This is a genomic window from Enterobacter sp. UNJFSC 003 (genome assembly GCF_036903355.1).
In the GTDB taxonomy this organism is placed as follows: Bacteria; Pseudomonadota; Gammaproteobacteria; order Enterobacterales; family Enterobacteriaceae; genus Enterobacter.
Window position 1 is genome coordinate 1 of the sequence record NZ_JBAKHK010000014.1, and the last position, 57,671, is coordinate 57,671.

The following is a 57,671-nucleotide window of genomic DNA, read 5'->3' on the forward strand; positions in this document are numbered from 1 at the left end:
TCCGTAGCTCAGCTGGATAGAGTACTCGGCTACGAACCGAGCGGTCGGAGGTTCGAATCCTCCCGGATGCACCATCTCTCCTTGTCATTCCCTTCGATGTTTAGTTCTTAATCACTCTCATTGTTATCACTTCGCAATCAGCGACAAAAATCCCCATTTACGATAAAGTAATGCTTTGTTAATCGGTTAGCGAGAGCTCGATGTACGCACAGTATGACGGTTTGATCTTCGATATGGATGGCACCCTTCTGGATACCGAACCCACGCACCGTAAAGCCTGGACTGATGTCCTGGGGCGTTACGGCATGCGCTTCGATCTTCAGGCGATGATTGCCCTCAACGGATCCCCAACCTGGCGTATTGCACAGGCCGTGATTGAACTGAATCAGGCCGATCTCGACCCTCACCAGCTCGCGCGCGAAAAAACCGACGCAGTAAAAGCTATGCTGTTGGACACCGTGCGTCCTTTGCCGTTAATCGATGTGGTAAAAGAGTGGCACGGACGTCGCCCTATGTCGGTCGGGACGGGCAGTGAAAGCGCTATTGCGGAAGCATTGCTCAGCCATCTTGGCCTGCGTCATTATTTTTCTGCCGTTGTTGCCGCCGATCATGTTAAAAACCACAAGCCTGCACCGGATACCTTCCTGCGATGCGCAGAATTAATGGGTGTGCCTGCGGCAAAATGCGTGGTATTTGAAGATGCTGATTTCGGTATTCAGGCGGCGCATGATGCCGGAATGGCGGCGGTGGATGTTCGTTTACTGTGAGTGACGCGCTGTCACTTGCCTCATTATTCGCCAGCAGTTTTTTAAGCGCCACGCTGTTACCGGGCAATTCGGAAGTGGTGCTGGTGGCGATGCTGTTGTCCGACGTGAGTCAACCCTGGTTGCTGGTGTTAATAGCAACAATGGGTAATAGCCTTGGGGGGCTGACTAACGTTATTCTTGGGCGTTTCTTTCCGCTGCGTGAAAAATCGCGCTGGCAGGAAAAGGCAGTCGGCTGGCTAAAACGCTATGGCGCTGCCACGCTGTTATTAAGCTGGATGCCTGTAATAGGTGATTTACTGTGTATGCTGGCGGGATGGATGCGCATCTCCTGGGGACCGGTGCTCTTTTTTTTGTGCCTTGGCAAGGCGTTGCGCTATGTTCTCGTGGCATGGGTAACGCTGCAGGGTATGACGTGGTGGCACTAATTGGTGGAATGAATACGCGACCTTCAATCGTCAACCATTACAATTATGCTGAGTGACAATTTTTTGACAGGCGGGAGGTCAAATTGATCCCGGACGTATCACAGGCGCTGGCCTGGCTGGAAAACCACCCTCAGGCACTGAAGGGTATTCAGCGTGGCCTTGAGCGTGAAACGCTGCGCGTAAACGCGGATGGCAGCTTAGCGACAACGGGTCACCCCGAGGCGTTAGGCTCGGCGCTGACACATAAATGGATCACAACCGATTTCGCCGAAGCGCTGCTGGAGTTTATCACTCCGGTAGAAGGTGATATTGATCGTATGCTGACAATTTTACGCGACGTTCATCGCTTTACCGCCCGTAATCTGGGCGATGAGCGTATGTGGCCGCTCAGCATGCCGTGCTATATCGAGCAAGGACAGGATATTGAACTTGCGCAATACGGCACCTCGAATATTGGTCGTCTGAAAACGTTGTACCGTGAGGGGCTGAAAAACCGCTACGGCGCACTGATGCAGACGATCTCAGGCGTTCACTACAATTTCTCTTTGCCAATGGCGTTCTGGCAGGCGAAGTGCGGTGAAACGGATAAAGAAGCGATCTCTGCGGGCTATTTCCGCCTGATCCGCAATTATTACCGTTTCGGCTGGGTCATTCCTTATCTGTTTGGTGCGTCTCCTGCGATCTGCTCATCGTTCCTGCAGGGGAAACCCACCACGCTGCCGTTCGAGAAGACCGACTGCGGAATGTATTACCTGCCGTACGCGACTTCTTTGCGCCTGAGCGATCTTGGCTATACCAATAAATCGCAAAGCAATCTCGGTATTACGTTTAACGATTTGCATGAATATGTGGCAGGATTGAAGCGAGCGATCAAAACCCCGTCGGAAGAGTACGAGAAAATCGGCCTCGAAAAAGACGGTAAGCGCCTGCAAATCAACAGCAATGTATTGCAGATTGAGAACGAACTGTACGCGCCAATTCGACCGAAACGCGTCACCCGCAGCGGTGAAACGCCTTCAGATGCGCTGCAGCGCGGCGGCATTGAGTACATTGAGGTGCGCTCTCTGGACATCAACCCGTTCTCACCGATTGGTGTTGATGAACAGCAGGTTCGCTTCCTGGACCTGTTTATGGTCTGGTGCGTACTGGCCGACGCGCCGGAAATGAGTTCTGACGAACTGCTCTGCACCCGCACCAACTGGAATCGCGTGATTCTGGAAGGGCGCAAGCCGGGTCTGACGCTGGGTATCGGCTGTGAAACGGCGCAATTCCCGCTGGCAAAAGTGGGTAAAGATCTATTCCGCGACCTGAAGCGCGTTGCCCAGACAATGGACGGCGTTTACGGCGGTGAAGCCTATCAAAACGTGTGCGACCAGCTGGTTGAGTCTTTTGATAATCCGGAGCTGACGTTCTCTGCCCGTATTTTGCGTTCTATGATTGATCAAGGGATTGGCGGCACAGGGCGATCGCTTGCTGCGGAATACCGTGACATGCTGAAGGAAGAGCCATTAGACGTGCTGAGCGAAGCGGATTTTGTGGCGGAACGTGAGGCGTCCGTTGTGCGTCAGAAAGAGATCGAAGCGGCGGATACTGAGTCGTTTGAGATGTTTCTGGCGAAGCAGGGTTAAGCAGAAAAGAAAAAGGCCACATCGCTGTGGCCAAAATATACATCTCTGAATTCAGGGATGATGATAACAAATGCGCGTCTTTCATATACTCAGACGCGCATTCTGTAGAAGAGTTCAGTTTATTTTAAAAAAAATCACTATCGGAGGTGACGTATGCCGTTATTAGATAGCTTTACTGTCGACCATACCCGTATGGAAGCACCTGCAGTCCGCGTGGCGAAGACCATGCACACCCCGCACGGCGACACGATCACCGTATTCGATCTGCGCTTCTGCGTGCCGAACAAAGAAGTGATGCCGGAAAAAGGTATTCACACCCTTGAACACCTGTTTGCCGGTTTCATGCGTGACCACCTGAACGGCAACGGCGTTGAAATCATCGACATCTCCCCGATGGGCTGCCGTACCGGTTTCTACATGAGCCTGATTGGCGTGCCTGACGAGAAACGCGTCGCGGATGCGTGGAAAGCGGCGATGGAAGACGTGCTGAAGGTGAAAGAGCAGAACCAGATCCCTGAGCTGAACGTTTACCAGTGCGGGACGTACCAGATGCACTCTTTGGAAGAAGCGCAGGACATCGCGCGTCACATCATCGAACGTGACGTTCGCGTGAACAGCAACGAAGAGCTGGCCCTGCCAAAAGAAAAACTGCAGGAATTGCACATCTAGTGCACCTTTTCCCTCTCCCACAAGGAGAGGGTTATCTCACCCCATGACCACAACCGCAACGTTCTCCTTTACCCACCGCCCACTCGTTCCGTTTGCGCATGACTAGCGTCATGTCATGGTGAAGGCGAGCCGCGGCACCAGCACGACTGCGCGCAGCTGTTGCACAGCCTAAGCGGGGTGGTGAGGGTGGATAGCGCGTTTGGCTGTTGCGTCGTGCCGCCCGTGCAGGTCTTCCCGCGCCTGGGTAAACACCTGAATGGTGACATCCTCCGGAATGCGGTTCTCTTCAATCAGCTGGCGAACAAAGTTGAAGTCAGTCTGCGAGGCGGACGGGAAGGCGACCTCGATCTCTTTAAACCCACAGCTCAGCATCAGCACCCAGAACCGCAGCTTGCGCGTGCTGTCCATCGGCTCGGCCAGCGCCTGATTGCCGTCGCGCAGATCGGTAGAGAGCTAACGTGGCGCGTGCGTGATACGTTGCTCCGGCCAGCAACGGTCGGGCAAAGAGAGGGGGATAGGGCTGGTATTTGTCGGCGGGTGTGTTCAGCATGATGCGCTCCTGTTATCTTTTCACTATCGTGAAGAGATTTCAGGAGCGCTGCTGTATCGGAACTGACAATCGCTGTCGCGTTTTGGACAACGTGGGCTAGTGCGCGCCGCCGCCGCCGCTACCGGCGCCAAACGGTGGTTTGGCAAACCACACCAGCCCCAGCAGAACAATAAAGATCCCCGCCGATATCCAGAAAATCTCGTTTGCCGAGATAATCAGGCCCTGATTGGTGATCTGCTGGGCGATCCAGCCTGACGCCTGCTGCTCCGTCATCCCCATGCCCTCAAGCTGGCTATACATCTGTTGAGCATTAGGGTTGAACGGGGTAACCGCTTCGGTCAATTGCGCGTGGTGCAACGACTCGCGGTTGGTCCACAGCGTCGTGGTAATGGACGTCCCAATCGAGCCCGCCAGCGTTCGGGTGAAGTTCGACAGGCTCGATGCCGCCGCCATTCGCTCAGGCGGCAAGCCGGAAAGCGTGATGGTGGTCAGTGGCATAAAGAAGCACGCCACGGCAAAGCCCTGAATAAACTGCGGCCATGCGGAAGCGCCAAAGTCCATTCCCGGTTCGAACGTATACGCACGCCAGTAGAAGCAGACCGCGTACATAATGAAGCTGAACGTCACCAGCCTGCGCATGTCGAGCTTGTGGGCGAACCGGCCGATGATCGGCGACAGCAGGACGGGTATCAACCCCACCGGTGCGGAGGCAAGGCCTGCCCAGGTTGCGGTATAGCCGTATACCTCCTGCAATAGCTGCGGCAGCAGAACGATCGCGCCGAAGTAGAGCATGTAGGCGAGGCTGATACACAAGCAGCCGATGGTGAAGTTTCGCGACTTAAACAGCGACAGGTCGACTATCGGGTTGTCGTCCGTCAGCTCCCAGACGATCAGGAAGCTAATGGCGACCACGGCGACTACCGTCAGGACGATGATTTCCGTAGAGGCAAACCAGTCGAGCTCTTTACCACGGTCGAGCATGATCTGCAGGCTACCAATGCCGACAACCAGTAACGCCAGCCCGATGCCGTCAATGCGCCGCTGTTCGGTACGCGTTTCGCGACCGCGCAGGGACTGCAGCGTCATCAGTACCACCAGCGCACCAATGGGAACGTTGATAAAGAAGATCCAGCCCCAGTGGTAGTTATCGCTGATATACCCGCCCAGAATCGGCCCACAAATCGGCGCAACAATCACTGTCATCGACCACAGCGCCAGCGCGATGGAGCGTTTTGCCGGCGGGTAGTTGTTCAGCAGTAAGCTCTGCGATAGCGGAATCAGCGGCCCGGCCACAATCCCCTGAATGACGCGGAAGAAAATCAGCATCGTCAGGCTGTTGGACATGCCGCACGCCCAGGAGGCGAGAACGAACAAGACCGTTGACCACAGGAACAGCTTCACTTCACCAACGCGCTTCGCCAGCCAGCCGGTGATCGGAATGGAGATGGCGTTCGCCACCCCGAACGAGGTAATGACCCAGGTCCCCTGGCTCAGCGATGAGCCAAGGTTCCCGGCGATCGTGGGGATCGCCACGTTTGCGATGGTGGAGTCCAGCACCTGCATGAATGTCGCCAGAGAGAGCGCAATGGTCATAATGACCAGCTGCGCGCCTTCCAGCGGTTTTTGCGGCTTTTGCTGTTGCATAACGCTCACCTTCGGATTAACCAGCGTTTGCCTTCACGATGTCATCGATCAGCTTGTTGACCGGATCGAGGCTAATTTCACGGGCGTTACTTTCATAAGCCGGGGTGCTTCGTACCTGGCTTGCCAGGATCTGGCCATCGCGGTTGGCGGTATCCACCGTCACCAGCGTCGACAGACCAATACGCAGCGGATGATCCGCCAGCTGTTTGGCATCCAGCTCGATACGTACCGGCAGGCGCTGAACCACTTTAATCCAGTTACCGGTGGCATTCTGGGCTGGCAGCAGCGAGAAGGCGCTGCCGGTCCCCATATCCAGACCGACGACTTTACCGGTGTATTTCACGTCGTCACCGTAGATGTCGCTGACAATTGTCGCGGACTGGCCGATACGCATATGGGCAAGCTGCGTCTCTTTGAAGTTCGCGTCCACCCACAGGTTGTTGGCCGGAACCACCGCCATCAGCGGCGTGGTGGTACCAATCTGCGCGCCTGGCTGCACGGAGCGACGAGAGACATAGCCGGTCATTGGGCTGACAATTTTGGTACGCTGCAGGGCAAGCCATGCGTTACGCACTTCGGTTGCCGCCTGTTTCACCGCAGGCTGATTTTCCAGACTGGTGCCGAGCACCATTGCCTGGTTGGCGTTGTACTGTTGAATCGCCACATCCAGCTGCGCCTGTGCGCTGGCAACGGCATCGCGAGCATGCTGCAGCTCTTCGCGGCCAATCAGGTTAGCGGTGCCGAGAGGAACGCGACGATTCAAGTCGCTCTGCGCCTGCGCCAGTGCGGTTTTTTGCACATCGATGCTGGCCTGGAGCTGTTTGCTGTTAATCATCAGCTGGCGTGTTTGACGGACGCTGGAGGCCAGCTCCGTCTGTGCTTTTTCAAACGCCTGCTGGGCGTCGGTCGGATCGAGTGTGACCAGCACATCCCCTTTTTGCACAAAGTCGGTATTGTCAGCCCAGACTTTCGTCACGCTGCCCGACACCTGCGCCATAATCTGTACCTGGTTCCCTGCCACGTATGCATCGTCTGTCTCTTCAACATGACGCAATACTAAAAACCAATAGATCCCATATGCCACGGCAATAATAATAAAGAGCAAGGTCAGCACAAGAAGGGCACTCTTACGTTTACCTTTCTTGTTAGCCGGTTGCTGCGGGTTGGTGTTCTCCGCATTTGCGCTCATTGTTGTTCTCCACGATCTTCTTATTTTCACATCGGCTGAGCCGACCTGTTGTCAGAAAGGCCAGCAGTGTGACGTGCTGGCCTGTCGGTTTTCTTTTTTAAATCTGGATTATCGAGCGTGTCGTCGCGTTAGCGCAGCGCCTCAAGAATGACGCCGTCTTCATCCATCTGATCCAGACGGGTGAGTAGCTTGCGAGTGATGTGCTCAAGCTGGTCGCGTTCGGCGGTACTCAGAACAGACCAGAGTTGGTGCAGGCAGTTGTGCTGAGGCGGTAGCACTTCGCGCAGGAATTCGTGACCTTTTTCGGTCAGTTGCAGATGCAGACAACGGCGATCGTTGTCGCTTTCACGGCGCTCAATCCAGCCGCGTTTTTCGAGCTCATCCGCAATACGGGTCGCATTTGTACGGGACGATCCCAGTGCGCAGCTCAGTTCAGATGGCTGAATGCTGTGGTTTTCCTGAGACTCCAGCGTAATTAACGCCATAAACAACGTCTCGTTAATCCCTTGAGCTTTCAGCATCTTATTACGGTTATCCAGCAGTTTACCCTGCATGTGCATGCACAGGCGGGTCAGCAGGATTTCCTGATACGGGAACTCCTCATGACGACTGGCGCGGAATTTAAGCATTTGTTCAATGGGCGTAAACGAACTATCCATTTTGGGCATAACCTCATTAATTACAGCCGATATAGTAACGATAGTGACAAATGATGTAAATGAATTATTTGTGCGGTTATATTCGCCAAATGAATGTCACCATCAGAAAGCGCCGGGTAAGTCCGTGACCCGGTGAGCACATTAAAGGTTGGGGTGATACCCCGGAAGCGAGGATGTGAGGACGGGGGTCTGAACTATTCATGCCGGTAGTAAATATGTCACCCACATTAAAATTTCTGGGATAAATGATTACGTTTACATTAACAGACTGCAGGGCCCCTTAATACCCTAAGAGGCCCAAAGCAATGTAAAACTTAGTGAATCGCCTCCTGGCGATGATAACCGCGCCACCATACAACCAGGTTCAGTACAGCGACGATTGCCCCAATCGTACACACGCCTGACCAGCCCGCATGCTGCCATGCCGAGGCTGAAATTAAAGACCCTGCCGCGCCGCCGATGAAGTAGCTGGTCATGTACCCGGCCGTGAGGCGATTACGCGCCTCTGGCGCGACGCGGTAGATGACGGTCTGATTGGTGATATGCACGCCCTGTACGGTGAGGTCGAGGACCAAAATCCCCACGATCAGCGCCAGTACCGAGACGTGTCCATACCAGATGGCGGCCCAGGAGAGCAGAAGTAAAATCAATCCGGCGGAGGTGGTCAGGTGAGACTTGCCTTTATCGGCCAGCCCGCCTACCGGACGCGCGCCCAGAGCACCTGCCGCACCGGCGAGACCAAACAGACCAATCACCCCTTCGGAATAGTTAAAGGGCGGTGACGCCAGCAGAAAGGCCATCGACGTCCATAAAATGCTGAAGTTGGCGAAGGTGAAACATCCCAGCAGCGCGCGGGTGCGCAGCAGTTTATCCTGAGTAAAGAGGCTGAAGACGGAGGCCAGCAGCTGCGGGTAGTTCAGGTGGTTCTCCTGCTTCACTTTCGGCAGGCCCCGCCACAGCGCCAGCGCCATGATTACCATCAGCACGCTCGCCACCCAGTAAACGGTACGCCAGCCGCCCAGGCTTGCCAGCAGACCCGCAACGGTTCGCGCCAGCAAAATCCCCAGCAGCAGGCCGCTCATGATCGTGCCGACCACTTTCCCACGTTTTTCCGGCGAGGCCAGCGTCGCGGCCAGCGGTACCAAAATTTGCGCCACGACGGAGAACAGTCCCGTCAGCGCGGTGCCGATAATCATCATTGTCAGCGACTGGCTGCTGGCGGTGATCAGCATCCCGCCTGCCGCCAACAGCGTCATGGAGACAATCAGCATCCGCCGCTCAAACATATCGCCTAGCGGAACCAGGAACAGCAGGCCCGCGGCATAGCCAAGCTGTGCCGCAGTAACAATAAAGCCAGCCGAGCTGGCGGAAAGGTTGAACGCGCGGGCGATGGTTTCGAGCAGAGGTTGCGCGTAATAGTTGCTGGCGACAGCCAGACCCGTTGCCACGGACATTAAAAGGATAAGTGCGGGGCTAAGCGCTTGAGTTGTTTTAGTCATTAGATTCAGGAATCGTGAGTTAAGTGATTATTTTTCCAGAAACCATAATAACCAATGATTGTGAACGTGGGGGGATTGTTGGGTGATGGATTGTGCGGTTTAGATTCCCTCTCCCCGTGGGAGAGGGAAGGATCGTTTTACTTCTGCGCGTCCAGCGCGGCTTTCACCCAGCCATCGAACTGCTGCTGGTGGGCTTTAATCCAGCCGTCGACGTGGCCTTTCACGTCAGCTTCAGAGGATTTGCCCTCGTGCATCATGGCGTTCTGCGCATTGATATCCGCCAGCGGCAGCTTCATGACCGAGAACAGCTTCGCGGCTGCCGGGTTTTTCTCCGCCCAGGCTTTGTTCGCAACGATATGCATGGTGTTCACCGGGAAGCCGTAGTTCATGCCGTTCGGCAGTTTGGTGTCGATATCTTTCTGCTCGCCCGGCAGGGAGGAGAACGGTACCTGCAGCCATACCACGTCTTTACCCGCCTTCAGCACGTCGCTGACCCAGTACGGCGTCCAGGTGTAGTAAATAACCGGTTTGCCTTCTTTAAAGCGGGCAATGGTATCGGCCATCATGGCGGAATAGTTACCGTGACTCACGTCGACCGTTTTCGCCAGATCGAAGGCTTTGTTCTGGTGGTTAATTACCGCTTCACAGCCCCAGCCCGGCGAACAGCCCATCATGTCGGCTTTGCCGTCACCGTTGGTGTCGAACAGTTTGGCGATCTTCGGATCTTTCAGCTGTTCAATATTGGTGATGTGATACTTATCGGCGGTTTTCTTGTCGATCAGATAACCCTGGGCCGCACCGGTCACGAAGGTGCCCTGACGGTAGAATTTCTTATCACCGCCCGCGGCGGCATACATATCGTCATGCAGCGGCTGCCAGTTAACCGCGGTAAAGGTGGCATCGCCGGAGGCAATCGAGGTGTAGCCAACGTTGTAATCCACTTCGCTGGCGGTATTGACCGTATAGCCCAGTTTTTCCAGCGCACGGCTGACAATCTGCGTCTGGAAAGACTCTTCTGAAATGGTGCTCTGAACCGGTTGCACGGTAATGCCTTTGCCCGGCAGGTCGGCCGCATAGGTGCCGGTGGAGACAAGGGTGGCAAACGCTGTGGCAAAAAGTACGCGATGTCGCATCGTTGTTCCTTATTTTACAAATGGGCGGGTAATTAACCCGACAGGGCCGGTGGTATACCAGCGACGGTTGCCGCGACTGCGTGAATCACGACCGACAGCCTGCGTCAGGCGGTCAAGAATAATGGCGAGGATCACAATGCCGACGCCTCCGACGGTTGCCAGTCCCATATCGAGACGGCCAATACCGCGCAGGACCATCTGCCCAAGACCGCCCACGGCAATCATTGAGGCGATGACCACCATCGAGAGGGCCAGCATCAGCGTCTGGTTAACGCCAGCCATGATGGTTGGCATCGCCAGCGGAAGCTGAACTTTAAACAACATCTGACGCGGGCTGGCGCCGAACGAGCGTGATGCTTCAATAAGATCCGCTGGCACCTGGTTAATACCGAGGATGGTCAGACGAATAATAGGCGGCAGGGCGAAGATAATGGTCACCACTACGCCCGGCACGTTGCCGATGCCGAACAGCATCACGATAGGCACCAGATACACGAACGCCGGCGTGGTCTGCATTGCATCCAGCAGCGGACGAATAATCTTCGCCGCCCGCGGGCTGCGCGCCAGCCAAATCCCCATTGGTAAGCCAATCACCACGCAGAAGAGCAGGGCGGTGAGCACCAGCGCCAGCGTGATCATCGCCTGCGACCAGGCGCCAATCGCACCGATGATAATCAGCGAAATCAGGGTAGCGATCCCCATGCCTGCGCTACCAAATTGCCAGGCAATCAGGGAAAACAGAATGATGGCGACGGGCGCTGGCATGCCCAGCATCAGCTGCTGGAAGCCGTTCAGGATGTAATCCACCGGCACGCGGATGCCCTGGAAGAGTGGACGGAAGTGCGTGACCACCCAGTCGATCCCTTCCGTAACCCAGCGGTCCAGCGGGATCAGCGTTTTGTGGAACGGATCCATGATATTGAAATGCTCGGGTGCAGGTGCTGGCGCGCTGTTCAGCCAGTCTGCGGTTCCACCGCCATCGGCTGGCGCGGCGGATGTTCCCCACGCATCGGCGGATTGTGCAGCGCTATCCGCTGCGTCAGTGGGCGTACCCCACGGGTTAGATTGATCAGCCATTGTGTGCCCCCTCGCGATCTAAAGCCTGCAGCAACATGCGTTTTGAAATGATGCCGACGTACTGTTGTTCTTCACCGACGACGGGTACGGCACAGGGTGCCTGCCCCACGTGGGAGAGCAATTCGCTGAGCGGCGTTTCGGCGTCCACGGCAAGCGGTGCGTCGATTAACGCCGCATCGATTCCCTGATTTTCGCTTAGCGCGGTTTTTAGGGAGTCGATGGAGACAATGCCAACAAATTTATTACCGCGTTCGACCAGATAACCGTATTCACGGTCTTCATCCTGAAGCAGCTTAAGCGCGGAGCGCGGGCCGAAACCTGGCGTTTTACGAATAATACCGTTGGGAGATCGGCGGGCAATATCTTTGGCGCTAAAGACCTGGCTAATATCCACGCCGCGGAAAAACGTACGGACATAATCATTTGCCGGGTTATTCAGAATTTCATCCGGCGTGCCGACCTGCACGACTTCACCGTTTTGCATAATGGCAATACGGTCGCCAATACGCATGGCTTCATCCAGATCGTGGGAAATAAAGACCACGGTACGCTGATGTTTTGCCTGTAATTTTACCAGTTCATCCTGCATCTCGGTGCGAATTAAGGGATCGAGCGCAGAGAAGGCTTCATCCATTAATAATATGTCTGGATTAATGGCTAATGCGCGGGCTAATCCCACACGCTGACGCATACCGCCGGAAAGTTCATCCGGATAACCGTGAGCGTAATTCTCCAGGCCGACCTGACGCAGTGCATCCAGCGCTTTTTCCTTGCGCTCATCGGCACCCACGCCCGCTAACTCCATACCAAAAGCGGTATTATCGAGTACCGTCATATGCGGCATGAGCGCGAATGACTGAAACACCATCGCAATCTTCTTTCTGCGCACCTCGCGAAGCTCTGCGTCTGATATTCTGGCGATATCGACGCCATCAATCAGGACCTGCCCGCGGGTGGGTTCAATCAGGCGATTGAGAAGGCGAACCATAGTGGATTTACCCGAGCCGGATAACCCCATGATGACAAAAATCTCGCCTTCTTCAATGGCCAGACTGGCGTCTTTAACGCCAAGCGATAGCCCAGTTTTTTCCAGAATTTGCTCTTTCGAAAGGCCTTTCTCAATATATTTGAATGCGCGCTGTGGATGCTCGCCAAATACTTTATAAAGATTCTTCACTTCTAATTTAATTGCCATGCAATAGAGAGTGTCCTGTTATTTGTTTATGTCGATATCATTACCATGGTAAATAGTTAACTGGCATTACCCTAACATACTGAGAATCTGAGACAACCCTGCCGCCGCGGGTTACAGGCGTTTTGCCATAAGCGAAACGGCTGAATTTCCCATGAATAAAGGGCTGAGCACGATTTGAATTTTTGTGATTTTTTTGCTGCTGCATCGGAGAATTTCGCCTGAATCGGAGTTATTCAGGCGAATATGACGTGGAAATTACAGTGTAGTTGTCCTGACAATATTATGGAGGAATTAATGGAATTTATATTAAATTAATGAACGTTAATATGTTCATTAAAAGTTCCAATCTTCATCCTCAGTCTCCACTGCTTTGCCCATCACATAGGACGAGCCAGACCCGGAGAAGAAATCATGGTTTTCGTCTGCGTTGGGCGACAGCGCCGCCAGGATCGCCGGGTTCACTTCCGCCATTTCTGGTGGAAACAGCGCCTCGTAGCCCAGGTTCATCAGCGCTTTGTTGGCGTTATAGCAGAGGAAGGCTTTCACGTCCTCCTCCCAGCCGGTTCCGGCGTAAAGCTCTTCGGTATAGCTCAGCTCGTTGTCGTACAGATCCATTAACACATCGAGAGCAAACCCTTTTAGCTCCGCACGCTTGGCGTCGCTCACGGTCTCCAGCCCTTTCTGGTATTTATAGCCAATGTAATACCCGTGAACCGCTTCATCACGAATGATCAGGCGAATCAAATCCGCGGTGTTGGTGAGCTTGCCGCGGCTTGACCAGTACATTGGCAGCCAGAAGCCGGAATAGAAGAGGAAGGATTCCAGGAACACGCTGGCGATTTTTTTCTTTAGCGGTTCATCGGCCCGGTAATACGCCAACACCAGGTTTGCCTTACGCTGCAATGACGCGCTCTCTTCACTCCAGGCGTAAGCCGCGTCCACGTCTTTGGTCTGACAAAGCGTAGAGAAAATCGAGCTATAGGAGCGGGCATGAACCGCCTCCATAAAGCTGATGTTCGACATCACCGCCTCTTCATGCGGCGTCAGCGAATCGGCCATCAGCGCAGGCGCGCCGACGCTATTTTGAATAGTGTCCAGCAGCGTCAGGCCGGTAAACACGCGGATAGTCAGCTGCTGTTCGGCCTGGCTGAGCGTTTGCCATGCCGGAATATCGTTAGAAAGCGGCACCTTTTCTGGCAGCCAGAAGTTGCTGGTGAGGCGGTTCCACACCTCCAGATCTTTATCGTCCTGAATCTTGTTCCAGTTAACGGCACTCACGCGTGACAGTTTCATCCTTTCTCCTTACAGCGCGCAGGACACGCAGCCTTCAATTTCGGTGCCTTCCAGCGCAAGCTGGCGCAGGCGAATGTAGTACAGCGTCTTGATGCCTTTCTTCCAGGCGTAGATTTGCGCCTTGTTAATATCCCGCGTGGTCGCGGTGTCCGGGAAGAACAGCGTCAGCGACAGCCCCTGATCCACGTGCCGGGTCGCCTCGGCATAGGTATCTATTATTTTTTCCGGGCCGATCTCGTACGCGTCCTGATACAACGCCAGATTTTCATTGGTCATAAACGGGGCAGGGTAGTAAACGCGCCCGGTTTTACCTTCCTTGCGGATCTCTATTTTCGACACAATCGGATGAATGCTCGACGTGGCGTGGTTGATGTAGGAGATGGATCCGGTCGGCGGCACCGCCTGCAGGTTCTGGTTATAGATGCCGTGTTGCATCACGTCGTCGCGCAGATGACGCCACATTTCGCGCGTAGGCAGGACGATCCCGGCCCGGGCAAACAGCTGGCGCACTTTCTGCGTTTTTGGCTGCCAGTCGTCTTCCAGATACTGCCGGAAATACTCCCCGCTGGCGTAGCGCGATTGTTCAAAGCCGGCGAAGCGCTGGCTGCGCTCGCGCGCCAGCATCATCGACGTATGCACGGCATGCCAGGTGATGGTGTAGAAATAGAGATTGGTAAAATCCAGCCCTTCCGGGCTGCCATAAGCGATGCCTTCTCGCGCCAGATAGCCGTGCAGGTTCATCTGCCCGAGGCCGATGGCGTGCGACGCGGCATTACCCGCCTCAATGGACGGCACGCTGCGGATGTGACTCATGTCCGAGACCGCCGTCAGCCCGCGAATGGCGGTGTCGACCGTGCGGCCAAAATCCGGCGAGTCCATGGTATGGGCAATATTCAGCGAGCCGAGGTTGCAGGAGATATCTTTGCCGATATCCGCATAGTCGAGGTTTTCGTCAAAGGTGGAGGCGCTGTTGACCTGCAGGATCTCCGAGCACAGGTTGCTCATATTAATCCGCCCAGCAATGGGGTTGGCGCGATTCACCGTGTCTTCGTACATGATGTACGGGTAGCCGGACTCAAACTGAATTTCAGCCAGCGTCTGGAAGAAGTCGCGGGCGTTAATGTACGTCTTGCGAATACGATCGTCGGCCACCAGGTCGTCATACAGCTCGCTGATAGCCACATCTCCGAATGCTTTGCCGTAGATACGCTCAATATCGTAAGGCGAGAATAGCGCCATGTCGGCATTCTGTTTGGCGAGGGCAAAGGTGATGTCCGGGATAACCACCCCTAAAGACAGGGTTTTGATGCGGATTTTTTCATCGGCATTTTCGCGTTTGGTGTCCAGAAAACGCAGAATATCCGGATGATGCGCGTGCAGATAAACGGCGCCAGCGCCCTGGCGCGCGCCAAGCTGATTCGCATAAGAGAAGGCATCTTCCAGCATTTTCATTACCGGAATCACCCCGGAGGACTGGTTCTCAATGCGTTTAATCGGCGCACCCGCTTCGCGCAGGTTGGAGAGCAGAAACGCCACGCCCCCGCCGCGCTTAGACAGCTGCAGCGCCGAGTTTACCGCGCGGCCAATCGACTCCATGTTGTCTTCAATACGCAGCAGGAAGCAGGAGACCAGCTCCCCGCGCTGGGCTTTTCCGCAGTTGAGGAAGGTCGGCGTGGCGGGCTGAAAGCGTCCTGACAGGATCTCATCGGCTAGCCGTTCGGCCAGCGCCTCATCGCCTTGTGCAAGCGTAAGTGCCACCATTACGGTGCGATCTTCAAAGCTCTCCAGATAGCGTTTGCCGTCGAAAGTTTTGAGGGTGTAGCTGGTATAATACTTCCACGCCCCGAGGAAGGTTTGAAAACGAAAGCCGCGCGCGTGGGCCTGCTCAAACAGCTTCACCACGAAGGCGCGATCGTAGCGGCTCAATACGCGCTCTTCGTAGTAGCCTTCCTTGACGAGATAGTCGAGACGCGCGTTTTGGCTGGCAAACGTCACGCTGTTCGGACGAACGTGTGCCGCAAAAAAGGCGTCCACCGCATCATGATCTTTGCCAAACTGGATGCGTCCCTCGCGGTCATAGAGGTTGAGCATTGCATTTAATGCGTGGTAATCAGGCGTCGCCTGAATCACACGTTCTGCGGTTGTCGTTGCCAAAATTTGTTTACTCCTTTACGCACGTTCTCTACGTCCTGCTGTGTCCCCATCAGCTCAAACCGATAGAGATAGGGCACGCCGCATTTTTGAGAGATAACATCCCCGGCGCGGCCAAAGGCATCGCCAAAGTTACGATTGCCTGCGGCAATAACGCCACGGATAAGCTGTCGGTTGTGGGGATCGTTAAGAAAGCGGATAACCTGACGAGGTACCGCGCCGGCCGTTCCACCCCCGCCATAGCTGGGCACCACCAGAATGTAAGGGGCGTCTACCTGAATACGCTCTCGCTCGTTAAGCGGGATGCGCACCGCAGGCAGCCCGACGCGCTCGATAAATCGATGCGTGTTTTCCGAGCTGCTGGAGAAGTAGACCAGCCCACTCATGCACTGGCGGCCTGAGCGGCAATGCGGTTAATCATGTCCGGACGAAAGCCAGACCAGCTGGTTTCCCCAGCGACCACCACCGGCAGCTGGCGGAAACCTTGCGCACGCAGGGTGTTGGCAGCGTCAGGAACCAGATCGATATTGACCATTTCAAACGCCACGCCGCGGCTCTCCATCGCCCGTTTAGTCGCGTGGCACTGAACACAATCGTTACGAGTGTAAATAATAATGCTCATGATTCGTATTTCCATTTAGAATGAGGGAGCGGCGCGAGTTATCGCGTCAGGTTGTGTGTCTCTTGCTAAAGGGAATACTAGATGTAGTTGAGATAAGTTTCAACCATACAAGATATGGGAATTTCAGATAAATATTGCCCTGGTGATGAGCTTAGCAGGGCAGGGCAAGCTATACGGGTTTCTCAGGCGTTCGGACAAAAAAAGCCCCGGTGCCAGAGGCTCCCGGGGCCGCTATGCGGAACTTACTTACGCAGGCTCAGCAGTGCGCCAACAAAAATACCGACGGCGGCTACTGTCCCGAGCGCGCAGAGCGGTTTCTCGCGGACGAAGGTATTCGCACAGCTGACCGCGTCGCAGGCCGCTTGCGTCGCACGTGACCGTCCGTGCATCCGGGCACGCGTTTCACGCAGCAGAGACTGAGCCTTACGTTTTGCGGCATCTGCTTCGTCCTTGGCATCTGAACCCCAGGACTTCAGCACTTCCTCCAGCGTGTCCGCTAATTGGCTGACATCATTACGAATATCCTGAGCGTCGTCGTTAATTTCGTTTCGGTTCGGTCTGTTAAACATACGATCCTCCATAATTTGTGTTCCCGTTTAGTTTAGTTCAGAAATTTAATATCTGAAGCGAGTCACGCCTTATCGGGCAGTTTATGGAATATTCTGAAAGCCCTGCTAATGCTGAATACTGTAAGGTTGCCGGGCAGTAATGATAATGAGGAAGAGATATGTATTTACGACCCGATGAGGTGGCGCGCGTTCTTGAAAAAGCGGGATTCACCATGGATGAGGTAACATCAAAAGCTTACGGATATCGCCGTGGCGAGAATTATGTTTACGTTAACCGTGAAGCAAGAATGGGGCGCACAGCTCTCATTATTCACCCGACGCTCAAAGACAGAAGCCAGTCATTTGCTGAGCCTGCCTCGGATATTAAAACCTGCGATCATTATCAGCAATTTCCGCTCTATTTAGGCGGCGAGAGGCATGAGCATTATGGTATTCCGCACGGTTTCAGTTCGCGCATGGCGCTGGAGCGGTTTCTGACGGGACTGTTTGGCGACGTTCAGTAAGTCTGCGACTGGCATTGGCCAGTCGCCTCACATCACGCCTTAGCCTGGCTGTACTGGCTAACTTTGAACAGGCGACGACAGTAGTCGAGAAAATAGCCGTACGCCGCGCCCATCAACATAGAAATCACGATATTTGAGCTTACCGCTGCGGCGATTTGATGCCAGTCCGCGCCCACGACCAGCAAAATGGCAACGTATACCGGAGACTGGAACGTTACATACGCCAGAACGTCTGCCAGGTTTTTCGCCCAGCCTGACGGGCTAATGCGGCGAGCACTTCGCATGACGGCATCACGGTATAATCCGTAAGGCCACGCAATAATAATGTTAACCGGGATCGCCACAAGACGAGAAGAAAGTGACTGCTCGAAGGACATTCCGGAGAGGAATATTTCAATCAGCATGTTCACGACGGAACAGTAGACAACCATCGCGAAAGTATCCGCTACCGCATGGCGCAAGCGAGATTGCGGTGAGAACATGTCTGAACTCCTTAAGAAGAACACAATAGTATCGTTTTGACCCGTGGCAATTAGTGCTTTAGGTTGGTTTATTTTACGCGTATAGCGTATATCTCTACCTTTGAAGTGACAACTAGTGATTAATTTTTATTTGTTGCCATTTTATCCACAAAGTGCTCTAAAGTTGCCTGTTTTTTGTTCGGTGCGTTATTTTCTGTCTCGGTTGGTTATTTGTTTATAAAAATCAAAGGATTACATTTAATGTGGTGACGAGTGAATGGCCCAGCATCCCGCAGCAGGGCGTTCTTTGATTTGGATTAAAATTGACCATTTATATTGGTGTGATGATTTGGTCGAGAGAAATTAGGCGTTCATAATTAAATTAAATATTTTAAAACATTTGCGATATTGGTAAGTCGACCCGATGGGTGGATATTGCGGAAGAAATGAATTACTCTGTAAGTTGATTTTCTATTTTTCCATAAAAAAGGTTTTCAATTAAATGTCTTTAACCTTACAGAATCTGAATAATATCCGTACTCTGCGTGCCATGTCGCGTGAATTATCCCTGGACGTTCTGGAAGAAATGCTGGAAAAAGTCAGGATCGTTGCCGAAGAAAAACGAAGCGAACAGGCTGAAGTCGAGCAACAGCGTGCAGAACAGCAGGATAAAATTAATGCGCTGCTGGAACGGATGAAGGCTGATGGTATTTCCCCAAGCGATCTGCTGGGTGCCGATTTGGTCCAGGCGGGTCAACCAGCGAAAAAACGTAAAGCGCGTGAAGCGAAATATCGTTTTATTGACGTGAATGGCGAAGAGAAAACATGGACCGGTCAGGGGCGTACGCCAAAAGCGATCGCTGCTGCGCTGGCAAGCGGTAAATCACTGGATGATTTTCTGATCTAATCCGTAAGCCGGGCGGAAGTTCCGCCCGGTTGCTCCCTTAGCAGACGCCAAAGTCACCGTCTTCAGTGTACAGCGTCACGTCTGCGGCATTCAGCGTAAATTTCTCACCCTTTTCATTGCTGGCCTGCACAGCCACAATGCTGTCATCTTTTACTTCAAGCACCTTCAGTTTCGGGCCGCCCTGACGCGGTTGCACAAAATCGCCGACAGAAAACATAGTACCTCCTCATCGTTTTAATGATCTTCAACATAGCCCACGTATGGCGAAGCGTACAGGGTATTCAAGCGATTACTGCTTATGAAGTACGTCGATTCCACGGCATCATGTTGAGCAGGCGTGCCATTCCGCAAAAGCCCGTCACACCGGCGAACACCAGCCCGGCACCCACGAAACCGCTAAGCAGGAAAAAGCCGCTGGAGACCGCATAGCCCAGTACAACACCGAGCAGAATCAACAGTCCGGCAGTGATTTGCACCTGGCGCATCAGCGGGAGCGGCTGGGATGTATCTTCAACGGTCGGCAATCCTGCCTGTTTCCAGCCCTGAATGCCCCCTTCGACAACGTACGCCTGCGCTGGAGAGGCTGCCAGCGCCAGACGGTCAGCATTGCCCGATGTGCGTGCGCCAGACTGGCAGTGAAAAATCACCGTTTCACCCGGCCCCGCGTTAAGCCCTGCGGGTAACGTATTCAGCGGCACGCACTGCGCCACAGCAATATGCTCGCGGGCATATTCGTCGACATCTCGGATATCGATCAGTTTTGCGCCTTCAGCGACGAGCGCATGTGCTTTTTGTGGGGAAATAAGCGGGAGAGACATGGTGTTTCCTTACCGGCATATGAAAAGGATCGGCATCGTGCAAGAAGTAGAACATTTATTGACGGTCTTAAGCCAGTGTAAAGAGGGTAAAGGCAGGTAAAAGAAGAAGAGGAAGGCGTCAGTCGCCGATAAACTGACTATGCTTAGAGATGTTCTCTTTTTTTGTTTTCAATTGGTTAGCTTGCACGGAGTTCTTATGGGTTTTTGGCGTATCGTTATTACTATCCTTCTACCGCCGCTGGGCGTGCTGCTCGGCAAAGGGTTGGGCTGGGCATTTATTCTGAATATCCTTCTCACATTACTGGGCTACATTCCTGGACTCATTCACGCGTTCTGGGTTCAATCCAAAAATTAAGCTCGCCAGAGTAAATCACTGTAGATCCCGGTCAGTACGCCCTCTGGGCCAAACTGTTGTTTGATCCAGCGCGTGACCTGGCCGGTCGCCGCATGCTGTGTGGCCAGCAGCATGCGCGAGTCCTGTCGCGGATTATTAATACGCCGCGTGACCAGAAGACCGTCTTCCACCGCGTCCCTCGCCATATATTCCGGTAAAAAACCAATTCCATCGCCCAGAATCTGACACTGGCATTTGGTGTTGAAATCCGGAACAAGAATCGCCTCTTGCCCGTGCAGCAGCCAGCCGACCTTTTTATTAATGGTATGGGCAGTATCTTCCACCATGATATTGGGATACAGACGGAGCTGACTTTCGGCTATCGGCTCCGGCGTGAACGCCAGCGGGTGCTCGGGGGCGATGGCGAAAACCCATCGAATGGCGCCAATCTCGGTGTAATCAATACCGCCGCCGTCGAGCAGCGTATCCGGCGCGCCAATCGCGATATTGGCCTGGTTATTGATGATCGAATCCCAGACGCCGTTATACACCTCGGTAGTGACGGTGATCTGGCAGGTAGGAAACTGTTTTTTCAGCACCTGCAGCAGCCGCGCTGTATGGCGCGGGGTATACAGCAGCTGGTTAATGCAGATGCGCACCCGCGCCTCAATCCCCTGGGAGATGGTGTCAATCCCGCGCTTGATGGCGTAAAAGTCGTTCAGCAGGTCCGTGGCTTTACGGTAAAAGTAAAAGCCGGATTCGGTCAGCTCAATGCTTCGCGTGTTACGCACAAACAGCACCACGTCCAGCCCGGTCTCCATGCGCTTAATGGTGTAACTGATGGCTGACGTCGTGACGCCCAGCTCCGCGGCGGCTTTGCTAAAACTGCCAAAGCGCGCTGCCGTGGTGAAAGCCAGCAGGTTCTCTTCGGTAAAGATGGAATTCATATCACAGCCTCTGGGTATCATCAGTTTTGAACATATTTTAACAAACACTCTACAACGCATTTGAAGCAGGTCACACTTCTGACTATTTGCTAAGACCCTTGTCGCGCAAGGCTTTATCAGACATAAGCATAATGCAGCGTTGCGCGCTAAAAAGCGGATAAACATAAGAAAAAGATTGCACGGCCGCACATTTTGACTGGACTGTTGAATTTAACTCAATAATGAATTGACTGTCGATGAATCATTTTTAAGCGGATTCTTTTCTGCAGGGGCTGTTGCTATTCTCAGGTCATCAGCAATGAAATTCATCGGGAGTCCGAATATGTCTGCAACTGAACTGGTTACTGAATTTCACCTGGCGGCAGAGGAGGGGAATATCGACGCGCTAAAAGCCTGCCTGGATAAAGGTGTCGATATCAACGCCACGAACCGTCAGAAAAGAACCGCCATTATTATTGCCAGTCTGAAAAAGCATTATCCCTGTGTGGAATTATTAATTGCCGCCGGAGCGGATATTGATAAACAAGACCAGACCTGTTTTAACCCTTTCCTGATTAGCTGCCTGACCAACGACCTTACCCTGCTGCGCATCGTATTGCCTGCCAATCCCGATCTTGACCGCCTGACGCGGTTTGGCGGCGTGGGCATTACGCCTGCCAGCGAAAAAGGACACGTCGACATTGTGCGTGAGCTGCTGGCAAAAACCGACATTAACGTTAACCACACCAACTTCGTAGGCTGGACGCCGCTGCTGGAAGCCATCGTGCTAAACGACGGCGGCGCAAAGCAGCAAGAGATTGTGAAGCTGCTGCTGGATAACGGTGCTAACCCGCACATGACCGATAAATACGGTAAGTCTCCGCTCGAACTGGCGCGGGAAAAAGGTTTCAACGAGATCGCAGATCTGCTGCTGGCAGTCGGCGCGTAAATTCACGGCCAGCCAGACCCGGCTGGTCGCTCATAAATAAGCATTTTACCGTCGTGCACGTTTGCACGATGGCGGCCCCCTTTTATCCGCATTCAGGAGAAAATAATGCCAACCAAAATTGTGATTAAAAAGAATACCTATTTTGATTCCGTCTCGTTAATGTCGGTTTCCACCAAAGCCAATAAATTGCCGGGCGTGGAGCAGGCGTTTGTCGCAATGGCGACAGAGATGAATAAAGGGGTATTAAAAAACCTCGGGCTGTTAACGCCGGAATTAGCCGAGGCCAAAAATGGCGATCTGATGATCGTTATTAAAGGCGAGGCGGCAAATGATGACACGCTGGCGGCCATCGAAGCCTTGTTCACCCGTAAAGCGCGCGCGGGCTCACACGAATCCCGCTTCGCCACCCTCGCCAGCGCGAAAACGCACCGCCCGGACAGTAACCTCGCCGTCATTTCGGTAAACGGTACCTTTGCTGCCCGCGAAGCGCGTCAGGCGCTGGAGAACGACCTCAACGTAATGCTTTTCTCCGACAACGTCAGCCTCGACGACGAACTGGCCCTGAAACAGCTGGCACACCAGAAAGGGCTGCTGCTGATGGGCCCGGACTGCGGCACCGCCATCATTAACGGAGCAGGGCTTTGCTTTGCCAATGCGGTTCGCCGCGGGCCTATCGGCATTGTCGGCGCATCCGGCACCGGCAGCCAGGAGTTGAGCGTGCGCATTCACGAATTCGGCGGCGGCGTGTCGCAGCTGATCGGCACCGGCGGGCGCGATCTCAGCGAGAAGATTGGCGGCCTGATGATGCTGGACGCCATCGAGATGCTGGAAGCCGACGACGCCACCCAGGTGATTGCGCTGATTTCCAAACCCCCTGCGCCAGCGGTGGCTGAGAAAGTGCTGGCCCGCGCGCGCGCCTGCCGCAAGCCGGTTGTGGTCTGCTTCCTGGGCCGTAATGCACCGCCTGCCGATGAAGACGGGCTGCAGTTTGCCCGCGGCACCAAAGACGCGGCGCTGAAGGCGGTTCTGCTTACCGGCATCAAAAAAGCGTCCCTGGATCTGCATCCGCTTAACTGGCCGCTGATCGACGAGGTGCGCGCCCGCCTGACGCCGAAGCAGAAGTACATTCGCGGTCTGTTCTGCGGCGGCACCCTGTGTGACGAAGCGATGTTCGCGGCGCTGGAAACGTTCGACGACGTCTACAGCAATATCCAGCCGGATCCTGCGAAACGGCTGAGCGACATCAGCGTCAGTCAGGCGCATACCTTCCTCGATTTTGGCGATGACGATTTCACCAACGGCAAGCCGCATCCGATGATCGACCCGACCAACCGCATCAGCCGCCTGCTGCAGGAGGCCCGCGACCCGGAAGTCGGGGTAATTGTGATGGACTTCGTGCTGGGCTTTGGCGCGCACGAGGACCCTGTAGGGGTGATGCTCGACGCCATCAAAGAGGCGCAGGCGATTGCGAAAGCCGATAACCGTCCGTTGGAGATCCTCGGCTATGTGCTCGGCACCGACCAGGATCCGCAGCCGCTGGCGCAGCAGTGTCAGTTGCTCACCGATGCCGGCGTAATTTGGGCCAGCAGCAGCACCAACACCGGCTTACTGGCACGTGAATTTGTCTGCAAAGGGGAGAAAGCATAATGACGACTGTATTTAACCAGCCGCTAAACGTGATTAACGTCGGCATTGCAATGTTCAGTGACGATCTCAAAAAACAGCACGTCCCCGTGACCCAACTCGACTGGACGCCACCGGGGCAGGGCAATATGCAGCTGGTCGAGGCACTCGACCAGCTGGCAGAGAAACCGCTGGCGGAGAAAATCGCCGCCGCCAACAAGCTCGCGCTTGAGCGCATTATCCAGTCCCATCCGGTGCTGGTGGGTTACGACCAGGCCATTAACGTGGTGCCGGGCATGACCCGTACTACCATCCTGCACGCGGGCCCGCCCGTCTCGTGGGAAAACATGTGCGGGGCGATGAAAGGGGCGGTCACCGGCGCGCTGGTCTTCGAAGGGCTAGCGAAAGACCTGGAGGATGCGGCCAGGCTGGCGGCATCCGGCGACATTACCTTCTCGCCGTGCCATGAGCACGACTGCGTAGGATCGATGGCGGGCGTCACCTCCGCGTCGATGTTTATGCACATCGTGGAGAATAAAACCTACGGTAACCGCGCGTTTACCAACCTCAGCGAGCAGATGGCGAAGATCCTGCGCATGGGCGCCAACGACCAGAGCGTCATCGACCGCCTTAACTGGATGCGCGACGTGCTTGGCCCGATGCTGCGCGACGCGATGAACATCATCGGCGAAATCGACCTGCGCCTGATGCTGGCGCAGGCGCTGCACATGGGCGACGAGTGCCACAACCGCAACAACGCGGGCACCACGCTGCTGATCCAGGCGCTGACGCCGGGGCTGATTCAGGCGGGCTATCCGGTGGAACAGCAGCGCGCGGTCTTTGAGTTTGTTGCCAGCAGCGACTACTTCTCCGGCCCAACGTGGATGGCGATGTGTAAGGCCGCGCTGGATGCCGCTCACGGTATCGAGTACAGCACTGTCGTCACCACCATGGCGCGTAACGGCTTCGAGTTCGGCCTGCGCATTTCTGGCCTGCCGGGGCAGTGGTTCACCGGTCCGGCGCAGCAGGTAATCGGCCCGATGTTCGCGGGCTACCGGCCGGAAGATTCCGGGCTGGATATCGGCGACAGCGCGATTACGGAAACCTACGGTATCGGCGGCTTTGCTATGGCGACCGCTCCGGCGATTGTGGCGCTGGTGGGCGGCACGGTGGATGAAGCCATCGACTTTTCGCGCCAGATGCGTGAAATCACGCTCGGCGAAAACCCCAACGTCACCATTCCGCTGCTCTCCTTTATGGGCATCCCAACCGCGATTGATATCACCAAAGTAGCGGGCAGCGGCATTCTGCCGGTGATCAACACCGCCATTGCGCATAAAGACGCCGGTATCGGCATGATTGGGGCGGGCATCGTTCACCCGCCGTTTAGCTGTTTTGAAAAGGCGCTGTTGACCTTCCGCGATCGCTACTTTTTATAAGGCATGCATTCATGAAAAACATGAAACTGGAGTGGAAAAGAGGTGACTGGGCAGCCTATTTCGGGTTGATGACCAACAACCTGACCAATTTGCTGACCATGATGGGGCTGCTCATTTTTGTCGTCGGCATCCCGAAGGAGATTGTTTATGGACGCATCGCGCCGGCCTTCGGGCTGGCGGTGCTGGCGGCGAGTATTTGCTACGCATGGTTCGGCATGCAGATGGCGCGTCAGACCGGGCGCACGGATGTGACCGCGCTGCCGTCTGGCCCCAGCGCACCGTCCATTTTTACCGTGACCTTTCTGGTATTAATGCCGGTGTATCAGCAGACCGGCGATGCGGAGTTTGCCATCCAGATCGGTCTGGTGTGGTGCTTCGTGGAAGCGATGATCCTGGCGGGCGGGTCGTTTTTAGGCGAAACCATCCGCAAGATGATTCCGCGCACCGTGCTGCTGTCGTGCCTGTCCGGTTTGGGCCTGCTGCTGCTGGCGATGAACCCCATGCTGCAGGCGTTCGAAGCGCCAACCGTATCGTTCATCGTGCTGCTGCTGATCTTTATTAACTGGTTTGGCAAAAAGCCGATTTTCGCCCGTATCCCGACCGGTTTGCTGCTGTTGATTGCAGGTACCGCTCTGGCGTGGATCTCCGGCCTGCAAAGCCCGGAGGCCATCAAAGCCTCGATGTCGTCGTTCGGCTTTAACCCGCCGCAGGTACACATTGACAGCTTTATGCAGGGTTTACCGCACGCGCTGCCTTACCTGGCCTCTGCGGTCCCGCTGGGACTGGCGAACTATATCTTCGATCTGGAAAACATTGAGAGTGCCCACGCTGCAGGAGACGAATATCCGACGCGTAAAGTCATGCTGGCAAACGGCCTGGCCTCAATGCTTGGCTGCCTGATGGGGAATCCGTTCCCGGTGACGGTCTATGTCGGTCACCCGGGCTGGAAAGCGATGGGCGCGAGCATCGGCTACACGCTGGCATCCGGCGTGACCATGTTCATCGTACCGCTGTTCGGGCTGGGGGCGTTTATGCTCGCCATCATTCCGATGACCGCCATCGTGCCGATACTGGTGTTTATTGGCGTGGTCACCGCCAACCAGGTGGTGAGGGAAACGCCCAAAATGGAGGTGCCCGTTATCTTCATCTGTCTGTTCCCGTGGATCGCAAACTGGGCGCTGACCATGATGAACAGCGTGATGGGCGCGGCGGGCACCAGCGCGGCGAAAATCGGCACCGACGTGCTGCACAGCAAAGGCATTTACTACGAAGGGCTGGTGCATCTGGGCAACGGGGCACCGCTCGCCAGCATGCTCTGGGGGTGTATTGCCATCTTCGCCATCATCAACAAACCGCTGCGTGGCGCCGTTGCCGCCGCCGGTGGGGCATTGCTGGCGCTGTTTGGCGTGATTCACGCGCCGGTAGTGGGCTTTGCCGAAGGCAGTTCGCTGATGTTCGTCACGGCCTACCTGATGTTGGGCGGCATGTTTGTGGTGAAGCATTTCCTGGATAGCCGCGAAGCAGCAAGCGCTGAATCTGGCACCGTTGCGAAGGAAAACGTATGAAAGAGCTCATGGTCGTTGCCATTGGCGGCAACAGCATTATCAAAGATAACGCCAGCCAGTCGATTGAACATCAGGCGCAGGCGGTAAAAGCGGTGGCGCAGTCCGTGCTGGAGATGCTGGCCTCTGACTATGACATTGTGTTGACGCACGGTAACGGCCCCCAGGTGGGTCTGGATCTGCGCCGTGCGGAAATTGCGCATGAGCAAGAAGGGCTGCCGCTGACGCCGCTGGCGAACTGCGTGGCGGATACCCAGGGCGGTATTGGCTACCTGATCCAGCAGGCGCTGAACAACCGCCTTGCCGCGCGCGGCGAGCAAAAGGCGGTCACCGTGGTGACCCAGGTGGAGGTGGATAAAAGCGATCCTGGCTTTACCCATCCCACGAAACCCATCGGTGCGTTCTTCAGCGAGGCGCAGCGCGATGAACTGCAGCATGTCCATCCGGACTGGCATTTTGTCGAAGACGCGGGGCGGGGCTATCGCCGCGTGGTGGCCTCGCCGCAGCCGCTGCGCATTGTTGAAGCCGACGCCATCAAGACGCTGACGCAAAAAGGGTTTGTGGTGATCGGCGCGGGTGGCGGGGGGATCCCCGTGGTTCGCAGCGCACAGGGGGACTACCAGAGCGTGGACGCGGTGATTGATAAAGACCTCTCAACCGCGCTGCTGGCACGTGAGATCCGTGCCGACGTGCTGGTCATCACCACCGGGGTTGAGAAAGTGTGCATCAACTTCGGCAAGCCGAACCAGCAGGCGCTGGACACCGTTAACGTGACGCAGATGACGCGCTACATGGCAGAAGGGCATTTCCCGGCGGGCAGTATGTTGCCCAAAATAGTTGCCTCACTGGAATTTCTGCACCACGGCGGCAAGCGCGTGATTATCACCTCGCCGGACTGCCTGCCAGCAGCCCTGCGTGGGGAAACCGGAACCCATATTATTTGTGAAGGAAGATAAGATGACTGAGAACAAAAGCCGCCGTGAATTCATCAGCCAGAGCGGCAAAATGGTGACCGCCTGCGCCCTGTTTGGTGCCACCGGCTCCGTCGCGTATGCTGCCGAATCTGCAAAGACAACCTGCGAGACGGGCAAACCGATGAACATCACCGCAAAGCATTATTATCTGGACAACGTGCTGCTGGAGGCCGGGTTCAACGTTGACGGCGGCGTGGCGACGAGCACCGTCACCGAGCTAAAAACGCTGGAGATCAAGGACGGCAAAATCGTCGCCTTGCGCGACAACAAAAGCCACGCTGATGCTGCGCTGCCGCATTTTGATGCAGGCAACAAGCTGATGCTCCCGGCGATGCGCGACATGCACATTCACCTGGATAAAACCTTTTACGGCGGCCCGTGGCGTTCCCTGAATCGCCCGGCGGGCACCACTATTCAGGATATGATTCGCCTCGAACAGACGCTGCTGCCGGAACTGCAGCCGTATACCCAGGAGCGGGCGGAAAAACTGATCGACCTGATCCAGTCGAAAGGCTCCACCATTGCCCGCAGCCACTGCAATATCGAGCCGACCTCCGGCCTGAAGAATCTCGAAAATCTGCAGGCGGTTTTGTCGCGCCGTCAGCCCGGCTTTGACTGTGAAATCGTCGCGTTCCCGCAGCACGGGCTGCTGCTGTCAAAATCAGAAAAACTGATGCGCGAGGCGATGCAGGCCGGGGCGCACTACGTGGGCGGGCTGGACCCTACCAGCGTCGACGGGGCAATGGAGAAATCCCTCGACACTCTGTTCCAGATTGCGCTGGACTACGACAAAGGGGTCGATATCCATCTGCACGAAACCAGCCACGCGGGCGTGGCGGCGGTGAACTATATGGTGGAAACCGTGGAGAAAACCCCCGCGCTTAAGGGCAAGCTGACCATCAGCCACGCCTTCGCGCTGGCGACGCTTAATGAACAGCAGGTGGATGAGATCGCGACCCGAATGGCGGCACAGCAGGTGACCATTGCCTCCACCGTGCCGATTGGTACCCTGCATATGCCGCTGAAGCAACTGCGTGATAAAGGCGTGTTTGTGGTGACGGGCACCGACAGCGTGATCGACCACTGGTCGCCGTACGGTCTGGGGGACATGCTGGAGAAAGCTAATCTTTATGCCCAGCTCTACATCCGCCCGAACGAGCAAACCCTTTCTCGCGCATTAGGTATTGCTACCGGTGACGTGCTGCCGCTGAACGACAACGGCGAACGCGCGTGGCCGAAAGCGCAGGATGACGCCAGCTTTGTGCTGGTAGACGCCTCCTGTTCCGCCGAGGCCGTGGCGCGCATTTCTCCGCGCACCGCGACCTTCCATAAAGGGAATCTCGTCTGGGGCACGGTGGGCTGATGTGCATTTCGCCCTCTCCCTCTGGGGAGAGGGCCAGGGTGAGGGGTATACTGCGAGGCACATTCTTAAAGAGGGATCTGCCATGGCACAAAACATCTACGACAATCCGGCATTTTTCGAAGGCTACGCGCAGCTTCCGCGCTCGGTGCAGGGTCTGGACGGCGCGCCGGAGTGGCCCGCGCTGAAAAACATGCTGCCCGATCTCACCGACAAATCGGTTGTCGATCTTGGTTGCGGCTACGGCTGGTTCTGCCGCGCCGCGCGTGAGCTGGGCGCCGCTGAGGTAACCGGGGTTGATATCTCAGAAAAGATGCTGACCCGTGCGGCGGAACTGACGGATGACGCGCATATTCACTACCAGCGCAGCGATCTTGAATCGCTAACGCTTCATGAGAACAGTCTCGATCTGCTCTACAGCTCGCTGGCGTTGCACTACCTGCCAGAACTGGACACGCTGTTTACTCAGGTTCAGCGTGCGCTCAAACCCGGCGGCAGTTTGGTCTTCTCCATAGAGCACCCGATTTACACCTGCGCCACCCGTCAGGGCTGGCTGACCGACGATAACGGCGAGCGGTTCTGGGGGGTGAATCACTATCAGGACGAAGGCAAGCGCGTCAGCAACTGGCTGGCGGACGGGGTGATCAAATACCACCGTACGCTGGGGTCTACCCTCAACGCGTTAATCAAAGCAGGGCTGACGATAGCTGAGGTAAATGAGTGGGGACCAACGCAGGCGCAGATTGACGCCTGGCCCGCGCTGTCCGAAGAGGCTGAACGCCCGATGCTGGTGCTGATTTCAGCCCGTAAGGCTTAATAACCCACCTTATACACCCGCCCACTTTGCACCCCTTCCACGCTGCGGCGATAGGCCAGGGCAACGGTTGCGGCGGGTACGCTTTCAAACCCGGGGAAGAAGCCGTCGTAGGCCTCGGCGGATTCGGTGAGCACGGTTGGGCTGATCAGGTTGATGCGGATCCCGCGAGGCAGTTCACAGGCCGCGGCGCGAACGAATCCTTCCAGTGCGGCGTTTACCGTGGTGGCGTTGACGCCCTGCGAAATCGGCTCATGCGCCACAATTCCGCTTATCAGGGTAATGGAGCCGCCCTCGTTCAGATAATGCTGGCCGGTCAGCGCCAGACGCACCTGCCCCAGCAGCTTATCCTGCAAGCCCTGGTTGAAGTCGCTGTCCTTCATGGTCGCCAGCGGCCCAAAGTGTAATCCCCCGCTGGCAGAGACGATCGCATCCACCGGACCGATTTTTTCGAACAGCGCCTGCACGCTCGCCTGGGACGTGATATCAACCTGATAATCACCCTGCGTGCGACCCACGCGAATGACCTCATGACGACGACTCAGCTCTTCCGTCACTGCACGACCGACCGTACCGCTGGCACCGATAATAACGATTTTCATAGCAGACTCCTTATGTTGTGAGCCTCTATTCTTTAATAAATAAAATGTCGGATAAACTGGGCTAAAGTTAGATGATTACTAATCAGAGGTTTGTAATATGGATAAGCTTCGCAGCATGGAGACGTTCATCGCCGTTGTAGAACGCGGAAGCTTCACCGCTGCGGCGGCGCAGCTTGAGATGTCGGCGGTGATGGTGGGCAAATACGTCGCGCTGCTGGAATCGCAGCTGGGGACGCGTCTGCTTGAGCGTAACACGCGTCGCCAAAGCCTGACGGATGCCGGGCGCGTTTACGTCGACGAGGCAAAGCGCGTGCTGGAGCAGATCGCTATCGCCGAGAGCGCGGTAGAGCGTCTGCGCGCGGCACCGGCCGGAACCCTGCGCGTGACGGCACCCACGTCGTTTGGCGGCTGCGCGATCGCGCCGCTCACCGCCACATTTTTGCAGACCTACCCGGACGTGCGCGTGGAGCTGGATCTGACCAACCGGAGGGTAGATTTAGTGGATGAAGGGGTCGATCTGGCGATTCGTATCGGTGACATTCATCACGACGATCTTGTCGCAAAATACCTTTGTCCCTATCGGATGGTGATTTGCGCCGCGCCGGATTATTTAGCGCGACACGGCACGCCGCAAACGCCGAACGATCTGGTCGATCATTTGTGTCTGTCGCACACGGTGTGGACGGCGCGCAACGAGTGGCGGCTGCCCGGCATGGAAGGTGAGGTGCGCTGGAAGCGCGATGCGATATTAAGATGTAACGATGGCTACGGGTTGCGGATGGCGGCGAGGGCGGGGGCGGGGCTATTGCTGCAACCGGAGGTGCTGGTGGCGGAAGAGCTGGCGAGCGGCAGGCTGGTAAGGGTGCTGGAAGATTTCACCCCAGAACCGAGGCCGGTACATTTATTATGGCGTCAGGATTTAAGACCGCTGCCTAAGCTTACGGAATTTATCGCCCATCTTCTGCTAAGATTGGGCACAATATAAAAAAGAAGGTAATCAAAGAATGTCTGTGAATAAACTCGCTAGCAGCGCGCAGGGCCTGCAATCATCTGCCATCCGTGAATTATTAAAACATAGCAAAATGGCGGGTGTGATTTCACTCGGCGGCGGTATTCCTAACCCGGATCTTTTTGATCGCGAGGGCCTGAAAATGGCCGCGGATGCCGTATTATCACAACATTTTGGCGAGGCGTTTCAGTACGGCCTGACCGAAGGCGTACCGGGGCTGCGCGAAGAGATTCAACGCATCTGTGAAGGACGTGGCATTGCCTGTAAGGCCGATGACGTGGTGGTGACGTCCGGTTCACAGCAGTCTCTGGACGTGCTGGCGCGTGCCTTAATTAATCCTGGCGATACGGTCGTCGTGGAACGTCCCACCTATCTGGCCGCGTTGCAGGTGTTCGGCCTGGCGCAGGCGAATTTCGAATCCGTGGGTACCGACGGCGACGGCATGATCGTTGATGAACTCGAAACGCTGGTGGCAAATAAAGCCATTAAAGCCGTTTATATTGTGCCGACCTTTGGTAACCCGGGTGGGGTAACACTTTCTGAGGCACGTCGTAAACAGCTGGTGGAATTATCGAAGCGTTATGATTTCGTGATTATTGAAGACGACCCGTACAGCGAAATTAATTACACTGATGAAGTCTTCCGCCCGTTAATTGCGCATGCCAAAGATATCGGCAATGAAGAGAATGTGGTCTATACCTCAACCTTCTCTAAAATTCTGGCGCCGGGCACCCGCGTGGGCTGGGTGCTGGTACCTGAATGGCTGAAACGTGCGGTGGTGAACCTTAAGCAAACCACCGATCTGCATACCAGCACGTTGTCGCAGCTGATGACCTATGAGTACCTGAAAACTGGGCGTCTGGCCGATCAGATCAAAACCATCCGCGAAGCCTATCGCCAAAAGTATCAGACCTTTGCGAGTGAGCTGGAAGCCGAACTGGGCGACGTCATGACGTTCCACAAGCCTAAGGGCGGTATGTTCCTGTGGGCGAAAATGAACAATGGCATGAATACCACGCGCTGGCTGGAAAAAACGTTAAGCAACGGCGTCGTCTTTGTGCCGGGTGAATTCTTCTACTGCAACGAGCCAGACCACACGACGCTGCGTATGTCGTTTGTCACCCCGACGGATGAACAGCTGAAAGAAGCGGTTCGACGTTTGAAAAAATCGCTGTAACTGGCCTGCGCATAATGGCGGCGACGCCGTTATGCGCGATACGTCATTTACAGCAAGCCTTTCGTTCGTTGATGCAGGGTTTCTTCCTGAAAAATGAGTGGAGAGCAGTCGTAGTGTGCCGGTTCAGGCAACACCCGGTTGGCCAGATTTTCACTTCGCCATAATTTCCGCAGCGGTCTTTATACGGCTTAACTCTTCCTGTGTCCGTGAGTGAGTTTGTGCTTTCTTGCACTGTGAGCAAGTGCGTTTTATTGTCTGCCTGCCGATCATGTTATCTGGATGATGGCTGAAGGGAAGGGGAAAGCATGACTAAAGGTCATTTCTTCGAGGCGGGTTCCAGAGCACGGGGGGGGCTAATCCCAGACGGCGCTGCGCTTGCACGGGCCTACGGAAATGTAGGCCCGGCCTGGCGCTAAATATACGGAGCATGATTTTTCGGACGGGATCATCACCGCTCCCTCAGCGCCTCCTTCGCCCGGTTAAACGGCTTAATCATATAATCCAGCACCGTTTTCTCGCCGGTTTTAATATCCACGGTCGCAATCATGCCCGGCACAATCGAAAAATGCCTGCCCGCTTTATTGGCCAGATAGTCCTGGCTGGTGCGGATAAACACCCGGTAATAGAATACTTCTGGCTTGGCTTCGTCCTGAATGGTGTCCGGCGATATGGTTTCAACCACCCCGTGCAGGCCGCCGTAAATGGCGTAATCGTAGGCGGTGATTTTCACCAGCGCCTCCTGATTAGGGTGAATAAATGCGATATCGCGCGGCGAAAGGCGCGTTTCAATCAGCAGGTGATCGTCCACTGGCACAATTTCCATCAGCTCGCCGTTGGGCGGGATAACGCCGCCGATGGTAGTGACTTTGATGTTTTTGACGATCCCGCGCACCGGCGATTTCACCGTCAGACGATTGACCGAATCCTCGCGCCCTTTGAGGATCGCAGAGACCATATCCACTTCCGCATTGGCCTTGGATAAGGCTTCGCGCGCCTGAACGTAGTATTGCGAGCGCACGTCGGTGAGCTTGAGCTCCAGGTCGCTTTTTTGCCGCTGCAGACGCAATACTTCGACATGGCTGGCGGCGCCGGTTTTGACCAGACGCTGGGTGATCGCCAGCTCTTTGTTGGCGAGATCCAGCGCGGAGCGCAGCTCTCTTTGCGTATCCTCCAGCTGCGCGCGACGCGAGTTATAAAGACGGGTTTCTGCGGCGGTAAGATCCGTCCATTTCGCCAGCGACGGCGGGAACGTCAGCGGCAGATCGTTGACTTCCGCGTACAAACGCACGCTGGAAGCCAGCGATGCCCGATAGCGCGCCGCGCTTTCACCGACGTTTGATTCCGATCGCGTCGGATCGAGCCGCGCCAGAATTTGCCCGGCCTGCACCTGATCGCCCTCATGAACGTTTAATTCGGTCAGGATCCCGCCGTCCAGCGACTGTAAAACCTGCTCGCGCGAGCTGGGGATCACCTTCCCGGTTCCCGTTGAAACCTCATCCAGCACGCCAAACCACGCCCAGATCCCAACGGCAATAAAGAGCAGCAGCGACAGGAAAACAATGCGTCGTGCCCCGGTGTAGCCGCTTTCGGAGTCGAGCGCGTTGTCCAGGTCTTCCATTGCGGCAACATCACGCTGACTGATTTTCATTTTTCCACTCCCGTCCGGTTGCCTGCTGCTGTTGCTGCATACGGCTGTTGCTCAGCGCCTGCGCTTTCGGCGCATCCATCACCAGCATGCCTTCTTTCAATACCACCACGCGTTCCACCAGCTCCAGTACCGGCACGCGGTGGGTGGCGACAACCAGCGTGCGGTTGCCGAGCCAGGCGCTCAGACGCTGAATAAATTCCCGCTCGGTGTGTTCATCAAGCGATGCGGTGGGTTCATCCATTAGCACGATATTCGGGTCGCGCAGGAGCATGCGCGCCAGCAAAATTGACTGCCGCTGCCCGCCGGATAATCCAACACCGTTCTCCATGATCGGGTAGTCGAGCCCTTTGGGAAGCTTCTGCACAAAGCCTGCCGCACCGCACATATCCAGCACCTCAAAAATCTCTTCATCGGTGGCGCGCGGCATGCCGAGCGTAATGTTTTCCCGCAGGGTGCCGTAAAACAGCCGCGCGTTCTGCGTCATAAACCCGACGTTACGCCGCACGTCCGCCACGTCCAGATGGGGCAGGCTAAAGTTGTCGAGCCGCAGCTCGCCGCCGGCCAGATCCATACCGCCCGCCATCGCCTGCAGCAGGGTCGATTTGCCCGCGCCGTTGCGCCCGAGGATCGCCACCTTCTCGCCCGGCTTGATCTCCAGGCGGTTAATGCGCAGCGCCATGCGCGGATCGTCCGGGTGATAGCGGAACTGGGCCTGCTCGAACAGGTAATGCCCGCGCAGCACGTCCTGGCGGATCGGTGTTTCTTCGCGCTGGTTTTCCGTGGGCAGTTGCATAATGCTGTCCAGACCTTCTTTTGCGGCCTTCACCTGCTGCCAGCGCGCCAGCACACCGCAGAGGGTTGCCATCGGGGCGATCATGCGCGAGGCCAGCATTGAGGCGGCGACGACCGAACCGGTGGTTAAAGTGCCGTCGATCACCATCGGCGCACCCACGACGATCACGCCGGCATAGACCAGGCTTTGAATGGTCATCCCCCAGTTGATCAGGTTCTGCGTCAGCTCGCGGGTGCGTAAACCGGATTCCGCGGTGATTTGGATATAGCTGTTCCACTGCTGCAAAAAGCGGTTTTCCGCCTGCATTAGCTTGATGTCTTCCAGCCCCTGCACGCTCTCCACCAGCACCGCGTTACGCAGGGTGGATTCATGCGCCGACTGCTTTGCCAGCTCCGCCAGCCGCTTTTGCAGCAGCAGGCCTGGCAGCACCATGATCACCGCCGCGACCGGCGCGATCCACGCCAGCTGCGGGGCGATGATCGCCAGCACCACCACAAAGAGGAGAAAGAACGGCAGATCGACGATCGTGGAGATGGTGGACGAGGTGACCATCTCGCGGATCTGCTCCAGCTCGCGCAGCTGCGAAATGAAGCTGCCGGTGGATCGCGGAATAGCGCTGTTGCGCAGGCGCAGGGCATGCCCGAATACGCGATCCGACACGCGCAGATCCGAACGTTTGCCCAGCAGATCCATGATGTGCCCGCGCGCCACGCGCAGCACAAAGCCAAACAGCGTGGCGATCAGCACCCCAATGGTCAGCACGTAGAGCGTGGGGTAGGACTGGGCGGGGATCACCCGGTCATAGACCTGCATCGAAAAAACAATCCCCGACAGCGACAGCACGTTAATGAACAGCGCGGCGAGCATGACCCAGCTGTAGGGGCGCAGGTCGCGCATCACGAGACGGTAGAGCCAGTCCGGACGGTATTTTGAGATATAGGCATCCACGCGGCTGTCTTTCAGCGCGGCTAAAGGACGTAGGGCGATCACGTGGCGGATTGCGGGCAACATCGCGCTCATCGACAGACGGTTAGCGTGTGTGTTGTCGTCAAAAAAACTGACCTCCAGCGTATCCTCACCGTCGAAGTGTTCGATGACCCCAATTTTGCCCTCGTCCAGCGCCACCACCACCGGCAGACGCCAGCTGTTAATGGAATGCCGATCCGGGGTCAGCAGCTGAAAGGAGAGCCCGGCTTCGCGTGCAAGCTGGGTGAGGGCGGGCACCATCGGTTTACCTTTGAGCCACGGCGCGCCCGCCATCAGCGCGCCGGGCGAGCAGGCGACGCGGTAGCGGGTGGCAACATAGCCAAATGCCTGCGCCCATTGCGCCAGCTCTTCATCCGTTACGATCTCGCCCTGCGGAATGTCACGTTGCTTCATGGCTGGATCTCCACGGTCTGGATAGTGCGGTTTTCAAGATCGAAGGAATGACGCAGGCGTCCGGTGTTGTACAGGCAGTTCAGCTGGAGTTGATGCAGTTGCCCGGCGGTTTGCTGCTGGGTGAAACGCGCCTGGTAGACCTCTTGCTCGGCGTTGAGCACGTCGAGCAGCGGGCGTGAGCCGAGATCGAGATACTGCTGCTGGTACAGCTCGCGGGTGCGGGCGCTGAGGGCTTCCTGACGTCCCTGAATTTGCAGGGTGCTCATCAGGCTCATGACCTGGCTGCGGGCTTCAAGCAGCTTTTGCCGCACGTCGAGACGCGTGCGCTGGATGGTGGACTGCGCGGCGTCCACCGCGTGTCCGGCAGCGTTACGCCGGGCGGTGAGGCCGCCGCCCTGATAGAGTGGCATCTGGACTTTTACCCACGCGGAGTACTGGGTGCGATCCCGCGTTTCGTTGCCCGCAAAGCGATCGTTAAGGTAGTGGCGAACTTCAGGCTCAAGGGAGACGGTGGGGGTCATCTGCGCGTTGGCGTAATCGAGATTGGCCTGCGCGACGTTAGCCTGCGCCCAGGCAGCTAAGACCGCAGGCACCAGACGATCGTCTGGCTCGGCGATATCGCAGCTACGATCCAGGCTTTTCGGGAAATCGTTACTCACCGCGTTGAGATTGTTCCAGCCGAGGAAGCTCATCAGCGTGGCGCGGGCGCTGTCGAGGCTGGCCTGGTATTGCATCAACTGCGCGCGTGCGCCTTCGATTCGGGCATCGGTCTGCACTACGTCGGAGAGCGACGTGGCCCCTTCATCATTGCGCAGCTTGGTCAGTTTTCCGATCGAGGAGAGGGCGTCGAGCTGCTCTTTGGCGGTCTCGACCATTTGCTGCAGGGTTTGAACCTGTACCATGGCGATGGCGGTATCGTGGGCGATGGTGTCAATGCTGACCAGCACGTTCGCCTGCTGCTGGGCAACTCCGGCACTTTCGGCGCGCACCTGGCTTGAGACTTTGCCAAAGTCGTACAGCATCTGCGAAAGGGAAAGCACCAGCGACGGGGTAAAACCATTGTCGCTGCCGTCATGCGTGTAGCCGTTGTCCATCCCGGCATTTATTTGCGGATAGTATTTTGACTTGGCGACGTCCACGTTTTCGCTTTGCTGGTAGAGTTTGCCGACGGCTTCGCTGATGGCGGGATGCCAGGTGACGGCGCGGTTGACCGCCTCACTCAGCTGCAGCGTACCGGGCGCGGCATTACCGGCCACCGGCGCGACGCGGCCATTTAAAGAGGGGAGTTCCTGCGTTTCGCTGAGCAGTCCGGTATTGATCGTCCCCGCCGGATTGGCAGCGATGGCGGGCACAGATATCAGGCAGCACGAGAGCCACCAGTAAGGCATCTTCTTTCCCATGTCTTGTCCCTAATAAAATGGTACAGCTTTATTGTTTGTGCCCGGGCGCTGCGCGCCCGGGTCATTTGGTGCTGGTGCTATCAGGTAATGATGTGCTGCTGGTTCACGAGCTCGTCGTAAGTGGTCTGCACATTATCCAACGTGACGAGTGCAGATTTAGTGTAGGCGGCCCCCGTACCGTCACGGTCGATGGAGATCACAGTATTGCTACCGCTTTGAGAAACAGTGAGATAGTTACCCAGCGTTGACGCGCTGCCGTTCCAGCCCACCAGCAGATCGCCGATATCGATCTTGTCTCCCTGCGCCAGCGAGAAGTTGGTCCAGTGGTCGCCCGCGCTGTTCCCGGCCGTGGCGTTGCCCGCGGCGCTGTTCAGCACCTGGTAAATCAGCGTATCGCCATAGGCCGTACCGGTAACGACGTCGTTATGTTCAGAGCTGATGAACTGCGGCGCCATGTTGATGGTCAGCGAGGCGGTATCCGTTTTACCGGCTGCATCGGTCAGGGTGTAGTTGAAGACCTCCTTCGAGGTGATGGTTGAGAGCGATACCCCAGTGTTGAGGCTGTAGGTGTAATGGCCGTCCGCGGCAATCGCCAGCGTGCCGTAATGGCCCACGATATTCACCGTGGTGCTGCCGGTGTACGGATCCAGCGTGGTGGTCACGCCGTTGTAGCCGGTGATGCTCAGGCGGGTGTCCACCGAGTGCAGTTGATCCATTGCCCCGGCGGAGTCCGTGCCGTCGAAGATATTACCGTTGACGGTGTGGCCGCTGGTGGCGTCGAACTGGGTCAGGGAGTAGGTGGTCCCGCTGACGCTTGGGGTGATGGTGATATTGCCCGCAGCCAGTGGCCCCATTTTGCCGGTATAGCTCAAGGTATAGGTACCGGCATCCAGGTCCAGCCCCGTCAGGTTGATAGTGGCGTTGCCGCCCAGCAGCAGTCCGCCGTTGAAAGAACCACTTCTGACGGTGGTGGCGCCATTGGTTATCGTCCAGTCAACCGTTAACCCGCCCAGTGAGAGGAGCGATGCGACGTTAAAGTTCAGTACCACGTTGTGCAGAGCCGTATTCGGATCCACCACGAAGGTACCGTTTCCGCTACCCTGGGTTGATGCCAGCAGCGCGGCGTTCCAGCTCGCCGTACCCACGGTGGTATCCGAGTACACCGTTGTATGGTGTACCGAGGTCACGTCCATCGCGGTGCTGACATCGTTCACCGCATCCATCGCTCGCGCGGTTGGGGTGATGTTCAGCGAAGCCGTGTCTTTCGTACCGTTTGGCGCCGTGATGGTATAGACGAAGGTGTCCGGCGTGCTGATATGGTCTGCGCCTACGCCGCTCTTCAGGGTGTAAGTGTATTGTCCGGACGCATTGATGGAGAGCGTGCCGTATTCACCCACAATGGTGGTCAGCCCGCTGCCGTTCACCGCCACGCCGTTCACTTCCGTCACCAGCGTGCCGGTTGGTGCGACATCATCCGCCAGCACATCCCCGGTGGTGCTCGCGCCCACGCTTGCCACGCTGTAAACGTGATCCTGTAGCACGTTCAGGGTGTAGGCCGTCAGCGCGGTGATCCCCGCCGCCGTATTCAGCAGGAACAGGTATTCACCCGATGGCAGATTAAGCGTGAGCTGGGACGAGGTACCGCCCAGCAGCGGCGCGCGCAGCCAGCCCGGCTGAACGCGCATCTGCTCGAAGGTCTGGGTCGCGTCGTTGAACTTATAGATGTACAGGTCGAACACCGATGCTAGCGCCACGCCCCCCACGGAGGCCTGAATGGTCATGGTGCGGGTGGTGCCTTCCTCCACGCTGTAGATGATCGGATTGCTCAAGTCATCCAGCAGATTCAGCCCCAGCGTGTTACCGAGGTTAATCCCCACCACGGTAAAACCGCCCTGCGACGAGGTGCCGTTGTCAATGGCGCTCACCGTGGTATCGAAGGTGAGCGATGCGGTGTCATCCACGGCCACTATGCTGTTGGCGGTGGTGCCTGCGCCCAGCGACAGCACCAGGTTCGCCGAGGCGCTGGTTCCGTTGTGGGTGATGGTGTAAGTGAAGCTCTCCGTGCGGCCAATCACCGAGGCGCTGGTGTTGGTCAGGGTATAGCTGTAGCTGCCGTCGCGGTTGATGGTCAGCGTCCCGTACTGCCCCTGAATCGCCGTGCCGTCGGCGGTGACGTTAGTCGTTATCCCCAGGGCGTTGGTGACGGCGGTCACCGTGGTGCCCGCCGGCGCGTTATCGCTGCCGGCGGTCGGATCAACGTCCAGGATCACGTTGCCGCCAAGCGTCGTATCGCCGGTAACGGTGCCTGCGCTGGTCTCTTTCACACCCACATCAATGCTGGTGTAAGAGCCCGTCGCCAGCAGGTTGGTGTTATAGCTCAGGACGCGATACTGGCCGTTGGCAAGACCGTTAAGGTTTAACGAAACGCCGGTTGCCCCAAGCGTGAGCAGGTCGGCAAACTGCGGCTGACCGGTATCCACGACCGTCGTCCAGGTGTTGTTGACGGTATCAAACCGCTGCACTACCAGCTCAAGCGTGTTGAGCAGCGACAGCACCGCGCCGGTGGCATTGGCATTGACGGAGATATCCGCGCTACCGCCGCTGCCCACCGTAAAGCCGACCTGCGCCGTATCGTTGCCGAGCAGCGTCAGCGCATTGCCCAGCGCCCCCACCAGCAGGAAGCCGTAATCGCTGTACTGCGAGTTGGTGACCGTTGCGGTCGTCGTGAGATCCAGCTCCTCGACGTTGCTGCTGGCCGACAGCGGCACCACCGGCGCGAGGGCTGATCCCGGCTGCGAAATGTTGCCTGCGGCATCAGTCGCGGTGACCTGCAGCGTCTGACCTTCGGTTTGTTTATTGAGGAAGGTATAGCTGTAGGTGCCGTTGCTGCCCGCCGTGGTGGTCACCGTTGTACCGTCCGCCAGACGAATGGTGACGGTACTGCCCGCTTCGGCGTTACCCGTCAGGACGCTGCCATCGGCGTTAAAGTTGCCGGTAGGCGTGTTTGGCGCCGTCAGGTCAACAATCACCGTGGTGGCGGAAGAGAACGGACCGGTGCCCGAGCCGTTGCTCGCGGTGGCGGTAAAGGCGTGAGAACCCTCGCCCATGACTGGGGTCGTGAAGGTCCAGTTGCCCGAACCGTCGGCCACGACGGTACCCATCGCCACGCCGTTGTTGTACAGGGTGACGGTGGCGTTAGGCTGTGCCGTCCCGCTCAGGGTTGGCGTGGTGTCATCGGTGGTTTTGCCGTTGGTCAGATTACCGGTGATCGTACCGACGTTATCGTTAATGGTGGCGATAACCGGCGCGTTCGGCAGCGTGGTGAACGGCGCGGTGACGGATGCATTCAACCCGGCGTTTCCTGCCTTGTCTGTGGCATAGACCACCAGCGACTCTCCCCCCGTCTGCGCTGGGGTGATAGTGGCGTTAAAGTTACCGCTACCGTCTGCTATCGCGGTACCCAGTACCGTACCGGTGCTGGTGGTGATGGTGACGGTGCTACCCGCTTCGGCGGTACCGGTGACGTGCGTACCGTTGGTGATGACAGCCAGACCCGTTGGAACCCCCGGCGGCGTCAGATCCACGTTAATGGTGGTGACAGGCGATGGCGCGCTGGTGTTGCCCGCCGCATCGGTTGCGGTGGCGGTGAAGTTATGTTGCCCTTCCGTCAGCGTGGTGCTGGTTTGCGGCAGCGTCCAGCTGCCGTTGGCATCGGCGGTCACGGTACCGACCAGCGTGCTGCCGTCATAAATGCGAACGGTAGCGTTGGCTTCCGCGGTGCCGTTGAGCGTAGGGCGCGTGTCGTTGGTTGGGTTGCTGCCCGTAATCGGACCGGTGACGGTGCCCACGTCATCGACAACCGAACCGATCGCCGGCGCGTTAGGTGCGGTTGCGTCAACGTTAATCACATAGCCTGGGGTTTGCGCGCTGGCGTTACCCACCGGATCGGTTGCCGAGAAGGTGAGGCTGTGCGAGCCGTCGGCGAGCGCCGGGGAAGGGGTGAAGCTCCAGTTACCGCCGGTCGCAACAACGCTGCCAATTTGCACGCCGTTATCAAAGATTTTTACCGTTGCACCGGCTTCTGCCGTACCCGTGAGCGTCGGCTGGGCGTCATTGGTCAAGCCACCGTTGGTAATTGGCGTGGCGGCGTTACCGACGTCATCGGTGATGCTGATGAGCACCGGCAGCGCAGGCGGCGTGATGTCGATGGTCAGCGTGAAGGTCGGCGACGCGGCGCTGGTATTGCCTGCCGCATCGGTGGCTTGTGCCGTGAAGCTGTGCGGGCCGGTCGCCAGCGTCGTATTGAGCAAAATACTCCAGCTACCGCTGGCATCCGCAGTACCCGTGCCGACAAGCGTAGTGCCTTCATAGATGTTCACGGTAGCAAACGGCTCGCTGGTGCCCACAAGGCGCGGAACGGTGTCGTCGGTGGTTTGTCCGGAACCGAGTGCGCCCGTCACCGTACCGACATCATCGATGGCCTGCGAAATAACCGGCGCGTTTGGCGGCGTGGTATCCACCACCAGGGTAAAGGCTGGCGAAGCGGGACTCACGTTGCCTGCCGCATCGGTTGCCGTGGCGGTCCAGGTATGGCTGCCGCTGCTGAGCGGGTTAGCGGGCGTAAAGCTCCATACCCCGATGCCGTTTGCCTGAGTGATACCGACCTGTTGACCATTTTCATAAATGATAATGGTGGCGTTGGCCTCGGCGCTACCGTTCAGGGTTGGCGTGGTGTCGTCGGTGATTTGGGTGCTGGCGAGCGGCGTTTGTACGCTGCCCACATCATCGCTGGCAAATATAATGGTGGGGGCCGCTGGCGCAGCCGTATCCACCGTCAGGTTAAACGCTGGCGAGGTGGCGCCGGTATTACCTGCCGCGTCGGTGGCGTTAAAGGTGATGGCGTGCGGGCCTTCCGCGAGCGCGGTGCCCGGGGTAAAGGTCCAGCTCCCTTGGGCATTCACCACCGCGGTGCCGATTTCTGTGCCATCAACAATCACGTGAACGGTGGAACCCACTTCGCCCGTGCCGTTGAAGGTTGGGCGCGCGTCGTTGGTGGCGTCGTTGCTGGCAACCGTCCCAATGACCGGCCCGACATCGTCAATCACGGCCGTCACAACCGGCACGTCAGGGCCCGTGGTATCCACGGTGAAGGCAAATACCGGAGAGTTCGCGGAGACGTTACCCGCCGCGTCGCTGGCGTTAACGCGAATGTTATAGCTGCCATCGCCCAGCGCAGTGCCCGGCGTAAAGGTCCAGTTACCGTTGCTGTCGACCGGAGCGGTACCTATCTCCACGCCATTATTCAGAATGTGGATCGTACTGCCCTGCGCGCCCGTTCCGCTGAGGGTTGGCGTATTGTCGTTGGTGACCTGCCCGGTGGTGAGATTGCCGGTGACGCCGCCCGCCACGTTATCGTTAACCGCATCGAGCGTTGGCACCGTTGGCGCCGTCAGGTCAATTTGCACGCTCCAGGCGTTGGAGGTTTGGCTAACGTTGCCCTGCGGATCGGTGGCTTTCACGGTGAACGAATGCGTGCCTTCTACCAGCGCGGTTTCTGGCGTGAAGGTCCAGGCGCCGGTGACGTTGTCTGCCGCTACGGTGCCGATCTGCGTTGTGCCATCAAAAATAACGACGATACTGCCCGCTTCTGCCGTACCGGTCAGGGTTGGCGTAGTGTCGTTGGTTGGACTGCCGTTCGGGACAAGGGTAGCGGCATTTCCGACGTCATCGGTGATGCTGGTGATAACCGGCGTCGTGGAGACGGTATCAACGGTGATGGTGATATCCGCAGAGAGTCCGCTTGAGTTGCCCGCCGGATCGGTTGCCCGGATCGTCAGGGTATGATCGCCATCAGACAGCGCTGGTGGCGTATAGGTCCAGGTGCCTGTAGCCCCCACGACTACGGTGCCTAACAGGGCTCCGTTATTGTAAATGGTGATCGTATCGCCAGCGGTGCCTACCCCGCTCAGCGTTGGGCGGTTGTCGTTAGTGATCTGGCCGTCGCTCAATGGCCCAATGCCCGGACCGACGTCGTCGATGATGGCACCGATAGCCGGTGTGTCTGGCGCGGTCAGGTCAAGGGTGACGGTTGCGACAGGGGAACGTCCGCTGGTCTGCAAATTCAGGGTGGCGGTCACTTCAAAGGTGTGTTGCCCTTCAGTGAGTAAGAGTGGCGTATAGCTCCAGTTACCGTTCGCGTCCGCAATCACGTTAATCAGTGGGATCTGTACCCCGTCCTGATAGATGGTGATGACGCTGCCCGCTTCGGCCGTGCCGACGAGGGTCGGCGTGGTGTCGTTGGTGGTTTTGTCTTTCACATCGCCCGTGACCGGGGCTAAATCATCAACGATGGCGGTGATGATCGGCACCTCAGGGAGATTAGGCAAGGTACCGGTGACGGTATAGGTCGCGTCAGGACTGAGGTTGCCGGCGGGATCGGTCGCCGTCACGGTCAGCAGTGCGCCATCCGGCTGAGCCGGGCTGAGCGCAACGGAGAAGTTGCCGCCGGTAGCAACGCCGGTACCAATCACGTTACCGTCAGCATCCTTCACGGTGATGGTGACGCCCGCCTCGGCGCTGCCGGTCATCGGTGTACCCTGAGCGGCCACGCTTATCCCGGTCGGGGCTGCTGGATCGACGGTATCGACCGTGACGTTCAGGTTTGGAGAACTGCCTGAGCTGAGACCCGCAGGATCGCGCGCGGTGACCGAGAAGGTATGCTGGGTATCCGTTAAGGTCACAGGAGAGGTCCACTCCCATGTGCCGTTCGCTTGCACCGTGGCCGTCGTCGTCGAAGCGGTACCGTCCACGGTGACGGTGATAATCGTCCCCGGTTCACCTGTCCCGGAGAGCGTTGGCGCGCCGTCGCGTGAGTACAGCGTGCCGTTGGCGAGCTGGCTATCCGACACCGTGTCGATTGCCGGTGTAGCAGGCGGCTGGGTATCGATCGTCACGGTAAAGACCGGGCTTGGCGCACTGACGTTACCCGCGCTATCTACCGCCGCAACGGTGATATTCAGCGGGCCGTCGGCCTGCGTCGTAGGAAGCGTATATGACCATTCGCCATTGACGATATCAAACCGCGTCACTTCAACACCGTTGTTGTAAATGATCACGGTTTCACCGTCTGGGCCGGTGCCGCCGATAGTCGGGGTGTTATCGGTTGTAAATCCACCGTTTTGCGCACCACCGATGGCACTAATCAGCGGAGTGTCAGGGGCGAGCGTGTCCACCGTAATGCTAATGCCGACTGATGGATCCGATTCATTGCCCGCCTCATCGGTGGCCGTGGCGGTATATTCGTGCGTGCCCTCACCGATATTGCTCTCAGGGCGCCAGCTCCAGTTACCGGTGCCGTCTACCGTGACGGTGCCGACGGCCGTCGTCGTGACGCCGCCATCGACGCTGTCATAGATCGTGATCACATCGTTTGGCGTACCTGTTCCGCTCAATACCGGACGCGGATCGTTGGTGGTTTCGCCATCACCCACAGGGCCGGTGATCTGGCTGACGCTGTCGGTCACCACCGGTGCCGCTGGGGCCAGCGGCGCGTCGGTATCAATGGTGATGGTTATCGGGGTAGACGGGGCACTTTCGTTACCCGCGCCGTCCTGATTGGTCACCGTCAGGGAAAGATCGTAGGTGCCGTTGCCAAGCGGTGGGTTTGGCGTCCATGTCCAGTTACCGTTCTCATCAACCTGAGTTTGGCCGATCGGGTTAGTGCCATCGTAAATATTAACGATGTCACCCGGGGTGCCGGTGCCGCTCAGGGTTGGGGTGGTATCGCGGGTCGTTTCACCCGGGTTCAGGGCGGTGCCCGGCGTACTGCCGTCCGGGTTAACGGTGATATCCGGGATCGCTGGCGTATCCGGCGCGAGGGTATCGATGGTCAGATCAAACGCAGGCGAGAGGGTCGTGTTACCGGCGGCATCCGTGGTGTGCACCGTCAGGGAGTGAGGTCCGTCCGTCAGCGGCGTGGTTGGGGTGAAGGTCCACGTGCCACCGATAACCGTGGCTGTGCCAAGCAGGGTGTTGCCGTCGTAAACGGTGATGATGGTGTCCGCCGGGGCGGTACCCTGCAGAAGTGGCTGGGTGTCGTCCGTGGTATCGCCGCTCACAAGAGGATCCTGCACGGCACCCACGTTGTCTGTGACCGTTTCAATGGTGGCCGCAGGCGGCGGCGTGACGTCGACGGTCAGCGTAAATCCGCCCGACTCCAGGCTGGTGTTGCCCGCCGGATCGGTGGTTACGGTGGTAAAGGTATGTTGACCCTCCGCTAACGGCGTGGTTGGGGTGTAGGTCCAGGCGCCTCCGCTGCCCACAACGGCGGTACCAATGTCCACGCCATCCAGACGAATGGTGACCGTCGAACCAGGCTCGGCGGTACCGTTCAGCGTTGGGGTTGGGTCGTTGGTGGTTTCATTGGTGTCGAGCGGACCCGTGCGGCCAGGGACATCATCTACCACCTGGGTGATGATCGGCGCGTCCGGCACTCCGCTGTCCACGGTGATGGTCCATGAATTCGATTGTCCGCTCTGGTTACCTGCGCCATCAACCGCCGTGGCCGTCAGGACGTGGCCGCCATCGGGCAGCGGTGAGGTTGGCGTAATGCTCCACTGGCCGGATGCCGGAACGGTCACGGTACCGATAACGGTGCTGCCGCTGGTGACGGTAATTATTGTGCCAGGTTCGCCCGTCCCGTTGATGGTGGGCGTCCTGTCATTGGTGAGGCCATTCTGGGCGACAGGCCCGGTGGCCGTCTCCACATCATCCACCACGGAAAGAATAACCGGGGTTTGCGCTGGCGTGATGTCCGGCGCAACAGCAGGGGTTGTTGGCCCCGTGTTGCCTGCTGCGTCGGTGGCATCTGCAGTCAACGTTTCGCCGTTGGCTTTTGGCGGGGTCAGAGGGATGCTGAAGGTTCCGTCGTCATTGGCTTTGCCCTGGCCCACCGTGACGCCGCCTTCGCGAACGGTCACCGTACTGCCCGGTTCAGCGGTGCCGGTGACCGCGGTGCCATCTCCGGACACGACAACGTTATCCGGCGCAAGCGGAGGGGTGGAATCCGGTGCGGTAGCCGTACCCGGCAGGCTGACGTTACCGCTGCCGTCGGTGGCGGTAACGGTCAGAACTTCGCCATTGGTCTGGGCAGGGCTGATTGGGGTACTAAAGGTGCCGTCGCCATTGGCGGTCGTTTCACCGATGACCGTGCCATCCGGACCTTTAATGGTGACAGTACTGCCAGGCTCTGCCGTACCGCTGACGCTTTGACCATCGTCGGCGACGACAAGATTTCCAGGCAGGCCAGGCGGGGTTGTGTCTGCCGCGGTGACGATGGCTGGCGTGCTCTGGTTACCGGCGGCATCAGACGCCACCACGGAGATCAGCTGGCCGTTGGTTTGTGCAGGCGTTAGCGTGGCGACAAAATTACCGTTGCCGTCGGTTGTCGTACGGCCAATCACGTCCCCGTCGCTGTTGGTAATCACAATACTGCTGTTTGGCTCTGCGGTCCCGGTGATCTGAGTGCCTGCCGGATTCAGAGAAATGACAGGCTGTGGAGGCGGCGTGGTGTCCACGATGAAATTGATCGGCTGAGACTGGCCGCTCTGGTTGCCTGCCGCATCGGTTTCGCGCACCGTAATCGAGTGCGCGCCTTCTGCAAGCGGCGAGGTAGGGGTCAGGCTCCAGGTGCCGTTAGGCTGCACCGTGGTTGTACCTACGACAACGCCGTTATCGTAAACGGTAATGGTGCTGCCAGGTTCGCCTCTGCCGGTCAGGCGTGGCTCGGAGGCGTCCGTAAACTGCCCGGCGCTGATGGCCCCTTTAAGGCCTCCGGTATCATCGTTAACCACAAAGGCTGTTGGCGTTTCAGGCGCAGTGAGATCCACATTGACGGTAAATGCCGGGGATGCCGGACCCGTGTTGCCCGCGACGTCGGTGGCACGCACGGTCAGCTGGTGGCTGCCTTCGCTGAGATTCACTGACGGCGTAAACGTCCAGCTGCCGTTGGCCGCGACCAGCGCGGTACCAATGGCAATCCCATTGTCATAGATGGTCACGGTTGAACCCGCTTCGGCGGTACCGCTCAGCTGTGGCCGCGCATCGTTGGTACTGGCACCATTGCTGAGCGTGCCGGTATTTGCCGGGACATCATCAGTAATGGTAACGATCGTCGGTGCGGCAGGGGCAACGGTATCGACGATAAAGGTGGCGGCAGTGGAAGGGGCGCTGGTATTGCCCGCAGCATCGGTCGCGGTGGTGGTGATGGCGTGGTTTCCATTGGACAAGTTGGCCGATGGGGTAAAGCTCCAGCTGCCGTTGGCGTCCACTTTGGTGGTGCCAATCTGGGTGCCGTTGTCGTAAAGGGTGATGGTGGTTCCGGCTTCGCCAATGCCGCTGAAGGTCGGGCGGGCATCGTCCGTGCGCTGGCCATTATCCAGCGGGCCCGTTTCCGTGCCGACATTATCGTTTACGATGAGGAGGGTTGGCGCATCCGGCGCGGTGGAGTCCGGAGCGGTAACCTGCCCGGGCTGGCTGATATTGCCCGTGGTGTCCGTCGCGGTGGCGGTAATCTGCTCGCCGTTGGTCAGCGGTTTACCCAGTTCGATGGTGAACGTGCCATCGCTGCCCGCTTTCCCGGTGCCCACTACGTTACCGTCGGCATCTTTTAGCGTGACGGTGCTACCCGGTTCAGCGTTACCCGTGACGGTGGTGCCATCATCCGACACGTGCAGATTGGTTGGCGCGTCCGGCGCGGTGGTGTCCGGTGCGGTGACATGCCCGGCCTGGCTGGTATTACCGGATGAATCCGTCGCGGTGGCGGTAATAACCTCGCCGTTGGTCAGGGGCTTATCCAGTACGATGGTAAATTTTCCGTCATTGCCTGTTTTCCCGGTGCCGACCACGTTACCGTCGGCATCTTTTAGCGTGACGGTGCTGCCCGGCTCCGCGGTACCCGTGACGGTTTTGCCATCGCCAGAGAACTGCAGGTTGGTGGGGGCAGTTGGCGGTGTAGTATCGGGATCCGTAGGTGTTCCGGGATTGCCCGGATTGCCGGGATTGCTGTTGTTGTCGTCATCACCGCCGCCTCCGCCGCCCGTGCCTGCCGCGATGGCAATCCCGCCTGCGACAGCAAGACCGCCTAATACCCATGGCCAGACGGCTGCGCCGCCAGCATCACTGCCTGAGGACGCCAGCAATACGTCCGTTGAGGCGATAGATTCGTATGTTGCTGCGCCGGTAGGATCGTCAATCCACCATAGCGCACCGTCACTCTCTTGCAGCACCAGCTGGCTTACGCCCTGGGCGTCAGTGACGTAGAAATTTTTAAGGGTAATCACTTCGCCGGAGTGCAGGGTCACGACCAGATCGTTACCGCTGCGGGCGAAGTGAGAGATTTCGGTTCGCTCTACATGTAGCTCAACGATAGAGGAATGGCTCAGCGTAATCTGAGTGCCCTCGGTGGTGGTTTCCACGCCAGTAAGTTTTGATATAACAGAGATTTGGCTCATTTGGTCATTACTCCAGAAGCGTTGTCGTGAACGGCGTGCGAGACGAGCCATCTCGTTATGAAGGGAAAAGTGCGCCCCGGCAGAGTTGCTGTTAATTAAGCAGCACTCACCGTGATATTTTTAGAGCGAACGATGCCCGCCAACATTTAGAGTGGCAACATCAGAGCGAATCTATTTATTTGAGAGAAAATATTGCGTATTCTTTTTTTTGTGCTCTATATAACCCTGTAATTAATAGAGGAATTAATCCGAAATGGTATAAAAATGATATAGTCAGAAAAAAGGCTTTATGCAAATTAAGCTTCCGTAAATACATATCGGAAAGGTGAAGCTGGCATTAACTTATAGACGGTTGTTATTAGTTTTAAATATTAACATATTGTTTTTGTTAATTTTATTTTTTAAGTGACAGTGCAATATTTTACATTTCATGACGTGAATAATAATTAGTAGGGCTGCGCTGATTAGGTAATTAAAAAACGGTTGTTTATGGTGGCTTAATGCGTGTTTAAGTTAGGGTAACATTCTTGATGTAAGATATATTATGTTTGTGAATGGGTGAAATATATTCTGGCGTACCTAAAAAAATCTGCTATTTAACGTTAGATAATTATCGAAGGGGATGAGAATGAATTAATTCGCTTATATATCAGCGCAGATATGTCGTAATCCTGCTCCGGGTCAGTAAAAAAAGTCAGCGAAAGAATGAATAACACGCGCGGCTCGCGCGTTAACTGACGTATACCCACTTTTTCCCAGGAGCTCTGTATGAACACCACCTCGCTTCGTGTGATCCCGATAATTATCTTTTTCCTGCACTCCCCGTTGGCATCTGCCATGGGCGATAATAGTACCGAGAGCAAAACACCTGACTGCCCGTCCGGGCAGGTCTATGACAGCGCCACTCAGAAATGTGTGCCAGACAAAAGCAGCAGCCTCAGCGATGGAGACAAAACCCACTACGCCTACCATCTTGCTAAAAAAGGAGAGTACCAGGCGGCGCTGAACCTGCTTGATTCCCTCAAAAACGCTAACACGGCTGAAGCATGGAACTATCGCGGTTATGCCACCCGCAAACTTGGGCGTACGGATGAAGGGATTGGCTATTACCAGCGCTCGCTGGCCATCGACCCCAACTATGCCAAAGCCCGGGAGTATCTGGGCGAAGCGTGGATGGTTAAGGGGCGGCCAGACCTGGCTAAAGAACAGCTGAAGGTGATTGCCGGTATTTGCGGCCAGAGCTGCGAGGAGTATCGTGACTTGCAGGCCGCCATTAACGGACATCCTGAATCCTGAATGCCCTCTGGAGGGAAAGCAAATCGCTACCAGTGATGTTCGTCAACAGCTAGCCGCACACCTGGCGCGCCTCTGGCGCTATGGGCTGGTGTTGTCGCGAAACCGGGATATCGCCGAAGATCTGGTGCAGTCCACCTGCGTGCGTGCGCTTGAAAAAAGCAGCCAGTACGCGCCTGGCACACGTATCGACAGGTGGCTGTTCGCGATTCTGCACTCTATCTGGATCTCAGAACTGCGGGCGCGACACGTCCGACAGGGGCAGGGATTTGTCGCCAGTGACGAGCTAATGGCGCCGGACACACGCGACCAGGATGAGACGTGCCTGCATTATCTGAAGGTGATGCAGCGCGTCAATGCCCTGCCCGAAGCCCAGCGCAATACGGTTTTTTTAGTCTATGTCGAAGGTTTTACCTATCAGGAGGCGGCGGACACGCTGGCGGTGCCAATTGGCACCATCATGAGTCGGCTGGCAACGGCAAGGGCGACGCTGGCGAAATCGGTTGATGCCTCGCCCCCGGTAAAGGAGAAACGCTCTTGAACGCGCACCGTTTTACCCCACCTTACGGCGACGATGCTATCGTGGCATGGATGGATGGCGAAATGTCGCCTGCCGAGGCGCAACAGTTTGAAGCGCAGTTAAGAACGGATGAACTGCTCTCCGGGCGGACGGCGCAGCTGATGAAAAGCAATCAGAACTATCAGCATGCCTTTGCCGACATGCTGGATGAGGCGCCGGTGGAGAGAATGCAGGCCCGACTGGATCGGCTTCCGGAACAAGGTTTTTCCTCATCTGATGGCGTAAGCAGGCGCGCGCTGATTGCCGCATCGCTCAGTTTTTTGACTCTTGGCTCAGGGTTAGGCTATTGGCTAAGACCGGCTTCTGCGCCCTTTGATGAGAATGCCCATATCCGCGACCTTGAAGCTCAATATATGTCGCTTTACAGCGCCGAGACGCTGCTGGACATGGACGCTGCATCGCCCGTCCTGCAGCGCGGACTGGCGCGGGCGGCACAGGATATCGGTCTGCAGCTTGCGGCTTCACAGCTTACCCTGCGCGGCGCAGAGCTCAAAATGGTGCGCATGCTGCGCTACGACACCACCTCGATCGCGCAAATCGCGTGGATAAATGCCGACTACGGTCCGATGGCGCTGTGCATCTCCCCGACAGAGCGGAAGATGAAAACCGCATTCCAGCAGGAGCAGCGGCACGATATGAACCTGGTGTGGTGGCAGGATGCGGGGTATCAGTTCGTTCTGATTGGCCGTAATCCGCTCAACGCCTTACAGGGCAACGCGCAGCAGCTTTATGATGCGTTAGCCTGAATCGCAATGGCGATAGCAATGCGGTCATCCACGACCAGCGCAAATTTATCCATTCCGTAGGCCGAGCGTGAGATGGCCGTGGTGGCATCAAGAACCAGGGTGTGCGAGCGGGGATCTTTCACTACGGCTTCCAGAATGACCGGACGGGCAATGTCCCGCACGGTCAGCGTGCCGAACACTCTGAATTGTCCGTTACCCCTGGCGACGACGCGGGAGCTGGTGAACGCAATCGTGGGGTAGCGTTCTGCTTCAAAAAACATGTCGCTTTTCAACTGCCAGGTCAGCAGGCTATTGGAGGCAACCAGCGTTGCCACCGGGATAATGACGTGGATATGGTCATCAACGTCGCTGTCCGGGTTAAGCGTGACATCACCCGTGACGCCAGTGAGCCGGGCCCAGGAGAGGATGCCACCGAAGGCATGCCATGACAGGCGGATTGCCGTGTTGTTGGTGTCGATGGTGTAGTGCTGCGGCGCTGCATAAAGAGATGAGCAGAACAGCAGGGGAATAAAAGCCAGCAGGCGATACATGTTGATTCTCCGTTAAGCGCGCACAGTGTTAACGCATGACCCGCGCTATTTATTCGGAGAAACAAAAAAAGGCCGCTAACGCGGCCTGATAGGGATTATTCAGTGATTTTCTTTTCTAGCTCACTGGCGCCCTGTTTGGTTTTATTCCAGCCTTTTTCGGTCCCTTCTTTGGTGGCATCCCACCCTTTCTCGGTCCCTTCTTTGGTTTTATGCCAGGCTCTCTGCGAGTCCTCGCTTACCTTGCTGCCAAAGCTTTCGCTTTTACCTTCGGCGGCATGTTTTTGCTTCAGCTTCAGCTCTTCGCCTTTGTTTTGCTCTTCGTGCAGCTTCTGTTCAGCGTTATTCGCGTTAGCTTTCGCCGCGGCGACGGTATCATCGGTTGCGTGTGTGGTCGCAGCAAAAACGGGAGATGCCAGCAGAACAGCGGATAATGCGATAATTGTTTTTTTCATAATGTCCTCATTTAACGTTATCGGTTATGAGCGTGATTCAGCATGGCACAGACGAAGCGGGAAGGCTTTAGGAAAAAACTGTAATGAGATCAATGCGCCCTGATGAGGGATATTTAGCCTGAGGATTATCCAAAGGATAAAATGCCTGTTTCAGCGAGGGCGGCAAGGGTCAGGAGAATGAAGAAAATAACGACGAAGGGTCTGTACATGTTGGGGTTCCTTCCGGGTTGGAGTGACTAATCCGTAGCGCTGGGTGGTGTTGGTAAGTTTGCACAGGGGAACGGAGAGGGTGTTGATGTTTGTCAATGTCAGGGGGCGACAACATAAACTACCGTCAGGTTGGTCGGCTTTTGCAGAGATAACGGTATGGGCGCTTTGATTGGAGGGCGGGGAATTGCATGGCGATAACGGCAGAAGCGTTGCTTAGCTCTGGTGTTACAAAAGAAGAGGTGCAAATGCTTAAACGCTATGCGGATACTCAACGTTCTAAACTGGATATTTTGCTTCCTGACCTTTCTAATCGTTTTAATGGAATTGTCATTCTTTCAGTCATATTGATTGTACTGTTCGCCCTGGCTGTGTGTTTCGCTTTCCCGGAAAATATCATCTCATTCGGTATAGCTGTACTGTTTATTATTGGTATCTTCTGCTGGATAGCTCCCCTTAAATTAACTGATAAAGCCTGGCGGGGGGCATTATTACTGGTTTGTTTTTGATGAACTCAACTCTGACTTATAGCTGCGCTGCTTACGTATTGAGTCGATGAATTTTTTCAATTCATCGAGCTCAAAATAAAGTTTGTTTAGTTCGCTCAGGATGTGTTTGCGTCGATGTTTTAACAGGATGCGGGCTGGAATGACGCGCTCGATAATTGTCGGCTTCTTGTTCACATACTCTGTGACAAGCTGCTTAATATTTTCCTCAGACCAACCATCCATCACCGGCGTAGGGTTGTAGAGAAGGTTGGCCTGTAGGGCTGGGGCAACTTCCTCATCCAGAATCACAAAAATCTCTTCCCTGCTTAAACCAGACTCCTTTAGCCTCTGCGCCATCCATCGGTAGTCCTGGTCCTGGATTCGCGCTCGGTAAAAAAGCTCTGATAATGCATGCCAGACAGGAATGCGGTTCGCCAACTCGGCTCCTGTAAAGTTTGATATCCGTTTTGACAGTCGCATCAGTGCGCTTTTTCAGGGACTGGAGTGGCAGAAATTGTCATGTATTTTTTCAGCCCAGCCTCTCGTTTCACCCCCTTCGGATCTGAACCAAAAGGAAGCCTCAAACGTGGTGAGTCGGCGGTTTTGATTGTCCAGAGAGAATCACCAATGAATCTGAAATGGATGCTATCCGCTGTAACGGATAAGTTCTCAAAACTTCCCGTCGAGTACTCATTACCCAGACGGATCACCTCTTTAACACCGTCTTGAAGGTCGATGAGGACAATAGTCAGTGACTCCTCGAAAATAACGTCATCCGTCAGAAAAAGGATATAGCGCTGGTCATTGACCTGAACCGCAGCTTCCAGCACTTGTCCTGGTACAATAATGTCAGTGTTATTGCCATTGATTACAACGTCAGACTGAGCCTGAGAAAAATCAGTTGCTTCGCGAACCTTCGCCAAAGATATTGAATTAACCTTTTGCATAATCAATTCCACAAACGACCCATTTCCCATGCGGCAAGAGCGCCACCGACGAAGCCACCAATAAGCACGCAAACAGGTGCGCTTGGGCCACATATCAACCCTGCCATAGCACCACTTGCAGCAGCACCGGCAATACCTGCACCAGTAATGGCTATCTGCCTGCCTATTTCAGAAACCTTACCCTCAGCGGTATAAATTTCGTAAACAGAAATCGCAATCGACAGAACAATAAGCCCCCTTCCAATACGCGAGAGCTACATCATTTTCATGTTTACTTGTGCGTTAGACTTGCCTGCGGATTCAACAATGCTCGCGTATATCTGATTTTTTGTACTTCCGAAAGGCTGTTAAAATTTACCTGTGGGCCAAATAAAGATTTCGCCTTTTTAGCAATCAACTCATTAAGCGTCTTTCCTTCAGACTTTATCCGTTCAGCCATCGCTCGTCCGAGGGGGTGTTTATCGCTCTCACCATATCCATAATCAGATTTCGGGTTGTCTGGGCTTCTTGCGCCGCTTTTTCCCATGAAATTACACCGGCATTTGCCTTTGCCCGTTGGTCTGAGGCCATCTCTTTTATTCGTTTTGAGTATTCAAGCCGTAAGCGGGGATCGACTGATAATCTTGCCGCTGCGGCAGCAATATCACCTTGCAGGGCATTAATAGCACTTTCAAATTTATCGTGTCCATCGGTATCCAGTGCGCGAAGTAATGTTGTATTCATATTCTCATCGTTCCTGTTTTGGATTGTGAGAAGCATTCACTCAATATCTAGCATATTGTGAATAAAAGATCTTTTTTTATATTAACTGGTCACACTGTTTACTTTGTTTTTTTAAATGTAATTTTCAATAGCATAGTAATTGAATGGTCTGTGAAGACTGAACAGTTAACTCTTCACCGCAAGTGTTTGGCTGATAAAAAAAAGACCGGCGATTGCGGGTTAGGTCGGGTTATCAGCCCCGCCACATCGCGGGCAAAATCCGCCGGTGAAATCACTTTCACGCCCCGGCCCCATAGCGGGAGAGGAGCTGGCCGTTCGGGTCAACCGCCAGCGTCTCGTCGTAATGTTCATGGAAACGGACATAGCCGGAAGCCAGGCAGTCACAACGGATAAAAACCTGATCGAGAAAATTGGCCAGATACGTAAAAGCGTGGCGGCCGTGCAATAGCAGATGATTGCCCCGGTGGTGTGGATTGGCTCTGGCACAATCAATGTGGCACAGCTGATGCTTGACACGCTCGATGTGATAAACGAGCTGGCAGAGCAAACAGTAAGCCGCACCCACAGCAATATGGGAGCACCGACCAACGCGGGAGCCATCCGGAACACAGGAACGAACGCGGACACGCTAAGCGGCAAATACTCCCCGGTGATTGGCAAGTAAACCAGTGCAGAACATAACCCGCGAAAGCGGTTTTTTTATGCCGTCATTCCCAAGGCGGGATATCTCCTTTTTTACCTCACAAGCGGCTATCGCTACGCGCTGCCAACAGTGCTCTGTCGCGTTCAGCCTTTTAAGACACTCAAAGCCACCCTTAAAACAGGTCGTGCGCACAGCAGGGTGCTGGCGCGTCACAGCATGGCCAAAAAATTCTTTCGCAGACCAAAATCGCACTACACCACACTCGCCTGCGGTTTTTGCATCATAAAAATTTTTCAGTTTTATTTTCCTTCAAACAATACCGCCAGACCGCGCCATTGCTGGAGGCTTTGCAGAAAACCAGAACTGAAAAGAGTGAAAAGAATTTCAGTGTTTTTCACTTCTATGGATCTGCGGAGGATCTGACGAAATTAATAACTATCAGATAGTTAATGCTATTTTAGATTCTGTGTGAAAAAAGAAGATCAAATTGTCTGAGGCGAGAAGTTCCGGGAAAACCCGCAGGGTGAGAACTGGCGCGGGTTTGGTGGCAGGAAGTAACTTTAAAAAAACTGAAACATTTAGCAGTGCCTGTTTCATGCGGTATGTAATTTGTTAGGCATGACATGCAAAGTCTTTTCGCTATAGACAGTGGTGTTACTGGGAATGTCTTTGTTCACAAATGACATAGCGCCGATCACAACGTTGTCACCGATGCGAATCTTATCTGCGATGATGCAGGAACCCGCGCCAATGTTGACATTGTTGCCAATAGCAATGGATATCGGTTCTTTATGAACATTCGCACCGGTAATGCCAATTGTTGTGTTCTGCCTGATACGCAAAGAGTGTCCGATGACAGCGGAGCCGTTTACCACTATCCCGTGATGGTGGGAAATTACCATTCCGGGTCCGATGTGTGCCCCCAACTGAATCTCAGTTCCATATTTGAAAATGAGGTTTCTGTTTATCTTTGCCGCACGTTTTTTCAAGAAGTTACTGTCTGAATGATGCCAGTAAGATGCAATGCGCCACCAGAAATGGAAACGGCGATTGGGGCATTTAATAGCTTTATGCAGCACCCTGAACCACGAAAACTTCTTAGAACTCATCATTACTTCGTGGCGTAAGCATTGATGAAGATGTTCAGTCCTTGAGATTTTAATATTGGCCATGTTCATTTCCTTGTGGCTCGGTGGACGTGAAGTGGACATTGGACATTAAAAAGGGGCTACGCTTTCACGTAACCCCTTGCTTTATTTGCTGGCGTCCCTGTAACTAGATATCTATTTAATTGAATTTTCTAGATAACTGTTGTTTCTGACTTTACCTTTGGTTCTATAAAGGAACCATAAATCGTAACGGCATAATCCCCTGAAAATAGTCCGTTAGCAGACTGTATCAAAAAATAACAAACCTCTTGGTTCAACTTCCTGATGGCATCTGAACTCATTTCATTGGTCTTCCTTTAACATGTCGATTACGTTAGCTACATACATTAAGTCTAATGCATGTTGGAGATCGTTATGAAAAACTGGTCAGTTGAGCAGACGAGAGAGGTGAAGAAGTGGCTGGATATTGATACATATCGCGGATTCGAAGAGCTTCCGCTTATACACCTCTACCATGAATTACTGGCAAGGACATTGTTCTTCAAACCATATCATGAAGAATTTGAAGCAGAAGCCGTAAGGCTCTACATCGACAGGATCTTCACTGGAAAGCCCTTTCTCATCACAGAAAAGCATCTCGGCTATCTCACAAGAGAGGATACTCTTTACCAGCCACCACACTTCTTTCTGACAA

49 protein-coding genes and 3 pseudogenes (1 of these 52 running past the window's edge) are annotated in these 57,671 nt (G+C 56.0%); 23 read left to right on the plus strand and 29 right to left on the minus strand.

Features of this window, described 5'->3' with window-relative positions; genetic code table 11:
* Positions 1-200 precede the first annotated feature (200 nt).
* The 5 genes and pseudogenes from yqaB to V5P19_RS20555 form a co-directional block, all read left to right on the plus strand.
* Entirely contained in the window at positions 201-767 is a 567-nt protein-coding gene (gene yqaB, locus V5P19_RS20535) for a fructose-1-phosphate/6-phosphogluconate phosphatase (protein ID WP_334406989.1), read from the plus strand.
* Positions 764-1,192 carry a YqaA family protein gene (locus tag V5P19_RS20540; protein WP_334406991.1) on the plus strand — a complete coding sequence of 143 codons (429 nt, stop codon included), beginning with the start codon at positions 764-766 and terminating at the stop codon, positions 1,190-1,192. The genes yqaB and V5P19_RS20540 overlap by 4 nt, the downstream gene beginning before the upstream one ends.
* Positions 1,193-1,275: 83 nt before the next feature.
* Positions 1,276-2,820 (plus strand): glutamate--cysteine ligase, encoded by a 1,545-nt coding sequence (gshA, locus tag V5P19_RS20545; RefSeq protein WP_334406993.1) that lies wholly within the window; start codon positions 1,276-1,278, stop codon positions 2,818-2,820.
* A gap of 153 nt (positions 2,821-2,973) precedes the next feature.
* Complete coding sequence (gene luxS / locus V5P19_RS20550; RefSeq protein WP_334406995.1) at positions 2,974-3,489, plus strand: S-ribosylhomocysteine lyase; 516 nt, start codon at positions 2,974-2,976, stop codon at positions 3,487-3,489.
* A 43-nt stretch (positions 3,490-3,532) separates the two neighbouring features.
* Positions 3,533-3,711 (plus strand): annotated as a pseudogene (locus tag V5P19_RS20555) (AraC family transcriptional regulator); the annotation flags it as partial.
* 12 nt (positions 3,712-3,723) lie between these two features.
* Here V5P19_RS20555 and V5P19_RS20560 read toward each other — a convergent pair.
* The 13 genes and pseudogenes from V5P19_RS20560 to V5P19_RS20620 all read right to left on the minus strand — a co-directional run.
* A pseudogene (locus V5P19_RS20560) lies at positions 3,724-4,039 on the minus strand (2-isopropylmalate synthase); the annotation flags it as partial.
* Between the two features lie 96 nt (positions 4,040-4,135).
* Entirely contained in the window at positions 4,136-5,683 is a 1,548-nt protein-coding gene (gene emrB / locus V5P19_RS20565; protein WP_334406997.1) for a multidrug efflux MFS transporter permease subunit EmrB, read from the minus strand.
* 16 nt (positions 5,684-5,699) lie between these two features.
* Positions 5,700-6,872, minus strand: coding sequence for a multidrug efflux MFS transporter periplasmic adaptor subunit EmrA (gene emrA, locus V5P19_RS20570; RefSeq protein WP_334406999.1), 1,173 nt, complete (start codon positions 6,870-6,872; stop codon positions 5,700-5,702).
* 128 nt (positions 6,873-7,000) lie between these two features.
* Positions 7,001-7,531: a transcriptional repressor MprA gene (mprA, locus tag V5P19_RS20575; RefSeq protein WP_334407001.1), complete on the minus strand. Its 531-nt coding sequence runs from the start codon at positions 7,529-7,531 to the stop codon at positions 7,001-7,003.
* A 314-nt stretch (positions 7,532-7,845) separates the two neighbouring features.
* Positions 7,846-9,030, minus strand: a complete 1,185-nt coding sequence (locus V5P19_RS20580; RefSeq protein ID WP_334407003.1) for an MFS transporter — start codon at positions 9,028-9,030, stop codon at positions 7,846-7,848.
* A 137-nt stretch (positions 9,031-9,167) separates the two neighbouring features.
* Complete coding sequence (gene proX, locus V5P19_RS20585; protein WP_334407006.1) at positions 9,168-10,163, minus strand: glycine betaine/L-proline ABC transporter substrate-binding protein ProX; 996 nt, start codon at positions 10,161-10,163, stop codon at positions 9,168-9,170.
* Positions 10,164-10,172: 9 nt separating this feature from the next.
* On the minus strand, positions 10,173-11,240 hold the full coding sequence (gene proW / locus V5P19_RS20590; protein ID WP_334407008.1) for a glycine betaine/L-proline ABC transporter permease ProW: 1,068 nt from the start codon (positions 11,238-11,240) through the stop codon (positions 10,173-10,175).
* On the minus strand, positions 11,233-12,435 hold the full coding sequence (gene proV, locus V5P19_RS20595) for a glycine betaine/L-proline ABC transporter ATP-binding protein ProV (protein WP_334407010.1): 1,203 nt from the start codon (positions 12,433-12,435) through the stop codon (positions 11,233-11,235). The genes proW and proV overlap by 8 nt, the downstream gene beginning before the upstream one ends.
* A gap of 333 nt (positions 12,436-12,768) precedes the next feature.
* Positions 12,769-13,728 (minus strand): class 1b ribonucleoside-diphosphate reductase subunit beta, encoded by a 960-nt coding sequence (nrdF, locus tag V5P19_RS20600; protein ID WP_334407012.1) that lies wholly within the window; start codon positions 13,726-13,728, stop codon positions 12,769-12,771.
* 9 nt (positions 13,729-13,737) lie between these two features.
* Positions 13,738-15,882 (minus strand): class 1b ribonucleoside-diphosphate reductase subunit alpha, encoded by a 2,145-nt coding sequence (gene nrdE, locus V5P19_RS20605; RefSeq protein WP_334407014.1) that lies wholly within the window; start codon positions 15,880-15,882, stop codon positions 13,738-13,740.
* Positions 15,855-16,265 carry a class Ib ribonucleoside-diphosphate reductase assembly flavoprotein NrdI gene (gene nrdI / locus V5P19_RS20610; RefSeq protein ID WP_334407016.1) on the minus strand — a complete coding sequence of 137 codons (411 nt, stop codon included), beginning with the start codon at positions 16,263-16,265 and terminating at the stop codon, positions 15,855-15,857. Before nrdI ends, nrdE begins: the two co-directional genes overlap by 28 nt.
* Positions 16,262-16,501, minus strand: coding sequence for a glutaredoxin-like protein NrdH (nrdH, locus tag V5P19_RS20615; RefSeq protein WP_334407018.1), 240 nt, complete (start codon positions 16,499-16,501; stop codon positions 16,262-16,264). The genes nrdI and nrdH overlap by 4 nt, the downstream gene beginning before the upstream one ends.
* A 242-nt stretch (positions 16,502-16,743) precedes the next feature.
* Positions 16,744-17,070 (minus strand): DUF883 domain-containing protein, encoded by a 327-nt coding sequence (locus V5P19_RS20620; RefSeq protein WP_334407020.1) that lies wholly within the window; start codon positions 17,068-17,070, stop codon positions 16,744-16,746.
* A gap of 158 nt (positions 17,071-17,228) precedes the next feature.
* Between V5P19_RS20620 and V5P19_RS20625 the strand changes: the two genes are divergently transcribed.
* The gene (locus V5P19_RS20625; protein WP_334407022.1) at positions 17,229-17,573 is read left to right on the plus strand and encodes a DUF2002 family protein; all 345 of its coding nucleotides are present in this window, start codon (positions 17,229-17,231) and stop codon (positions 17,571-17,573) included.
* 32 nt (positions 17,574-17,605) lie between these two features.
* On the opposite strand, the gene alaE is transcribed toward V5P19_RS20625, so the two are convergent.
* Complete coding sequence (alaE, locus tag V5P19_RS20630; protein ID WP_334407024.1) at positions 17,606-18,055, minus strand: L-alanine exporter AlaE; 450 nt, start codon at positions 18,053-18,055, stop codon at positions 17,606-17,608.
* Between the two features lie 481 nt (positions 18,056-18,536).
* Between alaE and stpA the strand changes: the two genes are divergently transcribed.
* Complete coding sequence (gene stpA / locus V5P19_RS20635; protein ID WP_334407027.1) at positions 18,537-18,941, plus strand: DNA-binding protein StpA; 405 nt, start codon at positions 18,537-18,539, stop codon at positions 18,939-18,941.
* Positions 18,942-18,978: 37 nt separating this feature from the next.
* Here the strand turns inward: stpA and V5P19_RS20640 are convergent, their stop codons facing one another.
* Together V5P19_RS20640 and V5P19_RS20645 are read right to left on the minus strand one after the other, a co-directional pair.
* Positions 18,979-19,158 (minus strand): hypothetical protein, encoded by a 180-nt coding sequence (locus tag V5P19_RS20640; protein ID WP_334407028.1) that lies wholly within the window; start codon positions 19,156-19,158, stop codon positions 18,979-18,981.
* 79 nt (positions 19,159-19,237) lie between these two features.
* Positions 19,238-19,759: a rhodanese family protein gene (locus V5P19_RS20645; protein ID WP_334407029.1), complete on the minus strand. Its 522-nt coding sequence runs from the start codon at positions 19,757-19,759 to the stop codon at positions 19,238-19,240.
* Between the two features lie 196 nt (positions 19,760-19,955).
* Between V5P19_RS20645 and V5P19_RS20650 the strand changes: the two genes are divergently transcribed.
* A complete protein-coding gene (locus V5P19_RS20650; RefSeq protein ID WP_334407031.1) occupies positions 19,956-20,114 on the plus strand; it encodes a YqaE/Pmp3 family membrane protein in 159 nt (52 codons plus the stop codon).
* Here the strand turns inward: V5P19_RS20650 and V5P19_RS20655 are convergent.
* Positions 20,111-21,040, minus strand: coding sequence for a LysR substrate-binding domain-containing protein (locus tag V5P19_RS20655; RefSeq protein WP_334407033.1), 930 nt, complete (start codon positions 21,038-21,040; stop codon positions 20,111-20,113). The genes V5P19_RS20650 and V5P19_RS20655 overlap by 4 nt on opposite strands.
* Positions 21,041-21,362: 322 nt before the next feature.
* On the opposite strand from V5P19_RS20655, the gene V5P19_RS20660 reads away from it, so the two are divergent.
* The 7 genes from V5P19_RS20660 (at position 21,363) to V5P19_RS20690 (ending at position 29,743) form a co-directional block, all read left to right on the plus strand.
* Positions 21,363-21,968 carry an ankyrin repeat domain-containing protein gene (locus V5P19_RS20660; RefSeq protein WP_334407035.1) on the plus strand — a complete coding sequence of 202 codons (606 nt, stop codon included), beginning with the start codon at positions 21,363-21,365 and terminating at the stop codon, positions 21,966-21,968.
* Between the two features lie 105 nt (positions 21,969-22,073).
* Entirely contained in the window at positions 22,074-23,615 is a 1,542-nt protein-coding gene (gene fdrA, locus V5P19_RS20665; protein ID WP_334407037.1) for an acyl-CoA synthetase FdrA, read from the plus strand.
* A complete protein-coding gene (locus V5P19_RS20670) occupies positions 23,615-25,030 on the plus strand; it encodes a DUF1116 domain-containing protein (RefSeq protein WP_334407039.1) in 1,416 nt (471 codons plus the stop codon). Before fdrA ends, V5P19_RS20670 begins: the two co-directional genes overlap by 1 nt.
* Positions 25,031-25,041: 11 nt before the next feature.
* On the plus strand, positions 25,042-26,595 hold the full coding sequence (locus V5P19_RS20675; protein WP_334407041.1) for a xanthine permease: 1,554 nt from the start codon (positions 25,042-25,044) through the stop codon (positions 26,593-26,595).
* Positions 26,592-27,548, plus strand: a complete 957-nt coding sequence (locus V5P19_RS20680) for a carbamate kinase family protein (RefSeq protein ID WP_334407042.1) — start codon at positions 26,592-26,594, stop codon at positions 27,546-27,548. Before V5P19_RS20675 ends, V5P19_RS20680 begins: the two co-directional genes overlap by 4 nt.
* A gap of 1 nt (position 27,549) precedes the next feature.
* On the plus strand, positions 27,550-28,929 hold the full coding sequence (locus V5P19_RS20685; protein ID WP_334407044.1) for an amidohydrolase family protein: 1,380 nt from the start codon (positions 27,550-27,552) through the stop codon (positions 28,927-28,929).
* An 82-nt stretch (positions 28,930-29,011) separates the two neighbouring features.
* The gene (locus V5P19_RS20690) at positions 29,012-29,743 is read left to right on the plus strand and encodes a class I SAM-dependent methyltransferase (RefSeq protein ID WP_334407046.1); all 732 of its coding nucleotides are present in this window, start codon (positions 29,012-29,014) and stop codon (positions 29,741-29,743) included.
* Here V5P19_RS20690 and V5P19_RS20695 read toward each other — a convergent pair.
* Complete coding sequence (locus V5P19_RS20695) at positions 29,740-30,342, minus strand: short chain dehydrogenase (RefSeq protein WP_334407048.1); 603 nt, start codon at positions 30,340-30,342, stop codon at positions 29,740-29,742. The two genes, V5P19_RS20690 and V5P19_RS20695, sit on opposite strands and share 4 nt — an antisense overlap.
* A gap of 97 nt (positions 30,343-30,439) precedes the next feature.
* Here V5P19_RS20695 and V5P19_RS20700 point away from each other — a divergent pair, with 97 nt between their 5' ends.
* Together V5P19_RS20700 and V5P19_RS20705 are read left to right on the plus strand one after the other, a co-directional pair.
* Positions 30,440-31,327 (plus strand): LysR family transcriptional regulator, encoded by an 888-nt coding sequence (locus V5P19_RS20700; RefSeq protein WP_334407050.1) that lies wholly within the window; start codon positions 30,440-30,442, stop codon positions 31,325-31,327.
* Between the two features lie 19 nt (positions 31,328-31,346).
* Positions 31,347-32,528 carry a PLP-dependent aminotransferase family protein gene (locus V5P19_RS20705; protein ID WP_334407052.1) on the plus strand — a complete coding sequence of 394 codons (1,182 nt, stop codon included), beginning with the start codon at positions 31,347-31,349 and terminating at the stop codon, positions 32,526-32,528.
* Between the two features lie 448 nt (positions 32,529-32,976).
* Here V5P19_RS20705 and V5P19_RS20710 read toward each other — a convergent pair whose 3' ends face one another.
* The 4 genes from V5P19_RS20710 to V5P19_RS20725 all read right to left on the minus strand — a co-directional run bounded on the left by V5P19_RS20710 (position 32,977) and on the right by V5P19_RS20725 (position 49,259).
* Positions 32,977-34,146 carry an HlyD family efflux transporter periplasmic adaptor subunit gene (locus V5P19_RS20710; RefSeq protein ID WP_334407167.1) on the minus strand — a complete coding sequence of 390 codons (1,170 nt, stop codon included), beginning with the start codon at positions 34,144-34,146 and terminating at the stop codon, positions 32,977-32,979.
* A gap of 10 nt (positions 34,147-34,156) precedes the next feature.
* Complete coding sequence (locus tag V5P19_RS20715; RefSeq protein ID WP_334407054.1) at positions 34,157-36,349, minus strand: type I secretion system permease/ATPase; 2,193 nt, start codon at positions 36,347-36,349, stop codon at positions 34,157-34,159.
* Positions 36,346-37,749 carry a TolC family outer membrane protein gene (locus V5P19_RS20720; RefSeq protein ID WP_334407056.1) on the minus strand — a complete coding sequence of 468 codons (1,404 nt, stop codon included), beginning with the start codon at positions 37,747-37,749 and terminating at the stop codon, positions 36,346-36,348. Before V5P19_RS20720 ends, V5P19_RS20715 begins: the two co-directional genes overlap by 4 nt.
* 80 nt (positions 37,750-37,829) lie before the next feature.
* Positions 37,830-49,259, minus strand: coding sequence for a BapA/Bap/LapF family large adhesin (locus V5P19_RS20725; protein WP_334407058.1), 11,430 nt, complete (start codon positions 49,257-49,259; stop codon positions 37,830-37,832).
* A 768-nt stretch (positions 49,260-50,027) separates the two neighbouring features.
* On the opposite strand from V5P19_RS20725, the gene V5P19_RS20730 reads away from it, so the two are divergent.
* From V5P19_RS20730 to V5P19_RS20740, 3 genes are read left to right on the plus strand one after another with little or no spacing between them, the layout of a single operon-like run.
* Positions 50,028-50,555: a tetratricopeptide repeat protein gene (locus V5P19_RS20730; RefSeq protein WP_334407061.1), complete on the plus strand. Its 528-nt coding sequence runs from the start codon at positions 50,028-50,030 to the stop codon at positions 50,553-50,555.
* Positions 50,556-50,562: 7 nt separating this feature from the next.
* Positions 50,563-51,093, plus strand: coding sequence for a sigma-70 family RNA polymerase sigma factor (locus V5P19_RS20735; RefSeq protein WP_334407169.1), 531 nt, complete (start codon positions 50,563-50,565; stop codon positions 51,091-51,093).
* Positions 51,090-51,878, plus strand: a complete 789-nt coding sequence (locus V5P19_RS20740) for a hypothetical protein (RefSeq protein WP_334407063.1) — start codon at positions 51,090-51,092, stop codon at positions 51,876-51,878. Before V5P19_RS20735 ends, V5P19_RS20740 begins: the two co-directional genes overlap by 4 nt.
* Here the strand turns inward: V5P19_RS20740 and V5P19_RS20745 are convergent.
* The gene (locus tag V5P19_RS20745; RefSeq protein ID WP_334407065.1) at positions 51,860-52,408 is read right to left on the minus strand and encodes a YceI family protein; all 549 of its coding nucleotides are present in this window, start codon (positions 52,406-52,408) and stop codon (positions 51,860-51,862) included. The two genes, V5P19_RS20740 and V5P19_RS20745, sit on opposite strands and share 19 nt — an antisense overlap.
* A gap of 95 nt (positions 52,409-52,503) precedes the next feature.
* Positions 52,504-52,860 carry a hypothetical protein gene (locus V5P19_RS20750; protein WP_334407067.1) on the minus strand — a complete coding sequence of 119 codons (357 nt, stop codon included), beginning with the start codon at positions 52,858-52,860 and terminating at the stop codon, positions 52,504-52,506.
* Positions 52,861-53,258: 398 nt separating this feature from the next.
* On the opposite strand from V5P19_RS20750, the gene V5P19_RS20755 reads away from it, so the two are divergent.
* Positions 53,259-53,576, plus strand: coding sequence for a hypothetical protein (locus tag V5P19_RS20755; RefSeq protein ID WP_334407069.1), 318 nt, complete (start codon positions 53,259-53,261; stop codon positions 53,574-53,576).
* Here the strand turns inward: V5P19_RS20755 and V5P19_RS20760 are convergent.
* The 4 genes and pseudogenes from V5P19_RS20760 to V5P19_RS20775 form a co-directional block, all read right to left on the minus strand.
* On the minus strand, positions 53,559-53,993 hold the full coding sequence (locus V5P19_RS20760; protein ID WP_334407071.1) for a hypothetical protein: 435 nt from the start codon (positions 53,991-53,993) through the stop codon (positions 53,559-53,561). The genes V5P19_RS20755 and V5P19_RS20760 overlap by 18 nt on opposite strands.
* 41 nt (positions 53,994-54,034) lie before the next feature.
* Positions 54,035-54,502 (minus strand): hypothetical protein, encoded by a 468-nt coding sequence (locus V5P19_RS20765; protein WP_334407073.1) that lies wholly within the window; start codon positions 54,500-54,502, stop codon positions 54,035-54,037.
* A 423-nt stretch (positions 54,503-54,925) separates the two neighbouring features.
* Positions 54,926-55,225 carry a hypothetical protein gene (locus V5P19_RS20770; protein ID WP_334407075.1) on the minus strand — a complete coding sequence of 100 codons (300 nt, stop codon included), beginning with the start codon at positions 55,223-55,225 and terminating at the stop codon, positions 54,926-54,928.
* Between the two features lie 233 nt (positions 55,226-55,458).
* Positions 55,459-55,586: pseudogene (locus V5P19_RS20775) on the minus strand (hypothetical protein); the annotation flags it as partial.
* Positions 55,587-55,676: 90 nt separating this feature from the next.
* On the opposite strand from V5P19_RS20775, the gene V5P19_RS20780 reads away from it, so the two are divergent.
* On the plus strand, positions 55,677-55,889 hold the full coding sequence (locus V5P19_RS20780; protein ID WP_334407077.1) for a hypothetical protein: 213 nt from the start codon (positions 55,677-55,679) through the stop codon (positions 55,887-55,889).
* A gap of 572 nt (positions 55,890-56,461) precedes the next feature.
* On the opposite strand, the gene V5P19_RS20785 is transcribed toward V5P19_RS20780, so the two are convergent.
* Entirely contained in the window at positions 56,462-57,040 is a 579-nt protein-coding gene (locus V5P19_RS20785; protein ID WP_334407079.1) for a serine acetyltransferase, read from the minus strand.
* Between the two features lie 351 nt (positions 57,041-57,391).
* On the opposite strand from V5P19_RS20785, the gene V5P19_RS20790 reads away from it, so the two are divergent.
* Positions 57,392-57,671, plus strand: the 5' end (the start) of a protein-coding gene (locus V5P19_RS20790) for a DUF6387 family protein (RefSeq protein ID WP_029884399.1). The gene runs 572 nt beyond the window's last position; the window shows 280 of its 852 coding nt (coding positions 1-280); the start codon lies at positions 57,392-57,394; its stop codon lies beyond the right edge, outside the window.

What these genes read in the sequence shown, in the direction of transcription:
- yqaB (WP_334406989.1), top strand. Translation starts at nt 201, where the DNA reads ATGTACGCACAGTATGACGGTTTGATCTTCGATATGGATGGCACCCTT.
- luxS (WP_334406995.1), top strand. Translation starts at nt 2,974, where the DNA reads ATGCCGTTATTAGATAGCTTTACTGTCGACCATACCCGTATGGAAGCA.
- emrB (WP_334406997.1), bottom strand. Translation starts at nt 5,683, where the DNA reads ATGCAACAGCAAAAGCCGCAAAAACCGCTGGAAGGCGCGCAGCTGGTC.
- emrA (WP_334406999.1), bottom strand. Translation starts at nt 6,872, where the DNA reads ATGAGCGCAAATGCGGAGAACACCAACCCGCAGCAACCGGCTAACAAG.
- mprA (WP_334407001.1), bottom strand. Translation starts at nt 7,531, where the DNA reads ATGGATAGTTCGTTTACGCCCATTGAACAAATGCTTAAATTCCGCGCC.
- V5P19_RS20580 (WP_334407003.1), bottom strand. Translation starts at nt 9,030, where the DNA reads ATGACTAAAACAACTCAAGCGCTTAGCCCCGCACTTATCCTTTTAATG.
- proX (WP_334407006.1), bottom strand. Translation starts at nt 10,163, where the DNA reads ATGCGACATCGCGTACTTTTTGCCACAGCGTTTGCCACCCTTGTCTCC.
- proW (WP_334407008.1), bottom strand. Translation starts at nt 11,240, where the DNA reads ATGGCTGATCAATCTAACCCGTGGGGTACGCCCACTGACGCAGCGGAT.
- proV (WP_334407010.1), bottom strand. Translation starts at nt 12,435, where the DNA reads ATGGCAATTAAATTAGAAGTGAAGAATCTTTATAAAGTATTTGGCGAG.
- nrdF (WP_334407012.1), bottom strand. Translation starts at nt 13,728, where the DNA reads ATGAAACTGTCACGCGTGAGTGCCGTTAACTGGAACAAGATTCAGGAC.
- nrdI (WP_334407016.1), bottom strand. Translation starts at nt 16,265, where the DNA reads ATGAGTGGGCTGGTCTACTTCTCCAGCAGCTCGGAAAACACGCATCGA.
- nrdH (WP_334407018.1), bottom strand. Translation starts at nt 16,501, where the DNA reads ATGAGCATTATTATTTACACTCGTAACGATTGTGTTCAGTGCCACGCG.
- V5P19_RS20620 (WP_334407020.1), bottom strand. Translation starts at nt 17,070, where the DNA reads ATGTTTAACAGACCGAACCGAAACGAAATTAACGACGACGCTCAGGAT.
- V5P19_RS20625 (WP_334407022.1), top strand. Translation starts at nt 17,229, where the DNA reads ATGTATTTACGACCCGATGAGGTGGCGCGCGTTCTTGAAAAAGCGGGA.
- alaE (WP_334407024.1), bottom strand. Translation starts at nt 18,055, where the DNA reads ATGTTCTCACCGCAATCTCGCTTGCGCCATGCGGTAGCGGATACTTTC.
- stpA (WP_334407027.1), top strand. Translation starts at nt 18,537, where the DNA reads ATGTCTTTAACCTTACAGAATCTGAATAATATCCGTACTCTGCGTGCC.
- V5P19_RS20640 (WP_334407028.1), bottom strand. Translation starts at nt 19,158, where the DNA reads ATGTTTTCTGTCGGCGATTTTGTGCAACCGCGTCAGGGCGGCCCGAAA.
- V5P19_RS20645 (WP_334407029.1), bottom strand. Translation starts at nt 19,759, where the DNA reads ATGTCTCTCCCGCTTATTTCCCCACAAAAAGCACATGCGCTCGTCGCT.
- V5P19_RS20650 (WP_334407031.1), top strand. Translation starts at nt 19,956, where the DNA reads ATGGGTTTTTGGCGTATCGTTATTACTATCCTTCTACCGCCGCTGGGC.
- V5P19_RS20655 (WP_334407033.1), bottom strand. Translation starts at nt 21,040, where the DNA reads ATGAATTCCATCTTTACCGAAGAGAACCTGCTGGCTTTCACCACGGCA.
- V5P19_RS20660 (WP_334407035.1), top strand. Translation starts at nt 21,363, where the DNA reads ATGTCTGCAACTGAACTGGTTACTGAATTTCACCTGGCGGCAGAGGAG.
- fdrA (WP_334407037.1), top strand. Translation starts at nt 22,074, where the DNA reads ATGCCAACCAAAATTGTGATTAAAAAGAATACCTATTTTGATTCCGTC.
- V5P19_RS20670 (WP_334407039.1), top strand. Translation starts at nt 23,615, where the DNA reads ATGACGACTGTATTTAACCAGCCGCTAAACGTGATTAACGTCGGCATT.
- V5P19_RS20675 (WP_334407041.1), top strand. Translation starts at nt 25,042, where the DNA reads ATGAAAAACATGAAACTGGAGTGGAAAAGAGGTGACTGGGCAGCCTAT.
- V5P19_RS20680 (WP_334407042.1), top strand. Translation starts at nt 26,592, where the DNA reads ATGAAAGAGCTCATGGTCGTTGCCATTGGCGGCAACAGCATTATCAAA.
- V5P19_RS20685 (WP_334407044.1), top strand. Translation starts at nt 27,550, where the DNA reads ATGACTGAGAACAAAAGCCGCCGTGAATTCATCAGCCAGAGCGGCAAA.
- V5P19_RS20690 (WP_334407046.1), top strand. Translation starts at nt 29,012, where the DNA reads ATGGCACAAAACATCTACGACAATCCGGCATTTTTCGAAGGCTACGCG.
- V5P19_RS20695 (WP_334407048.1), bottom strand. Translation starts at nt 30,342, where the DNA reads ATGAAAATCGTTATTATCGGTGCCAGCGGTACGGTCGGTCGTGCAGTG.
- V5P19_RS20700 (WP_334407050.1), top strand. Translation starts at nt 30,440, where the DNA reads ATGGATAAGCTTCGCAGCATGGAGACGTTCATCGCCGTTGTAGAACGC.
- V5P19_RS20705 (WP_334407052.1), top strand. Translation starts at nt 31,347, where the DNA reads ATGTCTGTGAATAAACTCGCTAGCAGCGCGCAGGGCCTGCAATCATCT.
- V5P19_RS20710 (WP_334407167.1), bottom strand. Translation starts at nt 34,146, where the DNA reads ATGGAAGACCTGGACAACGCGCTCGACTCCGAAAGCGGCTACACCGGG.
- V5P19_RS20715 (WP_334407054.1), bottom strand. Translation starts at nt 36,349, where the DNA reads ATGAAGCAACGTGACATTCCGCAGGGCGAGATCGTAACGGATGAAGAG.
- V5P19_RS20720 (WP_334407056.1), bottom strand. Translation starts at nt 37,749, where the DNA reads ATGGGAAAGAAGATGCCTTACTGGTGGCTCTCGTGCTGCCTGATATCT.
- V5P19_RS20725 (WP_334407058.1), bottom strand. Translation starts at nt 49,259, where the DNA reads ATGAGCCAAATCTCTGTTATATCAAAACTTACTGGCGTGGAAACCACC.
- V5P19_RS20730 (WP_334407061.1), top strand. Translation starts at nt 50,028, where the DNA reads ATGAACACCACCTCGCTTCGTGTGATCCCGATAATTATCTTTTTCCTG.
- V5P19_RS20745 (WP_334407065.1), bottom strand. Translation starts at nt 52,408, where the DNA reads ATGTATCGCCTGCTGGCTTTTATTCCCCTGCTGTTCTGCTCATCTCTT.
- V5P19_RS20750 (WP_334407067.1), bottom strand. Translation starts at nt 52,860, where the DNA reads ATGAAAAAAACAATTATCGCATTATCCGCTGTTCTGCTGGCATCTCCC.
- V5P19_RS20755 (WP_334407069.1), top strand. Translation starts at nt 53,259, where the DNA reads ATGGCGATAACGGCAGAAGCGTTGCTTAGCTCTGGTGTTACAAAAGAA.
- V5P19_RS20765 (WP_334407073.1), bottom strand. Translation starts at nt 54,502, where the DNA reads ATGCAAAAGGTTAATTCAATATCTTTGGCGAAGGTTCGCGAAGCAACT.
- V5P19_RS20770 (WP_334407075.1), bottom strand. Translation starts at nt 55,225, where the DNA reads ATGAATACAACATTACTTCGCGCACTGGATACCGATGGACACGATAAA.
- V5P19_RS20780 (WP_334407077.1), top strand. Translation starts at nt 55,677, where the DNA reads ATGATTGCCCCGGTGGTGTGGATTGGCTCTGGCACAATCAATGTGGCA.
- V5P19_RS20785 (WP_334407079.1), bottom strand. Translation starts at nt 57,040, where the DNA reads ATGGCCAATATTAAAATCTCAAGGACTGAACATCTTCATCAATGCTTA.